Genomic DNA, 57,671 nt, shown 5'->3' with positions numbered 1-57,671 from the left:
CGATTGTGTCGGCATAGTGCATGGGGCCGCCGCGCCAGCGGGGCGAACCGTAGCCGGACAGCATGACGATATCCACGTCGAGCGGGCGAAGGGCAATGCCTTCTTCCACCACCTTGGCGCCCTCATTGATCATCGCGGCCATATAGCGGCGCATGATTTCGTCAGACGAGAGTTCGCCCTTTTGCGGAATGCCTTTTTCTTTTCTGATTTGCTCGATGGCTGCGAGGAATTCCGGGTTTTCAGCGCCCTTGCGCGGGTCAGCCGAATAGTCATAGCAGCCGCGTCCGGTCTTCTGGCCGAGATCGCCCTTTTCGCCGAGCCAGTCGAGATATTCAAAAGCGTAGCGGCCCTTATAGCCTTCCGCAATGCGGCGCTTGCGCGACATGAGGCCGATATCGAGACCGGCGAGATCGCCCATCTGGTGCGGACCCATCGGATAGCCAAAACCGACCACGGCCTTGTCGATGGCATAGGGGCTGGTGCCTTCTTCCACCATGAAGGCAGCCGCCTTCATGTAAACTTCCAGAATGCGGTTGCCGATGAAGCCATCGCAAACGCCGGCACGGACGCCGATCTTCTTCAGTTTCTTGGCGAGCGCAAAACCTGTCGCGACTGCATCCGCAGAGGTCTTGTCAGCGACGACCACTTCCAGCAGTTTCATGATATGGGCAGGTGAGAAGAAGTGGAGACCCAGCACATTTTCAGGCCGCGATGTCACCGACGCGATCTTGTTGATGTCGAGATAGGAGGTGTTGGAGGCGAGGATTGCGTCCTTGCGTGCCACCTTGTCCAGCGTGCGGAAAAGGTCCTGCTTCACTTCCAGCATTTCGAACGCGGCTTCAATGATGATGTCGCAATCACCCAGCGCTTCAAAATCGGTGGTGACCTTGTAAAGCGTGTTCATCAGGTTGTCGCGATAGGCCTCGTCATAGCGGCCCTTCTTGATGCCGTCGTCAAGAACCTTCAGCACATTGGCCTTGCCGCGTGCAGCACTTTCCTCGTCGCGCTCCACCATGGTCACCGGGATACCGGCAAACAGCATGGAGAGCGTGATGCCAGACCCCATCGTGCCGCCGCCGATCACGCCGGCCTGCTTGATCTCCTTGGGCGTGCCGTTGGCAAGCTCGGGAACTTTGGCCACTTCGCGCTCTGCGAAGAAGGCATGGCGCAGCGCCTTGCTCTGGTCTGAATTCATCAGCTCCATGAAGATCTCGCGCTCGGCCGTCATGCCCTCGTCGAACGGCATATTGGCGGCGTTTTCCAGTGCATCGATCGCGCGCACAGGGGCAATCTGGCCACGGGCTTTTTTCTTCACATCGGCGCGGATGGCATCGAAAAAGGCCGTGTCACCTTTATGAGCCTGCACTTTCTCGTCCATTTTGCTCAGGCGGCGAACAGGCAGGTTCTGATCGATGACCCGGCGCGCAGCGGCAATGCCGGCGGCTTTCGGGTCGTCCATGTCTTCAATCGCGTCAACAATGCCGAGCTGCAGCGCTTCTTTGGCGGAAACCTGGCGGCCGGTCGCGATGATCTCGGCGGCGGCCTCGAAACCGATGAGGCGGGGCAGGCGCTGGGTGCCGCTGGCACCTGGCATGACACCGATGGCCACTTCCGGCAGACCGACCTTGGAGCCCTTCAGCGCCACGCGGACATGGCTGCCGAGCGCAAGCTCCAGCCCGCCGCCAAGTGCGGTGCCATGGATGATGCAGACCACCGGTTTTTCGCTGTCTTCAACAATCTGCACGACCTCGGGCAGCATGGGGCCTGCCGGCAGCTTGCCGAATTCGCGGATATCGGCACCGGCAACGAAGGTGCGGCCTGCGCCATAAAGCACGGCAGCCTTGGCCTTGTCCTCGGCGGCGAATTGCCTGATCGCATCTATTACGCCCTCGCGCACTGCAGCAGATGCCGCGTTCACCGGCGGGTTGTTGATTTCGATCAGGAAAATGTCGCCCTGGAGGCTTGTATTGACCGCATTTGTCATTGGGTTCTCCTAAATGGATTGGACTTGAAATTGGAGCACCCGGCAGCACAGCGCCGCCGGGTGTCCGGTGTTTGTGTCTTACTTGGACGGATCGACCGTTGCGATTTCCTTCCAGTCGCCACCTTCGATCTTGGAGATCACAATCGGGTCGCCGCCGATATGGTCGTCGGGACCGAATTTGATGTGAACGCCGGCGATTTCATCGTCGTATTCGAGGCTTTCCATGCCCTTCTGGAAGCTTTCAGGCGTCAGGTCCTGACCGGCTGCTTCCAGTGCGCGCACCAGCGTTTCGGCAGCAGAGCGGCCAAGCAGCGCGCCCGAGCTTGGAAACTCACCGGTTGCCGCCTGGTATTCATCCACCCAGGCCTTTACTGTGGGGTTGTCCATGCGGGCCACGATGTCAGACCAGCCGGCGCCGGCCCAATAGCCCTCGGTCACGCCGCCCGGCACTTTTGCAATGGCGGTGTGGAAGCCGGCAGACGAGCCCAGGAACTTGACGTCGTTCCAGCCCATCTTCTTGGCTGTTGCTACGGCGGTGATGATCTGGCGCACGCCGAGCGCGATGGTGATCGTATCGCAGCCGGCATCCTTCAGCTTCGTCAGCGAACCGACGAAGTCCTGCTCATCGGGCTTGTGCGTGGTTTCAGCAACCAGCTCCAGGCCGTATTCCTTCACCGCATCATCCGTGCCTTCCTTGATTTCGTTGCCAAAATCGGACGGGATATACATGGAGCAAATCTTCTTAGCGCCTTCGTTCTCGGACAGATATTTCAAGCCCAGACGTGCCTGATCGTAATAGGACGAGAAGCCCGCATATTTATAAGGCGAAGCCGGTTCGACCATCTGTCGGGCCGAAGTCAGCGGCGCGATATTGGCGACCTGCTTGGATTCGAGAATCGGGAACGACGCGATGTTCATCGGTGTACCCAGCTGCAGAAGCATGGCGAAAATCTGGTCGGAATTGACCAGCTTGTTCAGCGCCTGCATGGCCTTTGGCATCTGATAGCCGTGGTCTTCCACCACGAACTTGATCTGCCGGCCATGAACACCGCCATTGGCATTGACCTTGTCGAAGTAGAGCTGTGCAGCCTTCACCGCCGGCGCGCCGAATGCGGCGAAAATGCCGGACATGTCCTGGTTGGAGCCGATCACCACTTCCTTGTCGGTCACGCCTTGCGCATTGGCTGCCTGGGCGGCCAACATGGCACTTCCGGCCATCAGTGCGGCGGCGATCATTTTCATTGATTTCTTCATTTCATTCCTCCTCCGGTTAAACATGCTGCCTCGGTCTCCTCAGGCCTCGGCATACATTTCATTGATCAGCCTTGCGTGTTTTTTCTCCACGAAGGACCGCTTCAATTTCATGGTTGGTGTCAGCTCATCGTCTTCGGCTGTCAAAAGTATGTCGATGAGCTTGAACTTCTTCACCTGCTCGACGCGGGCAAAGTCCTTGTTGACGTTTTCGATCTCGCGTCCAATCAGCGCCTGAACTTCAGGACGGGCGCAAAGGGAGGCAAAATCAGAGAACGGGATGCGATTGTCCTGCGCATATTTCTGCACATTTTCCTCATCGATCATCACCAGGCAGGTGAGATATTTGCGCTTGTCGCCAATGATGACAGCATCGGAAATATAGGGCGAGAATTTCAGCCGGTTCTCGAATTCGGCGGGCGTGATGTTTTTGCCGCCTGCCGTAATGATGATGTCCTTCAGGCGGCCTGAGATTTTCAGGAAACCCTCGTTATCAAGAAAGCCGACATCTCCGGTTCTCAGCCAGCCGTCTTCGGTCAGCGCCTCGGCGGTCTTTTCAGGGTTGCCCCAGTAGCCCCGGAAAACATTGCCGGCCTTGTACTGGATTTCGCCATCGGGCGCGATGCGGAACTGAGCGCCGGCCAAAGCCTGACCCACCGTGCCGTATTTGTTTTTGCCAATCAGGTTGGACGACATGACGCCCGCTGACTCCGACATGCCGTACCCTTCCAGCACATTAATGCCGAGCGCCTTGAACCATTTGAGGATTTCAGGCGAAATGGGCGCAGCACCGCTGGCGCCGCGGCGCAGACGATCGAAGCCCAACATGCGACGCACATTGTGCAGAAGCACGAAGTCCCAGAACGCATATTGCAGCTTCAAACCAAGCGGAACCGGCTTGCCGGTCTCTTCGAGTTCAACCTTTTTCAAACCAGCGGCCACGGCCCTGTTGAAGGCCCAGCGGCCAAAGGGTGTGGCATCGCCCGCCATGATCGTCACGCGGGAGTAAATCTTTTCCCAGACGCGTGGAACGGCTGCAAACGAGTTTGGCGATACTTCACGAAGACTGTCGAAAACCGTTTCCAGGCTTTCGGCGAAATTCACCGTGCTGCGGGCTGCGATCTGTCCGAACACCGAAACCATGCGCTCGTAAATATGGCAGAGCGGCAGAAAGCAGATTTGCTCATCCGTTGCATAGGCCGGTATGCCGATCACATTGGCCGAGATGGTGAAAAGGATATTGCCGTGGCACAGCATCACGCCTTTCGGCATGCCGGTTGTGCCGGATGTATAGATCAGGATGGCTGTGTTTTCCGGCTTGGTGGCGGCAATTTCCTCTTCGAAAAGGCTTTGATGTTTCTTCAGTTCTTCGCGGCCGAGCGCATAAAGATCACCCAGGAACATGACCTTGTCGTCGTGGAAATCATGCAGACCTTCCGGGTCTAGCACGATCACCTTTTGCAGGTTCGGCATGTCGGCGCGGGCCTGCAGGAATTTATCCAGCTGCTCATCATTTTCCACAAACAGGAACCGACTGCCGGAATCGTTGACGATATAGGCAAGTTGGCTGGCTGCATCCGTGGTGTAGATGCCGGTGACGATGCCGTTCATGCATTGCACACCCAGATCGATATAGAGCCATTCCTTGTTGTCTTCGGAAATGATGGAAATACATTCGCCGCGCTGCAGTCCCATTGCCCTCAGTGCAAGGCCGATCAGGCGGGCATGGTCGTACCAGTCCTTCCAGCTATAGGCGTGCCAGATGCCAAAGTCCTTCTCGCGATGGGCGGTTTTTTCCCCCAACTCCGCGCAACGCTTCTGAAAGATCTTTGGCAGCGTGTCGCAACCATCGATAAAATAGGGGCCTTTGGTCAGGTCTGCATTGATATGCAGCCCGTCCACCACCTGTTGAGGGGGGATTTTGACCATCTCGTTCATGTATTTCCTCCCATTATTCTGCCGCAAAGTGCAGACGGAAAACCAGTTTCCACTTTTTCTGCATTTGCTCTCACCGCCAGGTCTTCCGGTTCTTCCAGCGGCGCTGCGCACGCTCTCCCTCGCTGCGCTGGCCGAGATAGAATTCCTGGATATCCTTTGATTCCCGCAGTTTTTCTGCCGGGCCGCCCATAACGATGCGGCCAAGCTCCATCACATAACCATAATGGGCCGTGTCGAGCGCGATCTTGGCATTTTGCTCCACCACCAGCATGGTCACCTTCTGCTCCTTGTTGAGCCGCTTCACGATGGCAAAGATCTCCTTCGTCAGAAGCGGGGAGAGGCCAAGGCTCGGCTCATCAAGCAGCATGATTTTCGGCTTGGCCATCAGCCCGCGGCCAATGGCGAGCATCTGCTGCTGGCCGCCGGAAAGCGTTCCGGCATCCTGCTGTGCGCGCTCTTTGAGGATCGGGAAATAGCCGTAGACCATCTCGATATCGGCTGCGATGTTGGAGCGATCCTTGCGGGTAAACGCCCCCATGCGCAGATTGTCTTCCACGGACATGAGCGGAAAGATTTCACGGCCCTCCGGCACTTGAACGATGCCGTGGCGCACCGAAAAATCAGGATCCTGGCCCTGAATTTCCTGGCCATTCAGTTTCACGGTTCCCTTTTCGGGATCCATCACGCCGCAGATGGTCTTCATCAGCGTTGTCTTGCCCGCACCATTGGCGCCCAGCACGGTGACGATCTGGCCTTCGTTGACCTCGAGGCTCACGCCGCGAATGGCCATGATCGGGCCGTAATAGCTTTCCAGATTGTCGATCTTGAGAAGCGGTTCACCCATTTAAGCAGCCTCCTCATGATCGTCCGAGCCGAGATAGGCTTCGATGACAGCCGGGTCATTTTGCACCTCAGACGGCGAGCCCACGGCCAGCGTCTTGCCATCGGCCAGCGCCAGCACGCGGTCAGAAACAGCGGAAACGAGGTTCATGTCGTGCTCCACCATCAGCACGGTAATGCCCATGATTTTCTTGATATCCTCGATCCAGAAAGCCACATCCTGGGTTTCTTCTACCGACAGGCCAGAGGCGGGCTCATCCAGCAGCAGAAGCTTCGGCTCTATTGCCAACGCCCGGCCCATTTCCACCACCTTGCGGACCCCATAGGGGAGACCGGCAATCATCTTTTCGCGGTAGGGCTGAAGATCGAGGAAGTCGATGGCCCGCTCCACTGCTTCGCGATGGGCAAATTCCTCCCGCCGCACAAACGGCGTGAAGAGCATTTCGGTGAGGAAATTCGAGCGCCGATGGGTGTAGCGGCCAACCAGCATGTTCTGCAGCACGCTTGCCTGTTCGAACAACTCGATATTCTGGAAGGTGCGGGCAATGCCCAGCCCCGCGATCTCGTGCGTTGCCTTGTTCAGGATCGATTTTCCCTCAAACAGGATATCCCCGGAATAGGGTGTGTAGAAGCGCGAGATCATGTTGAAGATCGTCGATTTTCCCGCACCATTGGGGCCGACGAGGGCAAAGACTTCGCCTTTTTCGACGGCAAAGGAAACATCGTTGACCGCAGTCAACCCGCCGAATTTGAGCGTAACGTTTTTCAGTTCGAGCAAACTCATCTGATGCGCTCCGTCTTGAGGTAGGTTTTCTGGCGGCGGAACATGTCGCGGCGGGCAAAGGGGAAGAGTTCGAAATAGGTTCGAATTTTGACCCAGCGGCCATACATGCCCATCGGCTCCAGCAGGATGAAGCCAATGAGGATGAGCGCGAAGATGCCCGATTCCAGGCCCGGCACGACAATGGAGCCAATGCCGGTCCATTCGCCGATGGCGTCGCGCGAAAAGGCAATGGCCTGTGGCAGGAAGCCGATAACGATGGCACCTAAGAACGCACCATGAATGGTGCCGAGCCCGCCGATGACGATCATCAGAAGAAGGTTGATCGAGATCACGATATTGAATGTCTCGTGATTGAAGATGGTGGCAAAATAGCCCATCAGCGCGCCGCCAAGCCCGGTGATGGCGCAGGAAAGCCCGAAGGCCAGCGCCTTGGTGCGCGCGACATTGATGCCCATGGCCTGTGCCGAGATTTCCGAATCCCGAACGGCGGCAAAGGAACGCCCGAGTGGCGAGCGCTGCATGTTGCGGTAGACGAGCGCCACCAGAACCGCGATTGCCAGCACCAGCCAGTAAAGGCCGGACGGGTTTGAATAGCGGTTGAAGTTCAGGCCGAAAATTTCAATATCCGGCGCAAACAGCCCGTTGACACCGCCGGTGATCGGCTCGGAAAGCACGATAATGTCTTCCATCATGATGGAGACCGCGATCGTGGCAATGGCGAGATAGATGCCGTGCAGACGGGTGACCGGCAGTGCAAAGATCGCGCCCACGATGCCGGTGATAACACCGGCCAGCGGGAAGGCCAGTAGGAACGGCAGGCCCGCCAAGGTTTGCAGAAGCACGCAGGAATAGGCGCCAATGGCCATGAAGGCGGCATGGCCGAGGCTTGCCTGGCCGCTCTGGCCAACCAGCAGCATGAGACCCATGCCGCAGATCGCCCAGATGAGCACATTGGTGGCCTCGCCGGTCAAGAAGCTGCCGAGCAGGAAGGGTGCGGCAATGGCGAGCGCCAAAAGCACGGCATACCAGAAGGCCTGTGCGCCATGTTTGAAGAGGCGGATATCGGCGTCGTAGGATGTCTTGAAGACTATTCTCATCGCATCACACCTTCTTTGCCTTGACCTGGGACAGAAGCCCATGCGGCCGCAGGATGAGAACGAGAAGCAGCATTAGATAGGGCATGATCTGCGAGACACCGGCTGCAACATAGCGCGACGACAGCGGCTCAATGAGACCAACGACAAGCCCGCCGAGAAGCGCACCGGGAAGCGACCCGAACCCGCCGATGATGGCCGCGGCAAATGCCTTGATGCCGAGAAGGCCGGTGGAAGGATCGATCGCCCCTTTGGACGCGAAGAGAACACCGGCAATCGCCGCCAGCGCGCCTGCAAGCGCCCAGACGAGCGAATGGATGCGCTTGACCGGAATGCCCATATAATAAGCCGCGAGCTGGTTTTGCGATGCAGCCTGCATGGCAAGTCCGATACGCGTATAGGCAAAGAAGAGATAAAGCCCGCCGGTGAGCGCCAGCGTCGTGCCGATGATCACCACCTCGTCGAGCCCCAGAACAAGCCCGCCGAAGCCGACATCCTTGCCGACGAATGGATTTTCCAGCGATTGTGGCTCATGGCCCCAGATCAGGCCCGCCACGAAGCGCGCCACAAAGCCGATGGCAATCGTGAGAATGACGACAGCGATTTGCGACTGGCCGAACATGGGGCGGATGAAAACGACCTCCAGAAGGTAGCCGAGAATACCCATGATCACGATAGCGAGAATGACAGCGAGCCAAAACGGCAGCCCCACATAGCTCTGATTGGTGAGCCCGAGCGTGATGAATGCGCCCAGCATCATCATGTCGCCCTGGGCGAAATTGACCGATTCCGTGGCCTTGTAAATCAATACAAAGCCGAGGCCGATCAAACCGTAAACGCAGCCATTGGCCAGGCCGCTGATCAACAATTGCAACAGGTCCAAAGAAAGGCCCTCCCATGCCTTTGAACGTTTCCGTCCTTGGTCTTGCAGAATTTAATCCTCGGTCCTCCTCCCAAAGTCCCGAGCCTCAAAGTCTCTTCATTCAAACCGCCGCGTGGCGGGCATCAAGCCCGCTCAGGGCAAAATCGACGCATTGCCGCGCGATGGAAAGCCGGTCTGCGTCCGTTTCCCCTTCACGTGGCTTGTACCAGAACACTGGTGAGTTCAGCGTCATGAACATCAGCTGGCGGGCGATACTGCCGTCCCTATAGGAAAGAGCGCCGTCGTCACGCGCTTGTTCCAAAACGGACCTGAAGAGTGTGGAGTAGCGGTCGCGTGTATCCACCAGTGTAGAAAGCCGCTCGCGCTGCTCCGGCGTTGTTGCGCCGCGCATGTAAATCTCCACACCCTGCCAGACGGCGTTCTGATAGGGGCGGTAGTTGATCATCGCCAGCGTATGGGCGATGGCCATTTCATAGAGCTTCTTGATCGCTGGCATGTCCGCATCGAGATAAGGTTCGATGGCCTTGAAATTCACATCCATCCCATGTTCGGCAACCGCAAAAAGCAGATCAGCCTTGGATGCAAAAAAGTGATAGACACGGCCCTTGGTCGATCCCAATCGGCGCGCAACGTCATCAATGCTGGTGGCATGAAAGCCGCGCTCCAGAAAACACTGCGCAGCAACATCCATGATCGCTTTCTGTCCTTCATCGTGGACAAAAAGCATGGCAGTCTCGCTCATGGTTCCTCCCTTTTGCCCGCTGGCCGGTTCCTCCCAAAACATAACCGCAGGCTTGAGCGAAATTGCACATACTACTGGGTAGGTTGTCAACCCCGACGCCTGCGGATTTTGCATTTCATCCGCAATGAACGTTAATGGCGGCACGCAATGCGGGATTTCGCTGATTGTCATGCGCAAAAGACATTATCTTCCGTCAATGCCTGCTGCTATCGTCAACATTGTGAGGCTATGGACGTATCCGTGATCGAGGTGTCAATTGGAAAACCGGCAAGGCAATCTCTGGCAGGCAACAGCACAGGAAAAGGTTGAAGCCACGCCTTTGAGCACCGACTTGAGCGTGGATATCGCCATTATCGGCGGCGGCTTTACCGGGTGTTCGGCAGCACTGGCTGCGGCAGGTTCCGGCGCATCGACCGTTTTGCTGGAAGCGAACACGATCGGCCACGGTGGCTCGGGCCGCAATGTGGGGCTTGCCAATGCCGGACTGTGGCTGCCGCCTGATCAGATCGTTGCGCAGATGGGTGAAGACGCCGGGCACAAGCTGATTGCCCTCTTGGGCGAGGCACCCGAACGGGTTTTCGCGCTGATTGAAAAACACGGTATTCAATGCGAGCCGGTGCGCAATGGCACCCTGCATTGCGCCCATAGCCCGGCTGGCCTGAACGATCTTCAGGAGCGGCACCGGCAGGGCAACCGTTTCGGCGCACCATTGCGTTTGCTGGATGCAACGGAAACCGCACGCCGCACCGGCTCGACGCGCTTTCACGGCGCGCTGTTCGATCCGCGCGCGGGCACGATTCAGCCGCTGGCCTATTGCCGCGGGCTTGTCCGTGCTGCAACGCAGGCCGGTGCTCGCATTCATGATCGCACCACGGTGAGCGGCCTTTCGCATGACGGCGATGCGTGGGTGATAAGGGCCAACGGGCATCACCTGCGGGCAAAGGCTCTGCTGATGGCCACGAACGCTTATCATCTTGGCATCGAAACCCCGTTTCGCCCGCAATTTATGTCTGTCTACTATTCGCAATTTGCGACGGACCCGTTGCCACATGATTTGCGCAGCGAAATATTGCCCGGCGGCGAGGGGTGCTGGGACACGGCTTTGGTGATGAGTTCATTCCGGGTGGACGCGGCAGGCCGCCTGATTATCGGCGGCATGGGCAATCTGGAAGGGGCGGGCAGCCCCGTCCACCGTGCATGGGCGCGACGCAAATTGCGCACGCTTTTTCCCAAGGCCGGCGATCTTCCCATCCGCCACCAGTGGCAGGGTCGCATTGCCATGACCAGCGATCACGTCCCGAAAATCCTGGAGTTCGGCCCGAATGCCTATGCCTGCTTCGGCTATTCCGGTCGCGGAATTGGCCCCGGCACCGTATTTGGCGCAAGCGCGGCTGAAGCGCTCCTGACCGGCGATACGAGCAATCTGCCCATCGCGCCGGTCAAACACCACAGCGAACAGTTCGCCGCCCTGCGCAGCGCCTATTATGAATTCGGCGCGACGCTGACGCATGCGGTGAAATGAGTGGACTGTCAGGGCTTCTTCTTTGGAGGCGACGCCGCCTCGAGCCTGGTATCGGCCTGCCGGGTTGACGCTGCGTTCAGAAGCGCATTCCAGTCATCGGGCGGATTGCCCTCATCCAGCATTCCCTTGAAAACGGAATAGGCGTCTGTCTTCGCGCCATAGGTGCGCAATGTCCTATCGTCGTTCACCCACGCGTAAATGATGATTTTGGCGCTCGAACTGTAGCGAAAAAACAGACGGAAGCGACCGTTGCCGAATTTTGCGCGGAACCAATGCTTGCGTTTTGCGCCAAGCGTGTTTCCCTGACGATATTTCTCGCGTGTCGGGTCTTCAGGAATGTCGTGAAAGATCAGTTTCTCGATGGCGGCCAAGAGCTTTGTATTTGCATGATCCTGATAGGTGCTCGGCTCTTTGTGCTTCAGTGTTTCAACGGCTGAGACGAGCTTTTCCAGCTGATCAAGGAACAGCGGATGCGCCTTTATGATCCAGCCGTTGATTTGAAGCATGCTCAAATCGCAACGTCACCCTCGATCGGTGCGTCGAGATCGACTTCCATATTTTCTGTCAGCGCTCGAATGCGGCCCTGCAGTGAAGGCGGCAGATCGACAATGGAGCCTGACGGGTTGTCCTGCAGGTCCTTTGCAAGAAACTGAAGGAAACTGTCGATTGCCGGGTCTTCGTCCTGTTCAACGCGTTCAACGCGAACGTTCCGCTCGTCGTCGATATAAAAGGCAACCTGCCCGCCGTAGCTAACGCCGAGAGCATCGCGCACGACCTTCGGAACAGTGACCTGCCCCTTCTCTGTGATCTTGCTGATTTTGCGCGCGAGCATTATCCGGATCCCTCTTCTAAAAGACAAAGTAAGGAAAAATCCTTACTTTGTCAATGTGGCGAGGGAAGGCGGATGCCTCACCGCTTCAGCATTCTCGGGTCGAGCGCATCGCGCACGGCGTCGCCGATATAGTTGATGCTCAAGACCGTAAGCGAGATCGCCAGACCCGGCCAGAAGACGCGGGCAGGGGTGATCTGCAGGAAGTTTGCGCCGTCATAGAGCAGCCGGCCCCAGGTGGGGAAATCCGACGGGAAGCCGAGGCCCAGGAAGCTGAGCGCGGATTCGGTAATGATCGCCGAGGCAATGCCGAGCGTTGCAGACACCATGATCGAGCTCATGACGTTGGGCAGAAGATGCCGCAGGATGATGCGGAACTCGCGTATGCCCGCCGATTTCGCAGCCAGAATGAACTCCTGGTTCTTCACCGCCAGCACGTCGCCACGCACGATGCGGGCAGTGTGCATCCAGCTGGTGATGCCGATTACGAAAACGATGAGGATGAAGATTCCCGTTTCCGGCCCGAAGGTGGATCGCAGTGAATCGCGGAACAGAAGGATGACGACGAGAAGAACCGGCAGGAGGGGCAGCGCCAGAAACAGGTCCGTCACCCGCATGAGCGGCCCGTCAAGACGCCGGAAATAGCCCGATGTCACGCCAACCAATGTGCCCAGAAACAGTGCCAGCAACATGGCGGTGATGCCCACGGCAAGCGATATCTGTCCGCCCGCCATGACCTGCGCCAGCATGTCGTGACCGAGATTGTCCGTGCCGAAGGGGTGGGCCAGACTCGGGCCCTGGTTCTTGGCGCGGATATCGATCTTGTTCGGGTCGATCGTGTGAATGAACGGGCCGACATAGACGGTAAAAAGAATGATCAGGAAGACAACGAGGCCGGCAACGCCACCCTTGTGCGCCCTGAACTGCCGCCAGATATCGCCCCAGACCGAAGTCGGCTTTTCGTCTTCGATATAGGTTGCATCAGTCATAGCGGATCCTCGGGTCGAGAATGCCGTAGAGAACATCGGCAATCAGATTGAAGAGCACGATCAGGAAGGCGAAGATGAAGGTGAGTGTCTGCACCAGCGGCAGGTCGGCACCCTCAATTGCCGAGATCAGCAATTGTCCCAGTCCGTTCACCCGGAAAATCTGTTCGGTGATGATGGCGCCTGAAAAGATGGTCGGAACGCCAAGCGCAATGACGGTGACCACTGGAATGAGGCTGTTGCGCAGCACGTGGACCAAAAGCACGGTCTTTTCTTTCACGCCTTTGGCGCGCGCAGTGCGCACATAATCCTGATGGAGGTTGTCCAACATGGAGGCGCGCACGAAACGCACGATCTGTGAGGTGTTATAAAGTGTCAGCACCGTCACCGGCAGCACCATCTGGCGAACCTGCGCGACGAAGCTCGACCAGTCCCGGACCTCCAGATTGGTGTCGTAAACCGACGGGAACCACTGCAGATAGCCGGAGAAGATCACGATCAGCAGGACGCCGGTGAAGAAGGTCGGCACCGAATAGCCGACCATGGAGATGAACGTGCCGATCTGATCGAAAATCGAATATTGCTTGTAAGCGGAGATCACACCGATCGGGATCGCCAGAATGACGCCGAAGAGGTAAGACAGACCCACGACCCAGAGCGTCTGTGGCATGCGCTGAACAATGAGATCGACGACCGGGGCACGCGTTGCCCACGACAAGACCCGCAATCGGTCTCCATCGCCAATCACGATGCCGGTCATTTCCTGAAGAATATTCAGCGGCTCGTTGATGAAAAATTGCTTGAGCCAGAGAAGATAGCGCACCAGGAAAGGCTGGTTCAGGCCCATGGCCTCACGCATTTTCTCACGCACTTCCGGTGGAATGGTCAAGGGCAGATTGGCCAGGGGATCAGCAGGTGCCAGATCCAGCAGGGCGAAAATCACAAAGCTGATGACAAGCAGAGTGGGGATTGCGAAAAGCAATCGCCGAATAGTGTAAGTAAACATTCAGAGGTCCCCGCAACGCCTCGAAATTATTCAAAATCACCGGCCCGAAACAACAAGGTTCGGGCCGGTGGAGGGAAAGAAGCGATTACTTCTTGCGGGACCAGTCAGCGACGTTCCACAGTTCAGAGTCCCAGGCGTTGATCTTGACGCCTTCGAGGCTCGTAGAGCTTGCGGAGAGCGAGCCGCGGTAGATGATCGGGATCTGGGCGAAATCATCGGTCAGCATGTCGTTTGCCTTGATGGCGATTTCAGCACGCTTTTCGAGTTCAGCGGTTTTGCCCAGTTCCTGAATCAGCGCATCATATTCAGGATTGCAGTAGCGAACGATGTTCTCACCCTGCCAGCCGTTGGATGGGTTCGGGATCTTGTCGCACATCCAGCCGGCCAGATATTTTTCCGGGTCCGCACCGTCGAACTGGTTGGCGTATTCCTGAACATCCGCATAGAACTTCTGGAATGTATCCGGAGAAGCCGGGTCGCCACCGAAGAAGACGTTAGCGGAAACGTTGCGCAGTTCGGCTGCAACGCCGATCTGGCTCCACCAATCCTTGATCAGGGCCTGCGTGGCCTGACGAACGGAGTTGGTCGATGTCTGGTAGAGATAGGAAAGCTTGACGCCGTCCTTTTCGCGAATGCCGTCGGAACCCATCTTCCAGCCGGCTTCGTCGAGCAGCTTGTTGGCGCCTTCAATGTCCTGCTTGAGGCAATCCTGGTTGTTCGGCGATGCATAGATCGCGGGAGCGGGAACGATGTTGCAGGTCGGCTGACCGGCTTCGCCATAACCGGCACCCACGAGAACTTCGCGGTCAATGGCCATGGAAAGCGCTTTTTTCACAGCCGGATCGCTGAGCGAGGGATGCGGACCGGCTTCCTTGGTGGAGCGCTTGTCGCCGAGCGAGGAGTCCACCGCATAGGGGTTGAGGTCGAGACGCTCGACGAGGTTGCCGAATGCGGTTTCCAGCTTGCCCTTGCCGGAGGACATCATGCTGGCGAGAACTTCCGGCTCGACCTGCGTGTTCCAGGCGTAATCAAATTCGCCGGTTTCCAGCACCGAGCGTGCAGCAGAGGCCGCATCACCACCGCCCTTGAGCGTGATGGACGCAAAGGCAGGCTTTGCCGGGTCGCGGTAGTTTTCGTTGGCGACATAGGAAATCACGTCGCCGGGCTTGAATTCGGCAACCTTGAAGGGACCTGTGCCGATCGGGTTGAAGTTTGCATCCGTGCATTCAGGGGCTTTGGCACCCATGCAATCGGCAAACTGCTTGGCCTGGATGATCGGGGACTGAGCGCCGACAAAGGCAGAGTAGGGGTAAGGCTTCGGCTTGTCGAAGCTGATCTTGATGGTCTGGTCGTCGAGTGCTTCGACGTTCGTGACACCTTCATAATAGGCGCCCTGGGCGCAACCGCCATCCGGCGCCGTGCAGTATTTCCAGGTGAAGACGGCGTCTGCAGCCGTCACCGGCGAGCCATCAGACCATTTCAGGCCGTCTTTCAGCTTCCACGTCATGGAGGTCAGGTCTTCAGCCACGCCGCCATTTTCAACGGTCGGGATTTCGGCGGCGAGATAGGGCGTCAGATCGCCATTCTCATCATAGCGTGCCAGCGGTTCCAGAACCACGGACGCAGCATAAACTTCCTTGGTGCCGCCCGAAAGATACGGGTTCATCGTTGTTGGTGCCTGCCAGAAGATGATCTTCAGATCACCGTCCGTCCCGCGCTCAGCAAATGCCGGCGTGGCAGCCGCCGCCATCAATGCGGCTGATGCTGCCAGAAGCAGTTTCCCTTTTTTCATAAGTCTTCCCCTTTTGGTTGCTGCCTTGTGGCAGCAGTTGATTAGAAGTCTGGATGAGGTCAGCGTTGAATGAAAAAGTCAAGATGATAAATGCATGTTTTTCAACAACAAATTTTTCTGAGTGAAAACAATTCCGGCCCCAGGAAATGCATCCAGGGCAACATGCGGTTTTTTGTCCGCCTGATCAAAATTGCCGCATGTAAACACACGGCCTAACGTGATTCAAGCGGAAAATATGGGTTGCAAAGCGCTCATTTTCCGTATCACTATATTCAAAAGCTATTGGCTGCCAAAGTCAATTTTGAAGAGGAATTTTCATGCCGATTCTCAACCGCGTGCACGAGCTGCAGACGGAAGTCGCCGGCTGGCGCAGATATATTCACGAAAATCCCGGTCTGCTTTATGATGTTGAACACACGGCAGATTTCGTCGCTGAAAAGCTCAAGGAATTCGGTTGCGATGTCGTTGAAACGGGCATTGGCAAAACCGGTGTCGTGGGGCTGATCAAGGGTTCGAAAGGCGAGGGCCAGACGATCGGTCTGCGGGCAGACATGGATGCGCTTCCCATTACCGAGGCAAGCGGCGTTGAATGGACCTCCAAAAAACCCGGGCTGATGCACGCCTGCGGCCATGACGGGCACACATCCATGCTTTTGGGCGCTGCGAAATATCTCGCCGAAACACGCAATTTCAAGGGTGCGGTCGCGGTGATCTTCCAGCCTGCCGAAGAAGGTGGTGCCGGCGCTCTGGCGATGATTGAAGACGGGATGATGGAGAAATTCAAAATCTCCGAGGTCTACGGCATGCACAACAAGCCGGGCCTGCCTGTCGGCCAGTTCGAAACCAACAAGGGGCCGTCCATGGCCGCTGCAGACGAATTCAAGATTTTCGTCGAAGGCAAAGGTGGTCACGCCGCTTCCCCGCATCATACGATCGATCCGGTGGTGGTTTCGGCGCATATGATCCTGGCAGTCCAGGCTTTGACCTCGCGCGAGACGGACCCGCTTCACTCGCTGGTCATCACGATTGCCTCCATTCACGGGGGCGATACACATAATGTCATTCCCAATACCGTCACGCTGCACGGAACCGTGCGTTCGCTGTTGCCCGAAACGCGCGATTTTGCCGAGCGGCGTTTGAAGGAAGTGGTTTCGGGCATTGCCGCAACCTTCGGTGCCAAGGCTGAAGTGCAATATGAGCGCGGCTATCCCGTGACCTTCAACCACCCCAAGGAAACGGATTTTGCCGTTGAAGTGCTCGAAGGCATCGTTGGCGAGAAGAATGTGTTTCAGGGCACGCCACCCACCATGGGTGCGGAGGATTTCTCCTATATGCTGGAAAAGCGGCCCGGCACTTTCATCAATATCGGTAATGGCAATACGGCCGGCCTGCATCATCCGGCCTATGATTTCAACGACGAAGCGATCCCCTATGGCATCAGCTATTGGGTGGCGCTCACGGAATCGGCGCTTGCCAATTGATGTCCCGAGGGGAGATTTGAATGACTGCTGAGACGTCCACAGCCGCGCCGGTTTTGAAGGTCGAGAACCTCACGACTTCCTTCGGTAGCGGGAATGACTGGCACGCCGTCGTGCGCGACATGAGTTTCGAGGTCGCCGCTGGCGAAACCGTTGCCATCGTGGGCGAATCCGGCTCCGGCAAGAGCGTGACGTCGCTTTCCATCATGCGGCTTCTGCCGAAATCGACGAGCCGCATCGAAGGCAAAGTCTGGCTTCAGGGTCGGGAGCTTTTGAGCCTCGACGACGAATCCATGCGGCGCATTCGCGGCAATGAAATTTCGATGATTTTTCAGGAGCCGATGACGAGCCTCAATCCCATCTTCCCGATTGGAAAGCAGATCGCCGAAGCCATCCTGTGCCACCGTGATGTCTCCAAGGAGGAGGCCAAGCGGGAAGTGCTCGAACTTCTCGACAAGGTGCGCATCCCCAATGCCAAGAACCGTTTTGACGAATATCCGCACCAGTTTTCCGGCGGCATGCGCCAGCGCGTGATGATTGCCATGGCACTGGCTTCCCGTCCCAAGCTTCTGATTGCCGACGAGCCGACCACAGCGCTCGATGTGACGATTCAGGGCCAGATCCTCGACCTCATCAAGGAACTGCAGGACGAGACCGGCATGTCGGTTCTGTTCATCACCCACGATATGGGCGTGGTGGCGGAAATTTCCGACCGCACCATCGTGATGTTCCGCGGTGATGCTGTGGAAACGGGCACAACGGCCGATATTTTCCACAATGGCCAGCATCCCTACACGCGTGCGCTGCTTTCTGCTGTCCCGAAGCTTGGCTCGATGGCCGGCAAGGCGCGACCGATGCGCTTTCCGGTGATCGATATCAAGACCGGGGAGATGGTTCAGGCCGAAAGCGAAGGCATTGCGCCGGAGAAAAAGGTTCAGCCGGTTCTGGACGTGAAAAACCTGGTGACGCGTTTCGACATCCGTTCCGGCCTTTTTGCCCGCAAGAGCGGTGCCGTACACGCGGTGGAAAATGTCTCCTTCGATCTGAAACCGGGCGAGACCCTGTCGCTGGTGGGCGAGTCCGGATGCGGAAAATCCACCACCGGACGTTCCATCACCCGGTTGGTGGAGCCGACTGACGGCAATATCACCCTGGACGGGTACGAGGTGACGAAGCTTGGAACGCGGGATCTGCGCGACATGCGCCGCACCATTCAGATGATTTTTCAGGACCCCTTCGCCAGCCTTGATCCGCGCATGACTGTGGGCAGCGCCATCATGGAGCCGTTTATCGAGCATGGGCTGGGCAAAAAATCGCAGGCCCGCGAGCGCGCAGCCGATCTGCTGGAGCGTGTGGGGCTGAAGGCCGACATGATGAAGCGCTATCCGCATGAATTTTCCGGCGGCCAGCGCCAGCGTATCGCCATCGCCCGCTCCCTGATCCTCGATCCGAAGGTGATCATCGCAGACGAGGCGGTGTCCGCACTCGACGTCTCGATCAAGGCGCAGGTCTGCAATCTGCTGATCGATCTTCAGCAGAGCCTCAATCTGGCTTATCTCTTCATCAGCCACGATATGGCCGTGGTCGAGCGTGTTTCGCATCGTGTGGCGGTCATGTATCTGGGCGAGATCGTGGAGATCGGTCCGCGTCAGCAGGTGTTCGAAAATCCGCAGCACGACTATACGAAGAAGCTGATGGCTGCGGTTCCGGTTCCAGATCCCGACAGGCGCGGCACACGGCGCGGTCTGGCGGTTGACGAAATCAAGAGTCCCATTCGTCCGGTTGGTTATCAGCCACCGGTGCGTGCCTATAGCGAAGTTTCACCGGGGCACTTCGTGCAGGCCTGATGAACCTGCGGGCAGTGAAGCAGATCCGTGCCCTAGGATATCGCTAATATTGCCCATGCGGCAGCGTTGACGCTCTGCGGGTTTCACGATTGACTGCCGACTCAACCGAGAGGCGAGGCATAGGCGGTTTTAGCGGCAATGCGGAAAGACATTTACAGTCCCTGGCGACCGCTCGGCGATCCAAGGCTTCTCCTGATTTGCGGTGTTCTGCTGGTGGCTGTGGCCGTTACCGGTTTCTTGAGCTATGCCGGCGTGCGTGAAAGCACACAGGATGCGGCCATCGCCCAGCTTGCCGGCGAGGCGCGTTTGACCGGCGTCCACGTGAGAAACACGTTTTTGAGGATGGAGCGTGACGCTGTCATCGTCTCCCAGACCCCGCCGATCCAGGGGATCATCCGAAGCCGGGCTGCTGGCGGGATCGACCCATTGGATGGCTCCTCCTATCAGAGGTGGCGCACCCGCCTTGAAACCATTTTTGCCTCAGTGATCCGCCGGCGGTCAGAATACACGCAAATCCGCTATATCGGCTTTGCGGACGATGGCCGTGAGATAGTGCGGGTCAACAGTACAGGTGATGAGGTTGAGCGGGTGCCCGAAGCCGAGCTTCAGGAAAAGGGCAATGAGCCCTATATGCAGATTGCGACCGGTCTGACACCCGGTGAAAGCCGCTTTTCGGAGATTACGCTTAACCGAGAAAACGGCAAGGTCGAGGAACCGGCTGAGCCGGTGATCAGAGTTCTGATCCCGGTTTTTGACGAGGAAAGCGGACTGCCGTTTGGCGTCATCGTGATCAACGCGCACTATGAGCGGCTCTTGTTCAATGCGTTGAACGATGCCCGCCCGTCGCATACGACCTATCTGGTCAATCGCGCCGGCGACTATTTGAATTATGAGCCGAACGGTGGGGCCGGCGATCTGGAATTTCATCTCAATTATAAGGCCGATATCCCGACCGCCGTTCAACATGCGTTACGCATGTCGGGCGAAGAGGAACATTTTATCGAAGATGGCAAGGTCGATTTCGCCACCCGCGTTGACGTTCTCGGAGATGATCACACGCAACTTCTTGTCGTTATGGAAGTCCCCCAGGAGACACTTCTGGCGCCAGCAAGGCGCATTCGCACGCAGACTCTGGCGCTTGCCGTAACGCTGTTGGCAGCGGTGGCTGCTTTCGCCTGGCTTCTGATCCGCCATTACACGGCCCCCCTCACAGAAATGACGAACACGGTGCTGAGAGGAGACGGAGCGCATGCATTGCCTGTGGACCGGGACGACGAGCTGGGCGCACTGGCGCGCGCTTTCGTGTCGCTGACAGAGGATCTGGAGCGCACCGAACTCAAGGCGAAGGCCGTTCTCGATACGGTCAATGACGGGATCATCACCATTGACCGTTTCGGCACGATCGCCACCGTGAACCCGGCCTGCCAGGTGATTTTCGGCTATACGCCGGAAGAATGCATCGGCCAGAATATCAAGATGCTGATGCCGCCCCATTACGCACGCCATCACGATGATTACCTGAAGACATATGCCAAGACGGGGGAGAAACACATTATCGGCTTCGGCCGGGAGGTCGAAGGCCTTCGCAAGGATGGCAGTGTTTTCGCGCTCGACCTCTCCGTCAGCGAGCTTACTTTGGGTGACAAGCCGATGTTCACTGGCATTGTGCGCGATATCTCTCAGCGTAAGGAAGCTGAGAAAAATATGGAGGCGCAGCGCGAGTTTCTTGACCTGGTCATGAACACCAACCCGAATATGATCTACGTTCTGGACGCCGACATGCGGATTGTGCAGGCCAACCGGGTTTTCAGAGAGGCCTTTCCGGTTGATACACGCGATCAGGTCTTTGGCAGCCTCGTCCGGACGGTTCTCAGTGAAGCCGATACGCAAAAGTCAGAAAGCGCCAAATTGGAAGCGTTTGAGCATGGCTATTCCGAAGTCAATTCGACGGTGATCTTCCCGGATGGAAAGGTGCGCAGCATCGTCGCCCAGAATGTGCGGTTTGAAAATGCTGAGGGCGAGACGTTCGTTCTGTGCATTGCGCGTGACATGACCGAGCTTGAAAAGCTGACGGGAATGCTGGCGCAATCGAACAAGGAACTTGATGATTTTGCCTATGTTGCTTCCCACGACCTGAAAGCGCCTTTGCGCGTGATCGACAACGCCTCCACCTGGTTGATGGAGGATCTGGAAGATAAGCTGGATGAAGACAGCCGGGAAAACCTGACATTGATCCGCAGCCGTGTGTTGCGCATGGAGCGGCTGCTGGATGATCTCCTGGAATATTCCCGCATTGGCCGCAAGCTGGCCGTTGACAAAGAGGAGATCGTGAGCGGCTCCCAATTGTTGGACGATGTTGTGCATCTGCTCACGCCCGGCGAAGACCGCAATATCATCGTTGGGCGGGATTTTGCCGATATCAGGTTGCCAAAGATGCCTTTGCAGCAGATATTCCTAAACCTGATCGGCAATGCCATCAAACACGCGGAGAGTGGCAAGGAATTGCGCGTCGAGGTGGGTGTAGAGGAGATGGAGGGCACATACCGTTTCTCCGTCAAGGACAATGGGCCGGGTATACCGGCAGAGTATCATCAGCAGATATTTCAGATGTTCCAGACATTGAAACCGCGCGATGTGGTGGAAGGCAGCGGCATGGGTCTGGCGATTGTACGCAAGCATATAGAGCAGCATGGCGGGCGCATCTGGCTCGATTCACGGGAGGGTGAGGGGACCACCTTCTATTTCACCTGGAAGAAATAAGGTGCAGGCGAGACGTGCTGCACCGAAGAGGAAAAGATGATTGACCCCGAATTAGAACAAACCGGAGGGAAAGGGTTGAGCCTGCTTCTTGTGGAAGATGACGATGGTGATGCGAAGGCGGTTATCCGTGCATTTCGCAGGGCCAAGGTCGCCAATCCAGTGCATCGCGCAGTGGATGGCGTGGAAGCGCTGGAGATTTTGAGAGGTGGCAATGGCCGCGAACCGCTGCCGGCACCGTTCATCATCCTTGCCGATATCAATATGCCGCGCATGGATGGTATCAAATTCGTGCACGAGTTACGCGCCGACCCGCAGTTGAAGTCATCCATCGTCTTCATGTTGACCACGTCCAAAAGTGAGGAGGACAAGGTCAAGGCATATAATCTGAACGTCGCGGGCTATATCGTGAAAGAGACGGCCGGCCGGGACTTCTTGAAGCTGGTCGATATGCTGGGTGCCTATTGGCGGATCGTGGAGCTTCCAAACGCCGACGCATCTTGAGGAAGGAGCCGACCATTGATGGATGCGGGAGCCAGGCTTGGCATTTTGATCATCGATGATGACATGGGGGACCGCAAGAGCCTGCGGCGTGCACTTGCCAAATCCGGCCTCGAATGCGCGGTGCATGAGGCCGAAGGCGTCTCCGAGGCTCTGTCTGCCATCGGCGAGAACCAGGTTGACTGCATTTTCCTCGATTATGATATGCCCTTGCTGGATGGTCTTGAGGGTATAGAAAACCTGAAGGCAAAAGCGCCTGAAGCGCGTATTATCATGGTGACAGGGCAAGGCGACGAATTGCTGGCAACGCGGGCGATGAAGAGCGGAGCCGATGAATATATTCCCAAACGTTTCGTCTCTGTTGAAACCGTACGCAAGGCGGTGACCCATGTGATGGAGATTGCCCATCTCGAACGGCAGATCCGCGAGCAGCAGGAAGCGCTTTCAAGCTTTTCACGCATGTTGGCCCATGACCTCAAGGCGCCGGTGCGCCATGTTCGCATCGTCGGCGAAGGCCTGGTTCAGGCGCTGGAAGAAAAGGATGTGGAGCGCGCTCAACAGCTTTTCGGCATGATGGGCAAGATGGTGGACCGTATCGGCCTGCTTGTGAGCACGCTCGACGAATACAACAAATCGCTTTCGCCCAATGTCAGCTTTGGCGAGACAGATCTTTCGGCTGCCTGCGATGCCGCGTTGGAGAACCTGCGCATTGAACTCGATCAGGCGGGTGCGGAGGTTAAGCGGGCTGATTTGCCGCTTGCGTGGGGCAATGAGGCGCTGCTGATACAGCTTTTTCAGAACCTGGTCGGCAATGCGATCAAGTTCTGCCGCGGAGAGACCCCGCAGGTTTCAATCCACGCCACCGAAGAAAACGGCGTCTTCACCGTATCAGTGAAGGATAACGGTATCGGTATCGACCCCAAACACGCGAGCCTGATCTTTGAACCGTTCAAACGCCTCAATCCGATCGGTGAGTTTGTCGGCACCGGGCTTGGCCTTGCCACTTGCAAGAAGATCGTTGACCGTCATGGCGGAGAAATCTGGGTTGAATCAACCCTTGGTAAAGGTGCCACCTTCTGCTTCACGCTGAAAACGCCTTCGCAATGACCCATTCCACCATTTGCCCGTCTTTGATCCGCGCATGGCAAAGGTCCAGGACAAAGACAATCCATCCCCTATATCTCCGGGTAGATGTTTGCTCTTTGTCAGTTTATAAAAAACGCAATGGATGTTGATTGATTTTGTTTCCAGGCGGGGAAACGAATGAAGGTCGGCGGAATTGACATCCATTTCGGGTCAAACCGAACACGAGGGCAAGCAGCAGCATCAAGTGGGGATTTGATGCGCTGCTGCTCTTTTTTTGTTTGGTGCTTTGAAGCCCTCTTTGTCCTGATCCCACAGGCGCCTTGCAATTCGACCATTGACGGCCGACGCCTTGATGAAGGGCCGGAAATTAGGACAATCGCTTAGCATGCCAGGGCGTGACGGGTTTCTCTCTCTCGAGGCGAAAAGGTCAGCCCCACTTCCACGTCTGGTTCAAGGGCGTGGTGCAGTCTCACAAGCCAATCCAGGGTGAATTTGGATAGGTCAGCATTGCGAACGCGGGATATATCCGCCGCTGCCACACTCGCCATCTTTGCTGCTGTCACCGCTTTGATTTTCCGGTCGTCAAGAACGCCGATAATCTTGGCGGCGAGCTTGGCTTTCATCAGCTTTGTTTCGGCGTCGGGATCGCCAAAGTCGGCAAAGATATTGCCGCTTCCCCGCACGATTTCCAAGTCGTCGTCACTCATGGCATCATCTCCCTGATGTGTTTTAAACGGGCTTTGATCAGCTCCACCTCTTTTTTGGGCGTGGCTATTCCCCTGGTCGATTTTTTCTGGAAGGCGTGAACCACCCAGAGGTCATCTCCGAACTGAACCGCGTAGATGACCCGATAAGCGTCTGAGCGATAGGGTAGCGCAATTTCCATCACGCCGGACCCCAAGCCTTTCATGGGTTTGGCAATATCTGCCTTGCGGCCCTCAGCGGCCACAATCAATGCAGACTGCATGACTTCACGGGCTCCCGCTGGAAATTTCTCAAACTCCTTGCGCGCCGATTTTACCCACACAATCTCTTTCATGCTCTTATCTTGTCATATCCGACAATCCACAACAAGAAAAACGTGTCAAATCAGACAATTTTTGGCTGGATGGGCACCCTTGGCCAACTCTCGACCCTAACCCTTCTTCAAAAATCGTTCGAAAGCTTCAAGCGTCTCTTTGCTCACATGGTGCTCGATACCTTCGGCATCGTTGCGCGCAGTGTCCGGGTCAACGCCGAGATGCAGCAGAAGCGCTTCAACGATATCGTGACGCTTGCGCGCCATGGTAGCAATCTGCCGGCCTTCATCGGTGAGGAACACGCCACGATAGGGGCGTTGGGTGATCAGGCCGTCATCGGCCAGCCTCTTGAGCATTTTGGCGACGGTCGGCTGTTTGACACCCATGCGCTGAGCAATGTCGATCTGGCGCGCCTCGCCCATGTGTTCGATCAGATCGTCGATCAGTTCCACATAATCTTCGACCAACGCGCTGCGGCGTGCATCGCGGCTTTTCTGAAAGGCTTCCGCATGCGTCTCGACTTCTGTTGCCGAGAGGCGGGTGTCGTTTGCGTCCCGATGGCCCATTGCCTATTCCTTCTATTCAAGCCCGGGGATGGGGATTCCGAATGTCTGCGCCAGCAAAACGACGTTCAGACAGAGGATCACGGCAGCTCCACCAATAGCGGCAAAATCGGTTAGCCTGCCATTGGCAAAATGGCCCATGATCGCGCGATTGCGGGTAAACATGACGAGCGCCACCATGGGGATGGGGAGGGCAAAGGAAAGCACAACCTGGCTGTAGACCAGCGCTTCGGTGGGGTTGACGCCCATGAGCACGACCACAAAGGCCGGCAGCATGGTGATCAGTCGGCGCAGCCAGATCGGGATGCGGAACCCCACAAAGCCCTGCATGATCATCTGCCCGGCCATAGTGCCGACCGCGGACGAGGATATGCCTGACGCCATGAGTGACACGAGGAAGAAGCCCGCTGCCGCCCCGCCCAGGAGCGGTGTGAGCGTGTGATAGGCGGTTTCGATTTCCGACACTTCCGAGTGACCGGCATGGAACGCGGCCGCGGCCATGATCACCATGGCCATGTTGACCGCACCGGCAACCGCAAGTGCCAGCACACATTCCCAATTGGAAAAGCGCAAGAGAATGGAGCGCTCGGCATCATTGCGGCCTGGCGTGCGATGCTGGGTGAGGCCGGAATGGAGATAGACCGCATGCGGCATGACGGTTGCCCCGATAATGCCAACCGCGATGGTGAGCGCTCTTGCATCCGGCAGGTCGGGGACCAAAAGACCAACGCCTGCTGCCGCCCAATCCACCGGCGCGATAAACATTTCAACCACATAACAGAGGCTGATAATGGCGATGAGGCCGCCGATGATCAGCTCCATGGGCCTGAAGCCGCGCCCTTCGAAAAGTAGCACACCATAGGTAACGATCGCTGTCACTGCCATGCCGGCGAGCAGCGGCATGCCGAAAAGGAGGGAAAGACCGATGGCACCGCCTAAGAATTCGGCAAGGTCGGTTGCCATCGCCGCCACTTCGCTGACGGCCCACATGGCAAGCCGAACGGGTGTTGAAAATTCATCGCGGCACATTTCCGCAAGATTGCGCCCGGTAATGATGCCGAGCTTGGCCGAAAGCGACTGAAACAGCATGGCAATGAGATTGGCGGCCAGCACAACCCACAAAAGCGAATAACCATAGCCCGCACCGGCCTGAATGTTGGTGGCGAAATTGCCGGGGTCGACATAGGCGATGGAGGCGATAACGGCGGGTCCGGCGAAGGCCAGAACCGAGCGCGGCCCCAGTTTTTCGCCAGCAAGCACACGGCGGACTCTCGCGTCGGTGCGTTGGGATAAATTCAGACGTGCATCCACGTCAGACATTGAAGCTCTCCAAATCTCTGAAATATAGCGCAGGCTAATTTTTATGTAGTGTGCTATGAAACTGAGTGCAAGCCAAGTGGGCTACGTCCGGCAACGCGACGCAGCAGGCTTTGTTCCAGAATTTCGACTTGAAACACTCAGGGTCGGATGCGCAGAGCCCACTCTGCCAGCACGTCGGAAAAGCGCTCCTTCTCTTCCAGAAGCGGGGCATGGCCAGACTGCGGAAAGATGACATGCTCTGCGGCGGGTGCATTTTGCACGAGCCAGACAGCGGTGTCGGATGAATAGACGCGGCTTTTCGCGCCGCTCATCACCAGCATGGGGCAGGCAAGCTGCGAAATGGTCTGGCGTTCATCGGCGCTGGCAAGCGCGCGCCACATCGCAGCCATGGCCTGCGGATTTTGCCTGCGCATAATATCGAGGGTTTGTGCCTGCGGTGCATGGCCTGCTGCAAAGGTGCTCTCATTGATGCGGACGCAATAGGACTGCCAGTCTTCGCGCATGCGCATCAGCGTGCGTTCATTCTTGGCGCGATTGAAATGGCGCATTCCCAGATGCCAGCTGTCATCGTTGACGATTTTCGGGCTCATGTCGATGACGGCAAGGCCTGCAGCGTCCAAATCCGGAAAGCGGCGCAGCAGGTTCCACACGGCCATGGCACCAAGAGACCAGGCGACGAGCACAGGACGTTCGATCCGATTTTCCAGCAAATAATCGCGAATGCGCTCTGCCGCGCCCTCGATGGTCAGCGGGTAACGCTGATCGGCTTTTCCGTGACCGGGCAGGTCCATCGTGTGGCAGCTGAAGCGGTCTTCAAGCCGCGTAATGACATCGGCAAAAATGCGTCCCTCCATCGTCCAGCCATGCAGAAAGACAAGGGGCGGCTTGCCCTCACTCTCAGCCATTTTTGCGCAACCTGCCGACAATGCCGGTGGGAAAGAAATAAACGCTGAGGATGAAGAGCAGGCCAAGCCACAGGAGCCAGCGGTCGGGGTCGAGCAGCTGCGGGATCAGGGGCAGGGGCTTGGTCGCATCAACGGCCACCTGCATGAGCGGCTGGAGATAGTTTTGCGCCAGCACAAACACGGTCGCCCCCACCACAGCGCCCCACATGGTGCCCATGCCGCCAATGACCACCATCAGCAGGATATCGACCATGATTTCGGTGGAAAGCGCAGTACCGGGACCGACATAGCGCAGCCAGATGGCATAGAGCGCGCCGGCGGCTGCCGCAATGGCCGCGGAAATGGAGGTGACCGCCGTGCGGTAGATCACCACGCGATAACCGATGGCTTCGGCGCGAAAGTCATTCTCGCGAATGGCCTTCAAGACGCTGCCAAAGGGGGAATTCACGATGCGCAGCATGATGAGAAAAAGTCCGGCCGAGCAGAAGAACAGGAGATAATAGTTCAACAGTTTGCCGTTGACCGACACATCGAAAATCTTCGCCGACATGAGTTTGAAGGCGGGCGTCAGTTCCCGCGGGATCTGATAGTTGATGCCATCCTCGCCGCCGGTGATGGTGGAAAGCTGGCTCACCAGAACGGCAAAGGCCGAGGCGATGGCGAGCGTGATCATGGCAAAGAAGATTGCCCGCACCCGAAGCGAAATGAGGCCGATCAGCACGGCTGCGACCGCCGAAACCAGAATGCCGGCGATTGCGCCAATGGCAAGCGATGAGAAGCCGCGGCCCAGCGTGTCGCTGGCAATGGCAATTCCGTAAGCGCCGAAACCGAAAAACATCGTGTGGGCAAAGCTGACGATGCCGCCATAGCCCAGCATCAAATCGTAGCTTGCCACCAGCACGATGAAGACGGCGATGCGTGCTGCCGTTTCCATGGAGCGGCTGCCGGGAAAGAGGAACGGCGCAAAAAGCAGACCGATACCGATGGCCAGCAGGATAACGGTCAGGATTTTGCTGCGCGGCGTGTCGTGAGAAATGAGTGAAAGCATTGTGTGGAACCTCACTTCGCCTTGACCACAGGATACATGCCCTGTGGACGCCACATGAGAATGCAGACCATGAGCGCGATATTGGACACCAGCGCCAGCTTGGGCGCGGCAAAGGCGGTGTAATTGTTCAAAAGCCCCACCATGAGGGCGCCCATGAAGCAGCCGCCAACCGAGCCGAGACCGCCGATGATGACCACGATGAAAACGAGAATCATGCTCTGGAAGCCGATGCTGGCGGTGACGATTTCCTGATAGCTGCCCCACATGACGCCGCCGAGACCGGCAAGTGCCGAACCTGCCATGAAAACATAGATGAAGAGCCGCTTGATGCGATAACCGAGCGATTCCACCATTTCCGGATTCTCAACGCCTGCGCGCACGATGAGACCGAGCCGGGTTTTTGCCATCACCCACATCATGGCGGCGAAGAGGACAAGCCCGACACCGACTGCGAAGATACGGTATTTTTCAATGGCCGCACCAAAGACCACGATGGCCCCTTTCAGCGCCTCCGGCTTTGGCATGAAGATCTGATCCGGGCCCCAGAAAACGTGGATCAGCTGCTCGGTAATGATCAGGCCGCCCATGGTGGTGAGGATCTGGCTGAGGTGATTGCCATAGACGGGGGCAACGATCAGCCGCTCGAACAGCCAGCCGATCAGCGCTGTGGCCACAATGGCCGTCAAAATTGCCGCGCCCATGGCGATGAGGTTGAGGCCGATATTGTCTGCCCCGGCAAAACCGCCCATGGCGGCAAGCGTGCTCGCACCCACGAATGCGCCGATGGAAATAAACGCGCCATGGCCGAAATTGATGATGTCCATCAGCCCGAAGACAATGGTGACGCCGGAGGCCATGATGAAAATCATCATGCCCATGGCAAGCCCGGCGACCGTGAGGGTGAGCCAGGTCTGCGCCGAGCCAACGGCAAAATAACCGGCGATGATCAGTGCGATGGTCAACAGAAGGGGCGCATGTCTGGAGGCCAGCTGCTTGATGCTTGGCGCTTCCATTTTCGGCTTGTGTTCGGGGGCGAGCGAATGTGCGGTCATCACGCTGTCTCCATTGAAAGACCCATGAAACGGGTCTGCAGGTTCTGATCCTGCGCCAATTCCGCCATGGAGCCGGAATGCACGATATGCCCGTCATCCATCACCGACACCGTATCCCCAAGCGCTTTGGCAAAGGAGAAGTTCTGTTCCACGAGAAGGACGGTCGCGCCATCGCGCTTTAAGTCCTTGATTGCCTTGGCAAGCGAGGACACGATGGCGGGCGCAAGGCCCTTGGACGGTTCGTCGATGAGATAAAGGCGGCGTTCTTCCGCCACCGCACGAGCGACCGACAGCATCTGCTTCTGCCCGCCTGACAAGTTGCCCGCCGGATATTTCCAGAAGGTGCGCAGCGGCGGAAAGGCTGAAAATATCCAGTCGAGCCGGTCATCGGCGATTTTGCCGGAGAGCACGGCAAGGCGCATGTTTTCCTCCACCGTGAGGCCGGAGAAAATACCCATGTTTTCCGGCACGATGGATATGCCGAGGCGGGAGATATCCGGCGTCGAAAGCCGGGTGATATCCTGCCCATCGAAGGTGATCTTGCCCTGGCTTGCCTGCCAGAGGCCCATGATGGTGCGCAATGTTGTGGTTTTGCCAGCACCGTTGCGGCCGAGCAGCATGGTGACGCCGCCTTTGGGGACGTCGAGGTTCACGCCCTGCAAGATGTGATATTGGGCAATATGCGTATGCACGCCTTCGAGTGTGAGAAGCGGTTCAGACATCGGCAATCTCCCGGCCCAGATAGGCCTCCTGCACCACGGCCGATTTCATCACCTCTGCCGGCTCGCCATCGGCGGCGAGTGCCCCGTTGTGCAACACGATGATGCGGTCGGCCAGTGTGCGGATCACGTCCATCTTGTGTTCCACCAGAAGAATGGTTGCGTGTTCCTGTTCCTTGATCTCGGCAATCAGATCGAGGATCACCGGCGCCTCGTCCATGCTCATGCCGGCGGTCGGTTCATCGAACATGAATACCGCCGGTTTCATTGCCAGCATAAGGGCGACTTCCAGCTTGCGCTGATCGCCATGCGATAGACCGGACACCTGATAGTCGGCAAGCTCGGCAAGATGAACGCGTTTGAGAATGGCGTTGGCCTCGTCAGCCAGTTCAGAATGGCTGCGGGCGAGCGAGAAGACGTCAAAGCCTTTCTTCTCTCGCGCCTGCACCACAAGCCGCACATTTTCAAAAACGCTGAGGCTTGGAAAAAGATTGGTGAGCTGGAAGGCGCGGCCAAGCCCAAGTGCTGTACGTTGCGACGCCGGCAGTCCGGTGATGTCGCGGCCATTCAGGATCACCGTGCCTTCGCTGGCTTTCAGCTGACCGGAGATCAGGTTGAAATAGGTGGTTTTGCCGGCCCCGTTTGGTCCGACGATGGCTGTCAGAACGCCGCGTGAGAAGGCACATGAGACCTTGTCCACGGCGGTGTGGCCGCCAAAGCGGATCGTCAAACCGCGCGTTTCAAGCGTGATGTTGTCGCCTGCCATAGTCCCGTTTCCTGTTTTGAAGAAAAGTCCGGAACGGGGGCAGAGCGCACCCCGTTCCGGGTGTCAGGAAAACGATCACTTCTTGTTGCGGATCGGAATGTCCATATCCTCGATCTTCAGCTCTTCGACGAGCTCGGGGATGGCCCATTCCACATTGTCATCCACCTTGATCTTGAAGTGATACATGGATTGCAGCGCCTGGTGATCTTCCGGTCGGAACACCATCTTGCCCTTCGGGGTCTGCCACTCCATGCCTTCCATGGCCTTGATCAGATCTTCGGTATCGGTGGAGCCGGCTTTCTTGATCGCCTCAACAATGGCGATACCTGCGGCCATGCCGCCAGCAGTGAAGAAGTCGGGTGGTGAATTGTAGCGGGCCTGATGTTCCTTCACCAGCCAGTCGTTCACCTCGTTCTTCGGGTTTTCATAATAGTAGTAGGTCGCGCCCTCCATGCCGGGGAATGCCTTATAGGCTTTCAGCGCGGCCAGAATATTGCCGCCGGTGGAAAGTTCGATACCGTAGCGGCCAGGATCCAGCGCATCAAGCGCACCCAGCGGATTGCCGGCACCCGCCCAGATGATGAAAACGATCTTGCGGCCCGGCGCATCCTTCAACGCATTGAAGATGCGCTCGCCTGCAGCGGTGAAGTCGGTCGTGTCACTGGGAACGAACTCTTCATGCACCAGCTTGGCAGGCGTCTTCTCTAGTGCTTCTTTAAAAGCGGCCACGCCGTCACGGCCAAAGGCATAATCCTGTGCGAGCGTGGCAATCGTCACGCCTTCCTTGCCAATGGCCACGGCATTGGAAATCGCATCCTGTGACGAGTTGCGTGCGGAGCGGAAGATATAGCGGTTCCATGCCTCGCCGGTAATCGAGTCGGCAACCGAACCATCGACCAACAGGATCTTTTCATATTCCTGAGCGACCGGCAGCATGGCGAGTGTCACCGCGGACGAGACCGCGCCGACAGCAATGTCCACATCGTCGTCGCCATAGGCCTCGGCCAGCAGTGCGCGGCCAAGCTCGGGTTTAAGCTGTGTGTCCTTTTCCTCCACGACGATCTTCTCGCCGTTGATTTCCATCGTTCCGCCGGTGGCATATTCTAGGCCGAGCATAAGGCCAATATGCCCCTGCTTGGCATAAGCCTCCAAAGGTCCGGTCTTGCCGTAGACATGTGCGATCTTGATTTCTGCGTGCCCTGCCGCAGGCAATGCGAGGCTAAGCGCCAGCGCCGCCAAAAACTTCTTCATTTTGCCCTCCCTTGCAAAATTTCAGACATAATATGACTGATGACTCATGTTTCATATCGTATTGGCGGGCGGGGTGCAAGTCGAAGGTCGAAATCAAATCGGTTCAAAAGAATCAAAAGTGGTTTTTAACCCTTGCGGAACCCGTCATTGCTGAAATGATGGCCGAATGAATAAGACTGATCATCACGCACAGCGTTTGCCCGGTGTGCCGCTTGCCTTGGGCGCTGCGGTTTTGTTCGGTGCATCAACACCGGTCTCAAAGTTGCTGATAGGCTATGTCGATCCCTGGCTTCTGGCTGGCATTCTCTATGTCGGTGCCGGGGTAGGGCTTGCAGCCGTTCATTGGGGACGCCAGCTCTTTCGCCTTGAAAATTCCGAGGCGCCGTTACAGCGCGCCGACCTGCCTTGGCTTGCTGCCGTGGTTTTGTTCGGCGGCATGCTGGGGCCGCTCTTTCTCATGTTCGGCCTGTCGCTGACCACTGCCGCATCGGGTTCGCTTCTGCTCAATCTCGAGGGTCTGGCGACGATGGCAATTGCCTGGATCGTTTTTCGCGAACATGTGGACCGGTGGCTTCTTCTGGGTGCTGCGGCCATTCTGTGCGGCGCAGTTCTGCTGTCCTGGAACGGACAGGCTTTGCAGCTTGATGCCGGTGGTCTTCTGATCGCGCTGGCCTGTCTCTGCTGGGGTATCGACAACAATCTAACCCGCAAGCTCTCCTCAGCCGATCCCGTGCAGATTGCGATGATCAAGGGTCTCGTGGCTGGCATTTCGAATTTTGCGCTTGCATGGGTCGCAGGCGCCGCCATGCCGTCGGCGGGTCTCATTTTCTCCGGCGCATTGGTGGGTTTTCTGGGCATCGGCGTCAGTCTGGTCATGTTTATGCTGGGTTTGCGCTATCTCGGCACGGCGCGCACCGGCGCTTACTTTTCGCTCGCACCTTTCATCGGTGCAGCGCTTTCGCTTGTCATGTTCGATGAAACGCTGACCCTTCAATTTGTCATTGCGGGTTTGCTGATGGGTTTTGGCCTTTGGCTGCATCTGCGCGAACAGCACGACCATTGGCACAGTCATGACGCGATGGAGCATGAACATGTCCACACCCACGATGAACACCACCAGCATGCGCATGACGGACCGGTAACCGAGCCACATTCCCACCTGCATCGCCACGAACCGCTGCGCCACAAACATCCGCACTATCCAGATCTCCATCACCGGCACAGTCACGGCTAGCGCTTTTGGTACGGAGCAAAAGTTCCATAAGATAGATTTTGCAATTAAGCAGGTGAACTTGGCAGCTTTTGGTTCAGGATCGTCGCACAGAAGGTGACCCTACCATGCTGGACTTGCCTTGTCGGCAGACGGCTCCGGTCGCACAGGATTTGACAAATAAAAGCATAAGTTGCATTATTTAAACTATACTATTTTGGGCGCGTTGGCGCTGCATGTGCTGTTTCCCGGCATCTCCTTTTCCGCATTCGATTTTTACAAAAGAGATAGTCAATTTGTCATTCGCCTGGGGGATGCAAAATGGCAGGTTACGGACGTTTCTGTTCAGTGAGGTTGCTGGGTGGTTTCCGGCTGTTCGCCGAGGCCAAACCCGCGTTGGCGGGAAGGCTGCCAGGCGCTGCGTCGAACCTGATTTCGTGCGCTGGTCGCTGCACGGCGGAGCGCCGCCCTTTTATTTCACAGCATTCGAAAGCCGCCCTGCCCTACGCGGGTCCGGCTTTTCTATTTAGCGACCGAATTCACCATCAAAAGCAAATGCAACAGACCTGGGCGGTTGAAGGTTCGCGCGGTGGGCGAACGCATCCGTTCGCGGCTTTCTGGTAAGACAAAATGGAGGGGGAAATGGCAATACGTTCAGTGGAAAATCTCGGCTCGGACAAGACGATCACGACATCGGATTCGACCCGTGTCTTGAATGCACATGGGGATTTTCCCGATATCAGGGATCGAATGTACGAGCCTGCCCTTCTTGAGTTGCTCATGAAGATGGATCCCCCTGCCCCGCAGGATTCGCCTATTCTCGATCAGGGAACGGAAGGTGCATGCACCGGCTTTGCTCTGGCGGGTGCGATCAATCTTCTGCGCCGTCGCGCCAGTGTGCGCCAGAACCTCCCTACGCCCGAACACAATGTCAGTCCGCGCATGCTCTATGAGATGGCCAAGCTGCATGACGAGTGGCCGGGTAATGATTACGATGGATCGAGCATTCGTGGGGCGATCAAAGGGTTTTTCCACAATGGTGTCTGCAGCGATACGCTGGCGCCCTACGATCCCAATACGAAAAACTGGACCCTGGCGGTGGCGCAGGCAAAGGATGCGCGCAACATAGGCCTCGGTGCCTATTATCGTCTGCGCCCGCAGATCATTGATTATCATGCTGCGCTCAATGAGGTTGGCGCAATTGTTGTGTCTGCCAGTGTCCATCGCGGCTGGAGCAAGCCGAAGAAGGGGATCATCCAGAGGAGCAATTTCACCGAAGGCGGTCATGCCTTCATGATTGTGGGTTACGACAGCGAAGGGTTTCTGATCCAGAATTCGTGGGGCCTCTCCTGGGGCGGCTTTCAGCAATGCCCCGGCATTGCCCATTGGTCCTATGAGGACTGGGCTGAGAACGTCATGGATGCCTGGGCGCTGCGGCTGGCGGTTCCGACGCCGAAATCCTTTGACCTGACGCATACCGGCGCCAATATCGACAGTGCGACATCCGCAAAGATCACCCTGCCCGCGCCGCGCCGCTTGGATATTCTCGGTCACTTCGTGCACGTGGATGACGGGCAGTTCGTGGAGAAAGGCACCTATGCCACGAGCTTTGAAAACATCAGCGAAACCGCAAAATATCTGGCCGCCGATGGCCAGAAGGATGCGCCGAAATACGATCACCTGATGATCTACGCGCATGGCGGTCTCAACAGCTCCAATGCGTCGGCCCGGCGCATCAAGGCCATGAAGGAGATTTTCAAACGCAATCGTATCTATCCCTTTCACTTCATGTGGGAGACGGGCTTCAATGAAGAACTGGGCGACATCTTCAAGGAAGCCTTCAGCAAGAGCGAAGCGCGGGTGGGCTTTTCCTTCGGCGAGTTGAACGACCTGCTTTTCGAACAGCTCGCCGGTGGGCTGGGCAAGCGTATCTGGCGGCAGATGAAGTTTGATGCGGAGCGCGCCTTTGCGAAAAATGCGGCTGGTCTGCGAAGCCTGAAGGAGATTCTGGCGCAGAACCAGAAGCGCAAAAAACCGCTTGCCATCCACTGCGTTGGCCACAGTGCAGGTTCGATCCTGCTCGGAGAGATGCTGAAAAACTGGAAAAGCATTGCAGCCTCCGACGATCGAATCGAAAGTCTGAGCCTCATGGCACCGGCATGCACGCTTGATTTTTTCAAGGCAGCTTACCTGCCGCGGCTCAAAGGCGGCGCTTCTGCAGATATCAAAAGCCTCTGGCAGTATAATCTGATCGATAGCCGTGAATTGGACGATACCGTTGGCACCTATGGGAAGTCTCTGCTCTATCTTGTGTCCAACGCATTTGAAGAGAGCAAACACGAGCCGCTGCTGGGCATGGAAAAATTCTGTGATGGCCTCCCCTCCTCTGCCACGCACAAGATTTTCTTTGCTGGCCGTGACAGTTCGCGCACCGACAGCAAGGTACATGGCGGCTTTGATAATGACCGTGCGACGATGAACGATGTGCTTGCTCATATTCTCGGCAAAAAACCGAAGCCGTCCCTGGCATTTCAGGAACATGAGATGAGTGGATATTGATCCAAGGCCCCTCCCCTGCCCCTATTTGGCGCGGGAGGGGCCCGGCCATTCGCTTTGCAAGCGAAATCCAAGGCATTGAATTTTTGGTAAATGAAGTGTTAAGCGGACTTTAACAGGACTTTAAAGTCCGTCACTGCAGAAACAGCCATATTGTCTTTGCTATCTGGTCGTGCAGCAGTCTTCTCTGGCAGCGTATCTTCTTTCGCGTTTACGCCAAGCTGTTTTTCGTCTTCCACAGTGTCGGTCTTTCCGCGGTTGACAGCTGTCAACGCCCTTCCCTCTTCCTTGCAAAAATGTGCTTTCGGTTCCATTGTTCCGGCATTGAGCAACAGAGTCGGAACCATGAACGAACATCAATATTCCAACATTTCGCAGATCGATACCGCCCACCACATCCATCCGTTCAACAATGCAGGCGAATTGAAGGAAAAGGGTGTCCGTGTCATGACCAGCGCCAAAGGCGTTTATGTCACGGACAGCAATGGCAAACATTATCTGGATGGATTTGCGGGGCTTTGGTGTGTGAATGTCGGTTATGGCCGCGAGCGCATCACGCGCGCCGTCACGCAGCAGATGAATGAGCTGCCCTATTATAATTCCTTCTTTGGCACAACCAACACGCCCGCCGCACTGCTTGCCCAGAAGGTAACCGAACACGCCGGCCCGCACATGAACCATGTCTTCTTTACAAACTCCGGTTCGGAAGCAACCGACACATGGTTCCGGCTTGCGCGCACCTATTGGGCAGCGCTCGGCAAGCCACAAAAGACGGCCGTGATTGCGCGCCGTAATGGCTATCATGGATCGACCGTGGCGGGCGCTTCGCTCGGCGGCATGAAGCCCATGCACGCGCAGGGCGGATTGCCCATTGAGGGAATCCATCACATCAACCAGCCTTACTGGTATGGCGAAGGTGGTGATATGACGCCGGACGAATTCGGTCTCCTGCGGGCGCGCGAGCTGGAAGCCAAGATTGACGAACTGGGCGAGGACAATGTTGCCGCCTTTGTCGCTGAACCCATTCAAGGGGCGGGCGGCGTGATTATTCCGCCTTCAACCTATTGGCCTGAAATTGCCCGTATCTGCAAAGCACGCAACATCCTTCTGATTTCCGATGAAGTGATCTGTGGCTTCGGACGGCTTGGAACCTGGTTTGGTTATCAGCATTTTGGTGTCGAGCCGGATATGGCGCCAATCGCCAAAGGGCTCTCTTCCGGCTACCTGCCGATCGGCGGCGTCTTGATTTCTGATCGTGTGGCCGATGTTCTGACCAAACACGTGGGTGAGTTCAATCACGGCTATACCTATTCAGGTCATCCCGTGGCCGCTGCAGCCGCATTGGAAAACATCAAGATCATTGAAGAGGAAAATCTGGTCGCCCGAGTCCATGACGATATCGGACCGGCGTTCCATGCCGGATGGAAGACCCTCGAAGATCATCCGCTTGTGGGTGAGGCCGAAAGCGTTGGGCTGATTGCCGGGCTTCAGCTGGCCGCCGACAAGGCAACGCGCCGCCGGTTTGAAAATGGCGACAAGCTGGGCTCCATGGTGCGCGACGCCGCTCTGGCTGACGGTTTGATTTTGCGCGCGACGGGGGATCGCATGCTCGCCTCCCCTCCCCTCATCATCAGCCACGCTGAAGTGGCGCATTTGGTGTCCATCACGCGCAAGGCGCTGGACACCGTGTTGACAGCTGTCAACTGACTTTCAGAACCGGTCAACAAACAATCAGGGCGCCCGTTGCGGCGCCCTTTTCAGTTTACATTTTTACCGCTTGCCGGTGTCATTAACCGGCAGAAGATCTTGCTCAGATCGCGGTCATGCCACCGTCGACCTGAACCGTCTGGCCGGTGTAGAATCCATTGGCCGGTGAGGCTGCGAAGATCAGGGCTTCGACGATTTCGGAGACCTCTCCGAGACGTCGTGCCGGAATGCCGCGTGTCAGATTGGCCTCCACTTCAGCCATTGAAGCCCCCGTTGCAGCCATATCACGTTCCAGCATGGTCATGACCATGGGGGTGCGCGAGAAGGCCGGGCAGAGTGCGTTGACGCGGATGCCCCGGCGCACATATTCGAGAGCCGCTGCCTTGGTGAGGCCAACAACGCCGTGTTTGGCTGCTGCATAAACGGAAATTCCCGGCGCACCGCTCACGCCTGCTGCGGACGCAACATTGACGATGCTGCCGCCCCTGCCCGTTTCGCGGAACTGTTTTTCCATCACGGGCAGCTGATGCTTCAGCGCGTAGAAAACACCCATCAGGTCGATGTCGATCACGTGGCGAGCTTCTTCTGCCGAAATCTCCGGCAGCTTTTTCATCGCATTTGCAACACCGGCATTGTTGATCGCAACATCCAGACGGCCAAAACGCTCGACGGCCAATGCCACCTGGTCAGCAGCCACGCTCTCCTGATCGACTGAGCCCGCCAATGTGGCGACGCGCGCGGAATCAAATTCGCCGGCAAAGGCCTTCAGCGGTTCATCACGCAAATCGGAGAGAACCAGATTGGCCCCTTCCGCATAAAAGCGCCTTGCCGCTTCCTTGCCGAAGCCGCCCGTTGCGCCGGTCAAAAGCACCGTCAAACTTTCAAACATACCCATGAATGTCATTCTCCCTTGTTCACAAGATCGCGGGCCATGCGCGCCATCAGCGGCACGGCGTCGGCCAGCGCGCGGGCCTTTTCCGGATTGGAGGCATTGCCGTCCGCTGCCCGCTTCACCACGCCCTGCACGATGGCAGCAGCACGGAAGAAGGAAAAGGCAAGCGCAAAGACCCAATTGGATGGTTTGTCGATCCCGCGACGGCTGCAATAGTCGCGCACATAATCGGCCTCCGAAGGCAGGCCGAGGCTTGCCCGGTCCACACCGCCAAGGCCGCGAAAACTGCCCTTGTGCGGCAAGCGCCAATGCATGCACTGATAGGCGAGATCGGCCAGCGGATGACCGAGTGTGGAAAGTTCCCAATCCAGAATGGCAAGCACATTCACATCGTCATTGGCGAAGATCATGTTGTCGATGCGGAAGTCGCCGTGTACCAGCGACACCTGCCCGTCATCGCCGGAATCATGTTTTTCCAGCCAGTCGATCAGCCAGTCCATGTCCTCAATCTTGTCGATTTCGCTGGCGCGGTATTGCTTGGCCCACCGGTTGATCTGGCGTTCGAAATAGCTGCCCGGCTTGCCATAGTCGCCAAGTCCGACCGCGTCCACATCCACGCTGTGTAGTGCGGCGAGCGTCTTGTTCATATTGTCGTAGAGCCCGGCGCGCTCTTCGTTTGAAACGTCCGGCACCACCGGGTCCCAGATAATGCGCCCCTCAACAAACCGCATGACAAAGAACATCCGTCCGATGGAACTGTCCTCGCCGGAAAGATAGAGCATTTCCGGCACCGGCACGTCGGTGTCGGCCAGCGCTTTCATGACCCGATATTCGCGGTCCACCTGGTGCGCTGATGCCAGAAGCTTGCCCGGCGGCTTGGCACGCAGCACGAAATCGCCGCCTTCTGCCTTGAGCCGGTAGGTGGGGTTGGATTGTCCGCCAGAAAACTTTTCGACGTTCAGAAGCCGGCCAAAGCCGGCAATTGCATTCGCCAATTCACCCTCAAGCGCCTGGCGATCCAGGGCGTGCGGGTTCGGGTTTTCAGATCCCGTCATTTTGTTTTCCTCCCATAGTCATCACACGCATTCTTCAAGATACGATTGACAACATACCCGGTAGGATGTTCATATTTCGACGCGCCGTAAAGAGCGTTTTTGAATTTTTTATCTGCAGCAAGGAGGGCGGTGGCAAAACCGTTGCTGCGGACCAAGGAGGAAATCGAAATGAACAATGCCATTACTGGCGCAGACAACATGCCGCTTGGCATGACGGAACGCCTGAAGCCTATCCATGCAGCCGTGACCGAAATGATCCGAAACGAGATCATGCCACTTGATGAAGAATTCCTGTCCGAGATCGGCAAGGCGGAAGGCGGCAACCGTTTCAAGCTGACCGAACGCCAGAAAGAGATTTTGGAAGGCTTGAAGGCCAAGGCGAAAGAACGCGGACTGTGGAACTTCTGGCTTACCAATTCCGAAAACGGCTATGGCCTCAACACGGTTGAATATGCCTATCTGGCCGAAGAGATGGGTAAGTCGCATCTGGCGGCGGAAGTCTTCAATTGCGCAGCACCTGATACCGGCAATATGGAAGTGCTGGAGCGCTATGGTTCGCCCGAGCACAAGGAGAAGTGGCTGAAGCCGCTGTTGAACGGCGAAATCCGATCTGCCTTCCTCATGACCGAGCCTGATGTGGCATCGTCAGATGCAACAAACATCTCCATGAGCTGCGTGCGCGACGGCGACGAGTACGTCCTGAACGGCGAAAAGTGGTGGTCGTCCGGGGCAGGCGATGAGCGCTGCAAGATCTATGTCACGATGGTGGCAAGCCCGAGCGAAGAGCGCGGACCACACCAGCAGCATTCCATGATCCTCGTACCGGCCGGTACGCCCGGTGTCACCATTCTGCGCGCCATGGAAGTATTTGGTGACGACGATGCACCGCATGGTCATATGCATATCCGTTTTGAAAACGTGCGGGTTCCCGCATCCAACCTTCTTCTGGAAGAGGGGAGGGGCTTTGAAATTGCCCAAGGTCGTCTTGGTGGCGGGCGTATTCACCACACAATGCGTGCCATCGGCCATGCTGAAATTGCGCTGGAGCGCATGTGCCAGCGTTCGCTGCGCCGCGAAGCCTTCGGCAAGCCACTCGCCAAACTCGGTGCCAATTTCGACATTATCGCGGAAGCGCGTATCGAAATCGAAATGGTGCGTCTGCTGTGCCTGAAGGCGGCCTGGATGATCGACAAGGGCAATCTGAAGGAAGCGGCTTACTGGATCGCTCAGATCAAGGTGGCAGCCCCCCGCATGGCGCTGAAAGTGGTGGATGAATCCATGCAGATGCACGGTGGTCAGGGCATCAGCCAGGATACGCCGCTTGCCCGCTCCTGGACCAACCTGCGCACGCTGCGCTTTGCCGATGGCCCGGATGCGGTGCACCGCCGCCAGATCGCGCGCCAGGAACTGCGCAAATACACGCAGGAGAAAATCTGATGAAGGCTGTCGTCTGCCATGAATATGGCCCGATCGCGAACCTGAAACTCGACGAGGTGGCAGACCCGCAGGCAATCGGGTCAAACGTGGTCATCAAGGCATCAGCTATCGGGGTCAACTACCCCGATGGTCTGCTCGTTCAGGGGCTTTATCAGGCGCGCCCGGAAACGCCCTTCACACCCGGCATGGAAATGGCCGGTGTGGTGGAGAGCGTCGGCCCGGATGTGAAAAAGCTGAAACCCGGCATGCGCGTCGTAGCGCTCAACCAGCTTGGCGCATTTGCTGAAAAGGGGCTCTACCCTGAAATGGCCTGCGCGCCCCTGCCAGACGGCATGAGTGAGGCAGACGCCTGCGCGCTCATGTGCGGCTATGGCACCTCGCACCACGCGCTGAAACAGCGCGGCAACCTGCAGCCCGGCGAAACACTCCTCGTCGCCGGTGCTGCGGGGGCTACGGGTATCGCTGCGGTGCAGATCGGCAAGGCGATGGGCGCAACGGTGATTGCGATTGCCTCATCAGCTGAAAAGCAGGCGGCGGCAAAAGAAGCCGGTGCCGACCACGTGATCGGCTACGACAATCTCAAGGACGACGTGCGTGCAATCACAGGCAAAAACGGCGTCGATGTGATTTTCGATCCCGTTGGCGGCGATGCATTTGATACGATGGTGCGGCTGATGGCGCGCAATGGCCGCTACCTGGTCATCGGTTTTGCGGCTGGCCGTATTCCGGAGCTTCCGGTCAACCTGGCGCTGGTGAAAGAGTTTTCGCTGGTCGGGGTCTTCTGGGGCTCATTCACCCGCCATGAACCGTCCGTTTATGCCGAGAATGTGCGCGAACTTTTCGGCTGGTATATGGACGGCAAGGTCAAGCCGCTCATTGGCGGTGAATACAGTCTCGCAGAAGCGCCTGACGTCTTGCAAAAGCTGATGGATCGCGGCGTTGCGGGCAAGATTGTCTTGAAACCGTGAGCGCAAGAGGGGCGGGTGTTCAGAACCCGCCACTCAAGGATTGCAGCGTCCAAACCGCTTTGCAACGGTGATCACTCGTGCTAAATGTAGGTAAATACCTACATGAGGTGCATGATGGCGATCACCACGCTCACCAGCCGGAATCTAAACCAGGATGTCAGCAAGGCAAAGAAGGCGGCGCAGAACGGGCCGGTGGTCATTACTGACCGAGGCAAGCCGGCCCATGTCTTGATGACCTATGCCGATTTCGAACGCATGTCAGGCAAGAATCGAACCCTCATCGAGGCGCTTTCCATGCGCGGCCTGTCTGAAATCGATTTGTCACCGGAACGTGTACATATCGCTTCCCGCGAAATCGACCTCTCTTGACGTATCTCCTTGATACAAACGTCATCTCCGAACTGCGTAAACTCGGGGACGGGCGCGCCGATCCAAACGTTGTGCGCTGGTTCGAGGCGCACAGGTCAGCGCAATTTTTCGTGTCCGTCATTACCATCATTGAGATAGAGCGTGGCATCCTTGGCGTTCTGCGGCGCGACGAAAAACAGGGCGCAATGCTGCGGATATGGATGGACAATCATGTCCGGCCCCAATTCGCCGACCGCATTCTTGCAATCGATGACGCGGTGGCGACACGTTGCGCCGGGCTCCATGTTCCTGATCGGCGTAGCGAAGCCGACGCGCTGATCGCGGCAACCGCGCTTGTTCATAATCTGAGTATCGTAACGCGCAACATCAGCGATTTTGACGGGACCGGCGTGGTGGTGATCAATCCGTGGAACGCGGTATTCTAGGGTCGAGACCGGGGCTGTCTATCATTCATGTCAGTGCTTTTTGTCGCTTGACGAAAGTGAAATGCCCTCATAGCATGTTCGTATACGAATGAATTTATTGGGGGCAGTCTGCATGTCGGTCGAACAGAGCCAGGTCGCGGGTATCGATGTTGGGGGTACCTTCACCGATCTCGTCCTTTTTGACGCGGAAAACCGCACGGTGCGGCTGGCAAAGACTCCCACCACGCTCGACAATCAGGCCGGCGGTGTGCTGAACGCTCTGGATGCCGCCGAGGCTGATATTGCCGCACTTGATCTGATTGTTCACGGCACGACCACCACCACCAATGCGGTGCTGGAGCGCAACCTCTGTCGCACCGGCATGATCACGACCGAAGGCTTCCGCGACATTCTGGAGCTTGGCCGCCGCACGCGCCCGCAGGCCTATGGCATGAAAGGCGAGTTCAAGCCGATCATTCCGCGCGATCTGCGTTTGGAAGTGCCGGAACGTATGAACGCATTCGGCGAGGAAATCACACCGCTCGATGAAACCGCACTTGCCGCTGCCATCAAGACGCTCATTGATGACGATTGCGAAGCGCTCGTCATCCACTTCCTGCATTCCTATGCCAATCCTGCGCATGAACTGCGTGCCGCCGAGATTGCCCGCGATCTCTGGCCGAATGGCAATATCACCATCGGTCACGCGCTGTTGTCTGAAAGCCGCGAATTCGAGCGTGGTGTCACCGCTGCCGTCAATGCATCCGTCCAGCCACTGCTGCGCCGCTATGTGGAGCGCCTGGCTGACACGCTGGCCGAGCGTGGCTTTAAACACGACATTCTGGTCATGAACGGCAATGGCGGCATGGTCTCCGCCCGCCACGTTTCTGTCGAGGCCGCGAAGACAGTGATGTCCGGTCCCGCCTCCGGCGTAATGGCTGCGGCCTATACCGGCCGCCGCGCCAATATCAAGAACCTGATCACCTACGATATGGGTGGCACATCGACAGATGTGGCGCTCATCCGCAATGCCGAACCGGCGGTCTCCTCCGAAATCGAGGTGGAATATGCCATGCCCATCCACGTTCCGATGGTGGATGTGCGCACGGTTGGTGCCGGCGGTGGGTCGATTGCCAAGGTCACGGCAGCTGGTCTTCTCCAAGTCGGCCCGGAAAGTGCGGGCGCAACACCCGGTCCCATCTGCTACGGCAGGGGAGGGGAGCTTCCCACCATTTCCGACGCCAATATGTTGCTGGGCCGTTTGAACCCCGCGCGCCTCAATTCCGTGCCAGGCGGTCCCTCGCTTGAGGATATTGCCAAGGTGTTTGAAGAAAAGCTCGGCAAGCCGCTGGGTCTCGACGCCACCCAGGCCGCCGCCGCAGTTATCCGCATTGCCAATGCCCGCATGGCCGATGCTGTGCGCATGGTCTCCGTCAGCCTTGGCGAAGACCCGCGCGACTTCGCGCTCTTTGCTTTTGGCGGGGCAGGCCCGCTTCACTCCACGGCCATTGCCCGCGAGCTTGGCATCCCGAAAGTGCTGACCCCATCGCGCCCCGGCATCACCAATGCGCTGGGTTGCGTGGTGGCCGATCTTCGCCACGATTTCGTCAACACCGTGAACCGCCCGCTGCACATGCTTGATATTGACACGGTGCATGCACTCTTTGCCGAACAGATCACCGAAGGCCATCGCCTGATTGCCAAGGAAAAGATCAAGCTCAGCGCCACGCAGGAAATCTACTCTGTCGACATGCAGTTCATCGGCCAGACGCATTTGCTGCGCGTTCCCTTGCCCGGCCCGAAGCCGACCATTGAAGACCTGCAGTCGCGTTTCGAGAAAGCCTATTTTGACCGTTTCCAGGTGGAATTGCCTGAAATCCGCGCCAACCTCGTCAACGTCAACACCTCCGTTATCGGTCGCCGTCCTGAAATCGATCTGTCGCTGTTGATCGACGCCGCCGAGCGCAAGCCGACGCTGGCAGATGCCAAGACCGGAAGCCGGCGCGTGTGGTTTGACGGTTGGCACGAAACGCCCATTTACTGGCGCGATCATCTGCCAGCCGATGCAACGATTGATGGTCCGGCCATCGTCGAACAGATGGACACGACCATCATCATCGAGCCAGGCGACCGCGCAGAGCAGGATCACGACGGCAATATCATCATTGTTTTGGGAGGTGCGAAGTGAGCGCGACCATTATCCTTTACTTCTCCCCTTGGGGAGAAGGTGGCCAAAGGCCGGATGAGGGGTTCTCACGAGACCTCTATGGAAAAACCCCTCATTGTCACGCTGCGCGCGACATTTCTCCCCAAGGGGAGAAAGTGGAGCATAACCAATGACCATTGACCCCATTACGCTCACCGTTATCCAGTCCGGCCTGCAGCAGGTCTGCGATGAAATGGATCTGACCTTTTCGCGCGCGGCCTTCTCCCCCGTGATTGCAGAGGCCAATGACCGGTCTGACGGCATCTATTCCGCCGTTGACGGCTCGCTGATTTCGCAAGGTGCCACGGGCCTGCCGGTCTTTGTCGGCACGATGCAATATTCCACCAGGACGCTGATCGAGATGATCCGCGACGGCAAGGCGCGCGCTCCCAAACCGGGTGACATCTACATCGTCAACGATCCCTATCTTGGCGGCACGCACCTGATGGATGTGCGCTTTGCCATGCCCGTTTATCGCCGCGGCGAAATCTTCTGCTGGCTGTCCAATACCGGCCACTGGCCCGATACGGGTGGCGCGGTTCCGGGTGGCTTTTCGGCTTCCGCAACAGCGGTGGAGCAGGAAGGTTTGCGCCTGCCGCCGGTGAAGCTTTTCAAGGAAGGCAAGCTGGATGATGAGATTTACGCCATCATCTGTTCCAACATTCGCGTGGCCGACCAGCGTATCGGTGATGTGAAGGCGCAGGCCGCGGCTCTGCTGGTGGGCGAGCAGCGGCTCAACCGCATTCTCGACCGGTACGGCGACCATGTGGTGAAGGAGGCGATCAGCGAATTGCGCACCCGCGCGGCAGAACAGATGCGCGCCAATATCAAGCTCATCCCGAACGGCACCTATACATCGGTCGCCTATGTCGACAGCGACGGCGTCGTTAATGAACCACTCGAAATCCGGCTGAAAATCACGGCCACCGACGACGAGCTGGAGTTTGACTTCACGGGTTCATCCAAGCCCTGCATGGGACCGATGAACTCGGTGCTCGCCACCACGCTTTCGTCTGTCTATCTCGCCATGCGCCACATCTTTCCCGATGTGCCGATCAGTGCGGGCGCTTTCGAGCCGCTGAAGGTGATCAGGCCTGAGGGTACGTTCCTTGACGCGCAATATCCGCGACCCGTTTCCGGCTGCGCGGCTGAAGTGAGCCAGCGCATTGCCGAAGCGGTCTTCTCCGCGCTGGTGGAGGCATTGCCGGATCGGGTCACCGCAGCACCGGCTGGCTCATCCGGCAATTTCGCACTCGGCGGCCATGATCCGCTGCGCGAGCGCGGCTATGTCATGTACCAGATTTCTGGCGGTGGTTATGGCGGCAATGCCGACCATGACGGGCTGGCCAACGGCTGCTCCACCATCGGTATTTCCAAGGCCCCGCCGGTGGAAATCATGGAACAGCAATTCCCGGTTCTCTATCGCCGCTATGCGCTGCGCGAGGGTTCCGGTGGGGCGGGCCTCCATCGCGGTGGTTTTGGGCTTGACTACGAGGTGGAACTGCTGCGCGGCGAGGCAACGGCGAGCTTTGTGATGGACCATGGCCGCTTTGGACCTCCCGGTGCATTGGGTGGCCGCGATGGCAAACCGAATTCGGTGGAAATTCGCAAAGGCGGACAGACCATTGTTCCCGAACATCTCTCCAAGGCGCAGGATATTCCGCTGCGCGCCGGTGACCGCGTGCGTGTCGGTACGCCGGGCGGTGGTGGCTATGGCGATCCCTACAAGCGCGATCCGGCACTGGTCGCCGAAGACGTGCGGCTGGGACGTTATACGCAAGACGAAGCCAGGTCCTATTTCGGCGTTGCGCTCGGACAGGACAACTGGCCTGACGATGATGAAACGAACCGCTTGCGGCTCGCCGCTTCAAAAGGATAGCTTGGCGCGAAAGGATCGGGGACATGGCGCGAGAATTTGAAATTCAAGTCAACGGCAAGGCATCGCGCGTGCATGCCGAGCCCGACACCCCGCTTCTCTATATCCTGCGCAACGACCTTCAACTGAACGGCCCGAAATATGGCTGCGGGCTTGCCCAGTGTGGCGCCTGCGCCGTGCTGGCCAATGGCAAGCCCGTGCGCGCCTGCATGGTGCCGCTGGAGGCTGTCGGCAAGACCGAAATCACCACGCTGGAAGGGCTAGGTTCGCCGCAGAACCCGAACCCCGTGCAAGCTGCTTTCGTCAAGCATAATGCCGCCCAGTGCGGCTATTGCATCAACGGCATGATCATAGCGGTGACAGGTCTTTTGAACACCAACCCCAATCCATCCGACGACGACATAAAACAGGCGCTCCGCCACCACCTCTGTCGCTGCGGCACCCACATGGAAATCCTCGCCGCCGCCCGCGAAGCAGCTGATATGATGGCGGGGGCGAGCCCCCTTTCTTCTCCCCTTGGGGAGAAGGTGGCCGAAGGCCGGATGAGGGGTTCTCCTTCTGGCGTTGAAAACAGGGATTTCCATGACTGAAAGATCGCAGGCGTGGCTTAGAAAACCTTGGGCAACCGGTCGTGCACGCAAGCTCTCTGAAAAGAAAGAAGCGTTGCCCACAATATTGGTTCCGCTCGACAGAAGTTTGACAACGCCCATTTATCACGCGACGAAATTTGCCCCAGGTGACCTATCGCAATGGGAACCCCTCATTGTCACGCTGCGCGCGACATTTCTCCCCAAGGGGAGAAAGAGGGAGCAAGCCGCATGACCTCACCTCGCGACACGAAAAAGGCCGAATGGCTCTCCAAAAGCGAGGGGCTTTTTGTTCTGCGTGATCCGCAGGCAGCTGCGCCTGACGCCGAGTTGTTTCTCGTTATCGAACCTTCAGGCATCACCGCCTTTTGCGGTCATGTGGATCTCGGCACCGGCATTCGCACCGCACTTGCCCAGATCGTCGCCGAAGAACTCGATGTTCCCTTCGATACGGTCACCATGGTGCTCGGCTCCACCGATGCCGTGCCGGATCAGGGGCCGACGATTGCCAGTGAAACGATCCAGATTTCCGCTATTCCGCTGCGTCAATCCGCGGCGACGGCACGGCATTACCTGCTGAATAAGCTGGCCGTTGAGCGTGGATTGAAACCTGAAGAGCTAGCAGTTGAGGATGGTATCATCCGCCCGACCAATGGTGAAAACTGGTCGGTCACCTATGGCGATCTGGTGGCGGGCGAAAAGTGTCTTCTGGCGCTTGATCCGCAGGCACGGGTCAAGCCCGTTTCTGAGTATCGGTTGGTGGGCCAATCCGTGCCGCGCAACGACATTGCTGCCAAGACCTCGGGCCAGTGGGCCTATGTGCATGATGTGCGCCTGCCCGGCATGCTGCATGCACGCCTGGTGCGCCCGCCCTATGCGGGCTGGGATTTCGGTGACCACTATGGCACGAGCCTGATTGAGGTGAAGCGCCAGTCCATCGCCGATATTGAGGGCATTGTTGATGTCGTCATCATCGGCGATTTCATCGGCATTGTCGCCGAGCGCGAGGAACAGGCGATCAAGGCCGCTGACCGGCTGGAGGTCGTCTGGCGTGAACCGCAAGTGCGGCCAGACCTCAACACGCCGGAAGAAGCGCTGCGCAACAACCCGTCTGAAGAGCGCAAGCTTGGCGAGAAAGGTGATATCGAACGCGGGCTGGAAGGTGCCGCGCAGACCTTTGAGGCCACCTATGTGTGGCCCTATCAGATGCATGGCTCCATCGGTCCGTCCTGCGCGGTGGCCGATTATCAGGATGGCAAGCTCACCGTCTGGTCCGGCACGCAGAACCCCCATTGGTTGCGCCGCGATATTGCCCAGCTGATGAAGATGCCCGAGCATGATATTGCCGTGGAGCGGTTGGAAGCTGCCGGCTGTTATGGCCGCAACGGGGCCGACGATGTGTCTGGCGATGCGGCTCTGCTGGCGCGCGTTGTGGGGCGGCCGGTGCGCGTGCAGCTCACCCGCGAGCAGGAACACCAGTGGGAACCGAAAGGTGCCGCACAGGTAATCGACGTGAAGGGCGGTCTCGACGCGGAGGGCGGTCTTGCCGCCTACCAGTTCGATACCTGTTATCCCTCAAATGGCGCGCCGCTTCTGGCAAATCTGCTGACGGGCCGCGTGCCTGCCATTCCGATCACCTTCGACATGGGGGACCGCACGGCAATCCCGCCCTACAGCTTCCCCAATATGAAGGTGGCGGTGCATGACATGCCGCAGCTTGCCCGCGCAGCCTGGCTGCGTGGCGTTTCGGCCATGCCCAACACCTTTGCGCATGAATGTTTTATCGACGAGCTGGCGGCTGCCGCCGGCGTCGATCCGGTGGAATACCGCCTGCGCTATCTCACCGATCCCCGCGCCGTCGATCTCGTGCGCGAGGTGGCTGAAAAATCCGGCTGGGTGGAACACAGTCTGCCGGGCTCGATGGGCTCGGAAGGCGATATCGCCTATGGTCGCGGCTTTGCCTATGCCGTTTATGTGCACGGCAAGTTTCCCGGCACTGCGGCGGCCTGGGCAGCCTGGGCGACAGAGGTGGCCGTCAATAAGAAGACCGGCGAAATCGGCATCATGCGTGTGGTGGCGGGTCAGGACAGCGGCCTGATGATCAACCCCGACGGGGTGCGCCATCAGATCCACGGCAATGTGGTGCAATCGATCAGCCGTACGCTGAAGGAAAGCGTGGAGTTTTCGCCAACAGCGGTCACGTCGAAGGATTGGGGTACTTATCCGATCCTGCAATTTCCCGAATTGCCGACCATCGAAACGCTGCTCATTCCGCGACCTGACGAGCCGCCGCTAGGCGTAGGCGAAAGCGCATCTGTGCCGAGTGCCGCAGCCATCTGCAATGCGGTCTATGACGCCATCGGCATTCGTTTCCGCGAACTGCCGTTGACGCCCGAGCGTGTCTTGGCGGCGTTGAACGAGCGGGAGCCGGAAGAAGAAACCAGGCCGACAGAGCCCAAGCCGGCCAAGCGCAAAAGCCTGATCGCGGGTCTCTCAGGTCTCGGTCTCGGTGCATTGGCTGCCGGCGGCTTGGCGTTGCTCAGCCCCATCAAACCCGCCATCCCCACCATTGCGCGGCCTGACAGCGGCGTCTTTTCGGCGCAAACGATCGAGCAGGGCAGGCTGGTGGCCGCAGCCGGTGCCTGCAATGTCTGCCATGTGGGCAGCGATGGAACGGCCTTTGGGGGCGGGCGCATTTTCGAAACGCCCTTCGGCAATATCGTTGCATCCAATATTTCGCCTGATCCCGAAAACGGCATCGGCAATTGGTCCTATCCCGCTTTTGAGCGGGCCATGCGCAAAGGCATCAGCCGCGACGGCCACCACCTTTACCCGGCCCATCCTTACACATCATTTGCCGGTGCAAGCGATGCTGATCTGCAGGCGCTTTATGCCTATATGATGAGCGGGCAGGCGGTGGCAAAGCCGGTCGCCAAGACAGAGCTCGCCTTCCCCTTCAACCAACGCTGGCTGATGTCGGCGTGGAATGCGATGTTTGCCAAGAGCGAAACCTTCACCCCGGTTGCAGCGAAATCTGCGGAGTGGAATCGCGGTGCCTATCTCGTGGAAACGCTTGGCCACTGTTCGGCCTGCCACAGCCCGCGCAATGCGCTGCAGGCAGAGCTTGATGGGGCTCAGCATCTGGCAGGCGGTTACGCCGATGGCTGGGAGGCACCTGCCCTGACGACAGCTTCGATGAGCCCGGCAGGCTGGGATGCGGACGCGCTTTATGCCTATCTGCGCTATGGCCATTCGCCCCACCACGGCCCCGCCGGTGGACCGATGGCGGAGGTTGTCGAATCCTTCACCGCGCTGCCTGACAGCGATATCCGCGCGATGGCAACCTATCTTGCTGAGGGCAGGGAAACTGCGGTGGAAGCGAGGGCAGCCGATGCGCTTGAAGCCTCGATGGCTGCCCGCGACAGCGCGCTTGTCACTGCGCCGCGCGGTGCCCGCATTTTCGAAGGGGCTTGTGCAAGCTGTCACGGAGAAAATTCAGACCTCACATCGCTGGCGCTCAATTCCAACCTGCACAGCGCCTCGCCGAACAATGTGCTGCAGGCGATCCTGAATGGTCATGAAGCGCCCGCCATCCTTGCCGCCAAGACCGGTCGAGAGGGCGCTTCCCTTATGGCCATGCCGGCCTTCGGCAAGCTCTATGATGACAAGCAGATCGGCGAATTGACAGCTTACCTGCGGGCGCGCTTCGCGCCGGAAAAACCGGCTTGGGAAAATGTGGGCGAGGTGTTGCAGGATCTGCGGCGGTAAGGGCCAGGCGAATAGGCCAGCGCGGCCAACGTCAAAAATGCCGTTATTGGTGTGACGTTCAGCGCAGCAGTCGCCCATCATCGTCAATCAATCTCAGCCGATGCGGTGCGTCTGCGCTCCATTTCCACAGGACCATATTGAGGTCGTCGGGCTTGGCCCCGCGGGCAAAGCTTCTGACCAGAAGACCGTGATAGCCGGCATCCATCAACCTGCGTGCAAATGTCTGGATCGGCGCTTCGCCGTCTAGCAGCATGCGCTCGCGCCAGTCCTCGGCGGCCAATTGCGCGGTGCTGAACTGATGGGCGTCCAATGCAGCCTCGTCCCGACTGTCGAAGATATTTTCCATGTCGGCTTCGTAGGACACCAGCGTTGTTGGCTGAAGATGGCCGATCTGGTTGGATTCACGAATGGCGGTCATCACAGAGAGTGCGGTATAAAGCGCAGGCGTTCCCTTGGGATTAAAGCGCCCGCCGTAAAGCGCAGCCCCCTTGCCGGAAAGTGGTTCGCGCGCATAGACGGGGTTCAGCGCGCGATAGAGTTTGCCGCGAAAATGCATCAGGCATAAACGCCTGCATCAACCGCATCAATGTAGTCGAGCACATCGCCTGCCCGTCCGCCGGTCACGAGCTGCATCGCCGTCTGGCCGGAAAAGCCGGACAGGGGCTCGGAGCGGTACCACGCATAGGCGATCAGCTCGGAGCCAAAACGCGGCTGCACCTTGTTGATGATCTCAATCATTTCGCGCAGGCGCTTCTGTGTCTTGCTCGAGCGCAGGCGATCCTTGCGCTGAACGGCATCCTTGCCCAAACCCGCCGTGCGCGCCACATCTGCAATGGTCGTGTGAAAGGCGTCCGCAATCTTCTGCGGCGCAAACAGTCCGTCGTCTGAATATTGTGCGAGGCCCATGACAAGCTCCAAATGCCATATCTTATGACGCAATATAGCGTCAATAAACGTGGCATTCAAGGAGTGCTATTGGCGTGTGGCTGCAGCGGCGGCAGTAAAGGGCGAAAAGAGCGTGTTGTTGACCGCATTGAAAACAAAGACGCCGGCTTGCTGGACCTTGTTCACCTGCGCATCGGCCTTCAATTTTGGATAGATCGCCGCAAGCTCCTTGAATCGGTCGTGATTGGTGCCATCGCTGGACGTCAACTCCGAGATGTCGACAACGGTGACATTGGCCCTGACGACCGCTTTGTTGATAAGAGGATCATTGATATTGATGGAGCCCGCGCGTTCATCTCCGGCAAGAAGGCTCGAAAGGTAGAGCGCCCGGTCATCGGGCGAAACCAGCAGAACGAGCGGCGTCCGCAGCCGCCCGACGACCTTCAGTTGGGCGCGAAAAACATCGACATCAATGTCGGGCGCGGCCAGAATGACCGACAGATGGTTGAGCGCGCGATCCTGGCCCGTGAGCCGCAATTGGCGCAGCGCCTCCATGGTGAGCCATCCGCCCATGCTGTGGCCGATGACAACCGTTCTGCCGCTGTGGCTGCGGGTGAGGTCGTCGAGCAGGTGCGTCAGCTGATCGCGCGAATAGGTGGCTGAGTCCTTGTCGGCTATATAGCCGCGCAATTCGCCTTCGGATGGCCACGCGAAGAGCACCGACACCCCGTCCACATTCGCGTCAGCAGCCATCTGCGCCATGCGGAAAAGCGATTCCTGAAAGGTGTAATTGAAGCCGTGAACGAAAACGCCGACCTCCTTGTCCTGGGCGCGGCTCTTCGCGATTGCCTGCAGGAAAGCGGCGTGGCTGATTTGCTCGGCGGCGATAACGGTGAAGCTCTTTTCCGGGTCCGGCTTGCGGTCGGGATATTCGATATTTCCGGGCTCGTGCGAGCGCGGTATCGAAAGCGTGTAACGCATATACCGCACGTCTTCGGCTCTGCCGCTGTCAAATCCTCTGCCGTCCTCGTTGGGTGTTCTGGTGGTCACGGCATAAATCGTCACCTGCCGCCAAGGTTTTTCCTTCAAGGCGACAGGGGCCAAGACGGCGTCCGTCGGCCTCGTGCCGCAACCTGCCAGCAAAACGGCCATCAAAAGAAGAATGAGGATCGCAGCACATTTTGCCTGCGCCTCCCAGCGAAGGGATGGGAAAGGCACACAAAGACGGGTCGCACTGTGCTGCATCAGAACCTGATCCTGAATTGCGCATGGAGAGAAAACGTCGGCAGCACGGGATCCCGGTTGGTCCTGCCGCCGCATCACCATGCCAACGGTAAAATTCAGCGCCGACCCTAGTGGGGATCGGCGCTGAATGAAAGCCCTTGTACAGGATGGATTTCAGGCCGGGCCTATTTGCCCCACTTGAGCGCGATGAGATCCAATTCGCCGGAAAGCTGCAGCAGACGATCCTTGGTGCGCTGGCTCATCGGTTTCAGCGGATGGCGCACGTGGTCGGATTTGATCACGCCACCGGCCATCATCACGGTCTTTGCCGCGCGCAGCCCGCATTGACGGTTTTCGTGGTTGATCAGCGGCAGGCAGAGCTTCCACTGTTCCAGTGCTGCATCCGTATTGCCGGCCAGAAACTCCGTCACGATCGGACGGATCTTTTCCGGCTGCAGGGCCGATGTCATCGTGCCGGTGCAGCCTGCGTCAAGGTCCGCCAGCAGCGTGACGGCTTCTTCGCCGTCAAAGGGGCCGACAATATGGTCGCCACCGGCTTCGATGAGAGCTGCCAGCTTGTCGGCTGCAAAGGGTGTTTCGATCTTGAAATAGGAAACATTCTCGATTTCCTTGGCCATGCGGGTGAGCAAGGGCACGGAAAGCGTTGCGCCTGAAATCGGCGCATCCTGGATCATGATCGGAATGGAAATCGCGTCCGACACGGCCTTGAAATGTTCAAAGATGCCGGCTTCGGCAGGCACGAGACCAACGCCGTGATAGGGCGGCATCATCATGACCATGGAGGCGCCCATGGCTTCGGCAGATTTGGCGCGCTCCACCACAATGCCGGTATAAAAATGGCTGATCGTGACGACAACGGGAACGCGGCCTGCCACATGCTCTAGGCTGATTTTCATCAGCAGGTGGCGTTCTTCATCCGAAATCAGAAACTGCTCGGAATAGTTGGCCAGAATGCAGATGGCGTCCACACCCTGATCGATCATGCAATCGAGCACGCGGCGCATGCCCTCTTCATCCACGCGGCCATCGGCATGGAACGGGGTCGGGGCGACGGGCAGAATACCGGTCAGCGGCTTTTTCATAATATTCTCCAAAGTTCTACCAGTCGAAGGCGTCTACGGTTTCGCGACGGCCAAGGGTGAAAGCGTCTGCCACGTGGCGCATGGGTGCCAGATCCATGTCGATGCTGCGGGCGGAAACCAATCGCGCCATATTGGCGTAAAGACGGGGATATTCGCCCGAAAGCGTTTCGGACGGGGAGGGCGGTGAAATGCCATCGATTGTGGCATGCGCGCCACCTTCGGTAAGCTTGAGCAGGCCCTGTTCCGTCTCGACCTCGATCGTCCAGGTTTGATGGCCTTCCTGCCGCCAGTCGAAGACCGCTGAAACGTCTGCGGCATGCGGGTGATAGAAGGTCAGATCGGCGGCAATCGGTGTCTGACGGTTTTGTGGGAACTTCAAAACCGCGCCAGTCAGATGGATCGCGTCGGGCAGAATTTCCGTCACGATGGAAAGCGCATTGATGCCGGGGTCGAAAACGCCAAGCCCACCGGGTTCAAACACCCAGTCCTGGCCCGGATGCCAGCGGCGAACATCCTCTTTCCAGGTTACGGTCAGACGCTTGAGTTTCTGCTCGGCCAACCAAGCCTTGGCCGCAGCCACCTTGTCGGCCTCGCGTGAATGCCATGTGGCATAGAGCGACAGGCCCTTCTTGCGAGCCAGTGCTTCCAGCGCGTGGCATTCAGAAAGAGAGGCGCCCGGCGGCTTTTCCAGCATGACGTGACGTCCGGCCTCAAGCGCTGCCACGGCATAGGCAAAACGCGGCACGGGCGGAAGAGCGAGCGACACGACGGGAATATCCGGATGTGCATTGAGCATCTCCGCCATATCGGTGAAGGCTTCGACACCCTCGACCGTGCCGTGACGGGAAACGGTGGCGGCAAGTTCCCAGTCCGGGCTCGCGTTGATGGCCGGAACATGCTGGTCGACGGCAATCTTGCCGATGCCGACCAGTGCGATCTTTGTAACCATTAGTGCGAGTCCCTTCCAACCGGCGCGCCGCGACACCCTTTCAGGAAGTCGAGGTCAGCCCCGGTATCCGCACCCATGACATGGGTCTGGTGCAGCCATGCATAGCCCGATGTCGGGCTGTCGGCGAGCGGCTTCCATTTTGCCAGGCGGGCCTGCAGTTCTTCATTGCTGATATCGAGATGAATGCGGCGGGCTTCGACATCCAGCTCAATCATGTCGCCATTCTGGACAACCGCCAGCGGGCCGCCGGCTGCCGCTTCCGGCGAGGTGTGCAGCACGACTGTGCCATAGGCGGTGCCGGACATGCGCGCATCCGAAATGCGCACCATGTCGGTGATGCCCTTTCTCAGAACTTTCGGAGGAAGACCCATATTGCCGACCTCAGCCATGCCCGGATAGCCGCGCGGGCCACAATTCTTCATCACCATCACGCAGGTTTCGTCAATGTCGAGCGTTTCGTCATTGATCTTGGCCTTGTAGTCGTCGATATCCTCGAAAACCACGGCGCGACCGCGGTGCTTCATCAGATGCGGGGATGCGGCAGAGGGTTTCAGCACCGCGCCGTTGGGGGCCAGATTGCCGCGCAGAACGGCAATGCCGCCATGCGCTGTCAGGGGCTTGTCGGCGGGCAGGATCACATCTTCATTGTGGTTGACGACGTCCTTCACCTCATCCCAGATGGGTCCGCCGGACACGGTGAGAGCGTCTTTATGAAGGAGACCCGCCTCGCCGAGCCGCTTGATGACGACCGGCAGGCCACCGGCATAGAAGAACTCTTCCATGAGGTATTTGCCGGACGGCATAAGATTGACGATGGTGGACACATCGCGTCCGCAACGGTCCCAATCATCAAGCGTCAGGTCAACACCGATACGACCTGCGATGGCGAGAAGATGGATCACCGCATTGGTGGAACCGCCGATGGCGCCATTGGTGCGGATCGCATTTTCGAAATTCTTCTTGGTCAGAATATCGGATGGCTTGAGATCGTCCTTCACCATCTGAACGATGCGCATGCCCGTCATGTGCGCCATCACGCGGCGGCGGCTGTCGACGGCGGGAATGGCGGCATTGCCCGAAAGCGTCATGCCAAGCGATTCCATCATGGAGGCCATGGTGGAGGCCGTGCCCATCGTGTTGCAGGAACCGGGCGAGCGCGACATGGACGCTTCGGCCTCGGCGAACTCGGACTGTGTCATTTCGCCAGCCTTTACGGCTTCAGAAAACTTCCACAGATGCGTGCCGGAACCGACGCGTTCGCCGCGGAAATAGCCGTTCAGCATCGGACCGCCGGACACCATGATGGTGGGCAGGTCGCAGCTTGCAGCACCCATCAAAAGCGACGGCGTGGTCTTGTCGCAGCCGACCAGCAGCACGACGCCGTCCATCGGCTGCCCGCGGATTGCCTCTTCCACGGATAGGGCAGCCAGGTTGCGGAACATCATCGCCGTCGGGCGGAACGCGCTTTCAGAAGCTGAAAAGACCGGCACTTCAACAGGAAAACCGCCCGCTTCGTAAATTCCGTATTTCACCTTTTCGGCAAGATCGCGCAGATGGGCGTTGCAGGGCGTCAGTTCAGACCATGTGTTGAGGATGCCGATCACCGGGCGTCCATCGAAAAGATGATGGGGCAAGCCCTGGTTCTTCATCCAGCCGCGGTGATAGATCTGGTCACGGCCATTGCCGCCGAACCATTCCTGCGACCGTAATTTGCGAGGCCATTGGGCCGGTTTGAAAGTCATCGACTTAATTCCTTGTGAGGCGCAGGTTCAGCCCTGTTTCTGTTTGTTGTAAACGTCGAAGATAACGGCAGCGAGCAGCACCAGGCCCTTGATCATCTGCTGATAATCGATGCCGATGCCCATGATGGACATGCCGTTGTTCAACACGCCCATGAGGAACGCGCCGACCACTGCGCCAATGATCGTGCCGACACCGCCGGACATGGATGCACCACCGATGAAGACGGCTGCAATCACGTCAAGCTCCAGACCAAAACCGGCCTTCGGTGTTGCCGTGTTCAGACGTGCGGCAAAGACGAGGCCCGCAGCAGCCGCCAGAATGCCCATATTGGTGAAGGCAAGGAAGGTCAGCCGCTCGGTCTTGATACCGGAAAGCTTGGCCGCCTTGGCATTACCGCCGAGCGCATAAATGCGTCGGCCAATCACCGTCGACGAAGTGATGAAGGCGTAGATGATGGTGAGCACACCCATGGTGATCAGCACGTTTGGCAGACCACGGAAGGTGGAGAGCTTGTAGGTGATGAAGATCAGAGCGGCAGCAACGATGACATTGCGCGCGATGAAGAAGCTTGAGGGCTCGTCTTCGATACCGTAGGCCTTGTTGCGCGCGCGCTGGCGCGACCCCATCCAGAAGATGATGATGGCAGCTGCCACGCCGGCAAAGAGAGCCAGCACGTTGACCTTGCGCGCGTCAAAAATGCCGGCGAAAAATTCACCGATACCGGCGGGAAAGATATCGGGAACAAAGCCGTTTGCGACGATCTGGAATT

General features: G+C 57.9%; 51 protein-coding genes (2 of these 51 cut by a window edge). 18 read left to right on the top strand and 33 right to left on the bottom strand.

All coding sequences use genetic code 11. The annotated features are described in order from the left end of the window. The 8 genes from NHF56_RS19020 to NHF56_RS18985 form a co-directional block, all read right to left on the bottom strand. Positions 1-1,984, bottom strand: the 5' portion of a protein-coding gene (locus tag NHF56_RS19020) for a 3-hydroxyacyl-CoA dehydrogenase NAD-binding domain-containing protein (protein WP_252807536.1). It extends 125 nt beyond the left edge of the window; only the first 1,984 of its 2,109 coding nucleotides appear in the window; its start codon is at positions 1,982-1,984; the stop codon falls past the left edge of the window. A 78-nt stretch (positions 1,985-2,062) separates the two neighbouring features. Further along, positions 2,063-3,238, bottom strand: coding sequence for an ABC transporter substrate-binding protein (locus NHF56_RS19015; protein ID WP_252807534.1), 1,176 nt, complete (start codon positions 3,236-3,238; stop codon positions 2,063-2,065). 39 nt (positions 3,239-3,277) lie between these two features. Then, positions 3,278-5,173: a long-chain fatty acid--CoA ligase gene (locus NHF56_RS19010; protein WP_252807532.1), complete on the bottom strand. Its 1,896-nt coding sequence runs from the start codon at positions 5,171-5,173 to the stop codon at positions 3,278-3,280. A gap of 70 nt (positions 5,174-5,243) precedes the next feature. Continuing rightward, the gene (locus NHF56_RS19005; RefSeq protein ID WP_252807530.1) at positions 5,244-6,017 is read right to left on the bottom strand and encodes an ABC transporter ATP-binding protein; all 774 of its coding nucleotides are present in this window, start codon (positions 6,015-6,017) and stop codon (positions 5,244-5,246) included. Beyond that, on the bottom strand, positions 6,018-6,797 hold the full coding sequence (locus NHF56_RS19000) for an ABC transporter ATP-binding protein (RefSeq protein WP_252807528.1): 780 nt from the start codon (positions 6,795-6,797) through the stop codon (positions 6,018-6,020). Next, a complete protein-coding gene (locus tag NHF56_RS18995) occupies positions 6,794-7,894 on the bottom strand; it encodes a branched-chain amino acid ABC transporter permease (RefSeq protein ID WP_252807525.1) in 1,101 nt (366 codons plus the stop codon). Before NHF56_RS18995 ends, NHF56_RS19000 begins: the two co-directional genes overlap by 4 nt. A gap of 4 nt (positions 7,895-7,898) precedes the next feature. After that, a complete protein-coding gene (locus NHF56_RS18990; protein ID WP_252807523.1) occupies positions 7,899-8,774 on the bottom strand; it encodes a branched-chain amino acid ABC transporter permease in 876 nt (291 codons plus the stop codon). A gap of 100 nt (positions 8,775-8,874) precedes the next feature. Then, positions 8,875-9,516 carry a TetR/AcrR family transcriptional regulator gene (locus NHF56_RS18985; RefSeq protein WP_252807521.1) on the bottom strand — a complete coding sequence of 214 codons (642 nt, stop codon included), beginning with the start codon at positions 9,514-9,516 and terminating at the stop codon, positions 8,875-8,877. Positions 9,517-9,772: 256 nt separating this feature from the next. On the opposite strand from NHF56_RS18985, the gene NHF56_RS18980 reads away from it, so the two are divergent. Next, positions 9,773-11,038: an FAD-binding oxidoreductase gene (locus NHF56_RS18980; RefSeq protein WP_252807519.1), complete on the top strand. Its 1,266-nt coding sequence runs from the start codon at positions 9,773-9,775 to the stop codon at positions 11,036-11,038. Positions 11,039-11,046: 8 nt separating this feature from the next. Here the strand turns inward: NHF56_RS18980 and NHF56_RS18975 are convergent, their stop codons facing one another. From NHF56_RS18975 to NHF56_RS18955, 5 genes are all read right to left on the bottom strand, one after another. Beyond that, the gene (locus NHF56_RS18975; RefSeq protein ID WP_252807668.1) at positions 11,047-11,544 is read right to left on the bottom strand and encodes a type II toxin-antitoxin system YhaV family toxin; all 498 of its coding nucleotides are present in this window, start codon (positions 11,542-11,544) and stop codon (positions 11,047-11,049) included. A gap of 2 nt (positions 11,545-11,546) precedes the next feature. Beyond that, positions 11,547-11,870: a type II toxin-antitoxin system PrlF family antitoxin gene (locus tag NHF56_RS18970; RefSeq protein ID WP_252807517.1), complete on the bottom strand. Its 324-nt coding sequence runs from the start codon at positions 11,868-11,870 to the stop codon at positions 11,547-11,549. A gap of 77 nt (positions 11,871-11,947) precedes the next feature. Further along, positions 11,948-12,856 carry an ABC transporter permease gene (locus NHF56_RS18965; RefSeq protein WP_252807515.1) on the bottom strand — a complete coding sequence of 303 codons (909 nt, stop codon included), beginning with the start codon at positions 12,854-12,856 and terminating at the stop codon, positions 11,948-11,950. Then, positions 12,849-13,859, bottom strand: coding sequence for an ABC transporter permease (locus tag NHF56_RS18960; protein WP_252807513.1), 1,011 nt, complete (start codon positions 13,857-13,859; stop codon positions 12,849-12,851). The genes NHF56_RS18965 and NHF56_RS18960 overlap by 8 nt, the downstream gene beginning before the upstream one ends. A gap of 85 nt (positions 13,860-13,944) precedes the next feature. After that, positions 13,945-15,651 (bottom strand): peptide ABC transporter substrate-binding protein, encoded by a 1,707-nt coding sequence (locus tag NHF56_RS18955; RefSeq protein WP_252807511.1) that lies wholly within the window; start codon positions 15,649-15,651, stop codon positions 13,945-13,947. A gap of 317 nt (positions 15,652-15,968) precedes the next feature. Here NHF56_RS18955 and NHF56_RS18950 point away from each other — a divergent pair, with 317 nt between their 5' ends. The 5 genes from NHF56_RS18950 (at position 15,969) to NHF56_RS18930 (ending at position 23,341) form a co-directional block, all read left to right on the top strand. Further along, the gene (locus NHF56_RS18950) at positions 15,969-17,132 is read left to right on the top strand and encodes a M20 aminoacylase family protein (protein ID WP_252807510.1); all 1,164 of its coding nucleotides are present in this window, start codon (positions 15,969-15,971) and stop codon (positions 17,130-17,132) included. 20 nt (positions 17,133-17,152) lie between these two features. Further along, the gene (locus tag NHF56_RS18945) at positions 17,153-18,976 is read left to right on the top strand and encodes an ABC transporter ATP-binding protein (RefSeq protein ID WP_252807508.1); all 1,824 of its coding nucleotides are present in this window, start codon (positions 17,153-17,155) and stop codon (positions 18,974-18,976) included. 138 nt (positions 18,977-19,114) lie between these two features. Beyond that, the gene (locus NHF56_RS18940; protein WP_252807506.1) at positions 19,115-21,736 is read left to right on the top strand and encodes a PAS domain S-box protein; all 2,622 of its coding nucleotides are present in this window, start codon (positions 19,115-19,117) and stop codon (positions 21,734-21,736) included. A 75-nt stretch (positions 21,737-21,811) separates the two neighbouring features. Beyond that, a complete protein-coding gene (locus NHF56_RS18935) occupies positions 21,812-22,237 on the top strand; it encodes a response regulator (RefSeq protein ID WP_252807504.1) in 426 nt (141 codons plus the stop codon). Positions 22,238-22,255: 18 nt separating this feature from the next. Further along, a complete protein-coding gene (locus tag NHF56_RS18930) occupies positions 22,256-23,341 on the top strand; it encodes a hybrid sensor histidine kinase/response regulator (RefSeq protein ID WP_252807667.1) in 1,086 nt (361 codons plus the stop codon). A 359-nt stretch (positions 23,342-23,700) separates the two neighbouring features. Here the strand turns inward: NHF56_RS18930 and NHF56_RS18925 are convergent, their stop codons facing one another. The 10 genes from NHF56_RS18925 to NHF56_RS18880 all read right to left on the bottom strand — a co-directional run bounded on the left by NHF56_RS18925 (position 23,701) and on the right by NHF56_RS18880 (position 31,963). After that, entirely contained in the window at positions 23,701-24,027 is a 327-nt protein-coding gene (locus NHF56_RS18925) for an XRE family transcriptional regulator (protein ID WP_252807502.1), read from the bottom strand. After that, complete coding sequence (locus tag NHF56_RS18920) at positions 24,024-24,359, bottom strand: type II toxin-antitoxin system RelE/ParE family toxin (protein ID WP_252807500.1); 336 nt, start codon at positions 24,357-24,359, stop codon at positions 24,024-24,026. Before NHF56_RS18920 ends, NHF56_RS18925 begins: the two co-directional genes overlap by 4 nt. 96 nt (positions 24,360-24,455) lie before the next feature. Continuing rightward, a complete protein-coding gene (gene mntR / locus NHF56_RS18915) occupies positions 24,456-24,905 on the bottom strand; it encodes a manganese-binding transcriptional regulator MntR (RefSeq protein ID WP_252807498.1) in 450 nt (149 codons plus the stop codon). A 12-nt stretch (positions 24,906-24,917) separates the two neighbouring features. Continuing rightward, positions 24,918-26,222 carry an Nramp family divalent metal transporter gene (locus NHF56_RS18910; protein WP_252807496.1) on the bottom strand — a complete coding sequence of 435 codons (1,305 nt, stop codon included), beginning with the start codon at positions 26,220-26,222 and terminating at the stop codon, positions 24,918-24,920. A 137-nt stretch (positions 26,223-26,359) separates the two neighbouring features. Further along, positions 26,360-27,127, bottom strand: coding sequence for an alpha/beta fold hydrolase (locus tag NHF56_RS18905; protein ID WP_252807494.1), 768 nt, complete (start codon positions 27,125-27,127; stop codon positions 26,360-26,362). After that, a complete protein-coding gene (locus NHF56_RS18900; RefSeq protein ID WP_252807492.1) occupies positions 27,120-28,175 on the bottom strand; it encodes a branched-chain amino acid ABC transporter permease in 1,056 nt (351 codons plus the stop codon). The genes NHF56_RS18905 and NHF56_RS18900 overlap by 8 nt, the downstream gene beginning before the upstream one ends. 11 nt (positions 28,176-28,186) lie before the next feature. Continuing rightward, a complete protein-coding gene (locus NHF56_RS18895; protein WP_252807490.1) occupies positions 28,187-29,227 on the bottom strand; it encodes a branched-chain amino acid ABC transporter permease in 1,041 nt (346 codons plus the stop codon). Further along, positions 29,227-29,949 carry an ABC transporter ATP-binding protein gene (locus tag NHF56_RS18890; protein ID WP_252807488.1) on the bottom strand — a complete coding sequence of 241 codons (723 nt, stop codon included), beginning with the start codon at positions 29,947-29,949 and terminating at the stop codon, positions 29,227-29,229. Before NHF56_RS18890 ends, NHF56_RS18895 begins: the two co-directional genes overlap by 1 nt. Beyond that, positions 29,942-30,712, bottom strand: a complete 771-nt coding sequence (locus NHF56_RS18885; protein WP_252807485.1) for an ABC transporter ATP-binding protein — start codon at positions 30,710-30,712, stop codon at positions 29,942-29,944. Before NHF56_RS18885 ends, NHF56_RS18890 begins: the two co-directional genes overlap by 8 nt. A 75-nt stretch (positions 30,713-30,787) precedes the next feature. Continuing rightward, positions 30,788-31,963, bottom strand: a complete 1,176-nt coding sequence (locus NHF56_RS18880) for a substrate-binding domain-containing protein (RefSeq protein WP_252807483.1) — start codon at positions 31,961-31,963, stop codon at positions 30,788-30,790. A 166-nt stretch (positions 31,964-32,129) separates the two neighbouring features. Between NHF56_RS18880 and NHF56_RS18875 the strand changes: the two genes are divergently transcribed. From NHF56_RS18875 to NHF56_RS18865, 3 genes are all read left to right on the top strand, one after another. Beyond that, entirely contained in the window at positions 32,130-33,197 is a 1,068-nt protein-coding gene (locus NHF56_RS18875) for a DMT family transporter (RefSeq protein WP_252807481.1), read from the top strand. A gap of 297 nt (positions 33,198-33,494) precedes the next feature. Further along, a complete protein-coding gene (locus NHF56_RS18870) occupies positions 33,495-33,797 on the top strand; it encodes a hypothetical protein (RefSeq protein ID WP_252807479.1) in 303 nt (100 codons plus the stop codon). A gap of 18 nt (positions 33,798-33,815) precedes the next feature. Then, the gene (locus NHF56_RS18865; RefSeq protein WP_252807477.1) at positions 33,816-35,732 is read left to right on the top strand and encodes a C1 family peptidase; all 1,917 of its coding nucleotides are present in this window, start codon (positions 33,816-33,818) and stop codon (positions 35,730-35,732) included. Between the two features lie 98 nt (positions 35,733-35,830). On the opposite strand, the gene NHF56_RS18860 is transcribed toward NHF56_RS18865, so the two are convergent. Beyond that, positions 35,831-36,076 carry a hypothetical protein gene (locus tag NHF56_RS18860; protein WP_252807476.1) on the bottom strand — a complete coding sequence of 82 codons (246 nt, stop codon included), beginning with the start codon at positions 36,074-36,076 and terminating at the stop codon, positions 35,831-35,833. Here NHF56_RS18860 and NHF56_RS18855 point away from each other — a divergent pair. After that, positions 36,075-37,436, top strand: a complete 1,362-nt coding sequence (locus NHF56_RS18855; protein ID WP_252807474.1) for an aspartate aminotransferase family protein — start codon at positions 36,075-36,077, stop codon at positions 37,434-37,436. The genes NHF56_RS18860 and NHF56_RS18855 overlap by 2 nt on opposite strands. Before the next feature lie 103 nt (positions 37,437-37,539). On the opposite strand, the gene NHF56_RS18850 is transcribed toward NHF56_RS18855, so the two are convergent. Both NHF56_RS18850 and NHF56_RS18845 read right to left on the bottom strand, forming a co-directional pair. Further along, positions 37,540-38,331 (bottom strand): SDR family NAD(P)-dependent oxidoreductase, encoded by a 792-nt coding sequence (locus tag NHF56_RS18850; protein ID WP_252807472.1) that lies wholly within the window; start codon positions 38,329-38,331, stop codon positions 37,540-37,542. Positions 38,332-38,336: 5 nt separating this feature from the next. Beyond that, the gene (locus NHF56_RS18845; protein ID WP_252807471.1) at positions 38,337-39,383 is read right to left on the bottom strand and encodes a phosphotransferase family protein; all 1,047 of its coding nucleotides are present in this window, start codon (positions 39,381-39,383) and stop codon (positions 38,337-38,339) included. Positions 39,384-39,581: 198 nt separating this feature from the next. Between NHF56_RS18845 and NHF56_RS18840 the strand changes: the two genes are divergently transcribed. The 8 genes from NHF56_RS18840 to NHF56_RS18805 all read left to right on the top strand — a co-directional run bounded on the left by NHF56_RS18840 (position 39,582) and on the right by NHF56_RS18805 (position 50,998). Further along, positions 39,582-40,820, top strand: a complete 1,239-nt coding sequence (locus tag NHF56_RS18840) for an acyl-CoA dehydrogenase family protein (protein ID WP_252807666.1) — start codon at positions 39,582-39,584, stop codon at positions 40,818-40,820. Continuing rightward, positions 40,820-41,788, top strand: coding sequence for an NADPH:quinone oxidoreductase family protein (locus NHF56_RS18835; RefSeq protein WP_252807469.1), 969 nt, complete (start codon positions 40,820-40,822; stop codon positions 41,786-41,788). The genes NHF56_RS18840 and NHF56_RS18835 overlap by 1 nt, the downstream gene beginning before the upstream one ends. A 114-nt stretch (positions 41,789-41,902) precedes the next feature. After that, positions 41,903-42,157 carry a type II toxin-antitoxin system prevent-host-death family antitoxin gene (locus NHF56_RS18830; RefSeq protein ID WP_252807665.1) on the top strand — a complete coding sequence of 85 codons (255 nt, stop codon included), beginning with the start codon at positions 41,903-41,905 and terminating at the stop codon, positions 42,155-42,157. After that, complete coding sequence (locus tag NHF56_RS18825) at positions 42,154-42,582, top strand: type II toxin-antitoxin system VapC family toxin (RefSeq protein WP_252807467.1); 429 nt, start codon at positions 42,154-42,156, stop codon at positions 42,580-42,582. The genes NHF56_RS18830 and NHF56_RS18825 overlap by 4 nt, the downstream gene beginning before the upstream one ends. A gap of 112 nt (positions 42,583-42,694) precedes the next feature. After that, entirely contained in the window at positions 42,695-44,749 is a 2,055-nt protein-coding gene (locus tag NHF56_RS18820; RefSeq protein WP_252807465.1) for a hydantoinase/oxoprolinase family protein, read from the top strand. Positions 44,750-44,897: 148 nt separating this feature from the next. Continuing rightward, on the top strand, positions 44,898-46,646 hold the full coding sequence (locus NHF56_RS18815) for a hydantoinase B/oxoprolinase family protein (protein ID WP_252807463.1): 1,749 nt from the start codon (positions 44,898-44,900) through the stop codon (positions 46,644-46,646). Positions 46,647-46,669: 23 nt separating this feature from the next. After that, complete coding sequence (locus tag NHF56_RS18810) at positions 46,670-47,233, top strand: (2Fe-2S)-binding protein (protein WP_252807462.1); 564 nt, start codon at positions 46,670-46,672, stop codon at positions 47,231-47,233. Positions 47,234-47,461: 228 nt separating this feature from the next. Continuing rightward, positions 47,462-50,998, top strand: coding sequence for a molybdopterin cofactor-binding domain-containing protein (locus NHF56_RS18805; protein WP_252807461.1), 3,537 nt, complete (start codon positions 47,462-47,464; stop codon positions 50,996-50,998). Positions 50,999-51,056: 58 nt separating this feature from the next. Here NHF56_RS18805 and NHF56_RS18800 read toward each other — a convergent pair whose 3' ends face one another. The 7 genes from NHF56_RS18800 to mmsB form a co-directional block, all read right to left on the bottom strand. Continuing rightward, entirely contained in the window at positions 51,057-51,554 is a 498-nt protein-coding gene (locus tag NHF56_RS18800) for an RES family NAD+ phosphorylase (RefSeq protein WP_252807457.1), read from the bottom strand. Beyond that, on the bottom strand, positions 51,554-51,904 hold the full coding sequence (locus NHF56_RS18795; protein ID WP_252807455.1) for an antitoxin Xre/MbcA/ParS toxin-binding domain-containing protein: 351 nt from the start codon (positions 51,902-51,904) through the stop codon (positions 51,554-51,556). The genes NHF56_RS18800 and NHF56_RS18795 overlap by 1 nt, the downstream gene beginning before the upstream one ends. Before the next feature lie 66 nt (positions 51,905-51,970). Then, the gene (locus NHF56_RS18790; protein ID WP_252807453.1) at positions 51,971-53,128 is read right to left on the bottom strand and encodes an alpha/beta hydrolase; all 1,158 of its coding nucleotides are present in this window, start codon (positions 53,126-53,128) and stop codon (positions 51,971-51,973) included. A gap of 164 nt (positions 53,129-53,292) precedes the next feature. Beyond that, positions 53,293-54,210: a dihydrodipicolinate synthase family protein gene (locus tag NHF56_RS18785; RefSeq protein WP_252807451.1), complete on the bottom strand. Its 918-nt coding sequence runs from the start codon at positions 54,208-54,210 to the stop codon at positions 53,293-53,295. 16 nt (positions 54,211-54,226) lie between these two features. Next, a complete protein-coding gene (locus NHF56_RS18780; RefSeq protein ID WP_252807449.1) occupies positions 54,227-55,159 on the bottom strand; it encodes a Gfo/Idh/MocA family protein in 933 nt (310 codons plus the stop codon). Further along, the gene (gene araD, locus NHF56_RS18775) at positions 55,159-56,901 is read right to left on the bottom strand and encodes an L-arabinonate dehydratase (RefSeq protein WP_252807447.1); all 1,743 of its coding nucleotides are present in this window, start codon (positions 56,899-56,901) and stop codon (positions 55,159-55,161) included. The genes NHF56_RS18780 and araD overlap by 1 nt, the downstream gene beginning before the upstream one ends. 27 nt (positions 56,902-56,928) lie before the next feature. Further along, positions 56,929-57,671 carry the 3' portion of a multiple monosaccharide ABC transporter permease gene (gene mmsB, locus NHF56_RS18770; RefSeq protein WP_252807446.1) on the bottom strand. The gene runs 505 nt beyond the window's last position, so 743 of the gene's 1,248 nt are visible here — the last part of the coding sequence; its start codon lies off the right edge, out of view — the gene reads right to left on this strand; the stop codon is at positions 56,929-56,931.

Source organism: Rhizobium sp. L1K21 (assembly GCF_024055895.1).
Lineage (GTDB): Bacteria > Pseudomonadota > Alphaproteobacteria > Rhizobiales > Rhizobiaceae > Ensifer_A.
This window is presented reverse-complemented; position numbering and strand designations above follow the sequence as displayed.

Excerpts from the sequence above, each read along its gene's own strand:
- NHF56_RS18855 (WP_252807474.1), top strand. The coding sequence starts at position 36,075 with ATGAACGAACATCAATATTCCAACATTTCGCAGATCGATACCGCCCAC.
- NHF56_RS19005 (WP_252807530.1), bottom strand. The coding sequence starts at position 6,017 with ATGGGTGAACCGCTTCTCAAGATCGACAATCTGGAAAGCTATTACGGC.
- NHF56_RS18945 (WP_252807508.1), top strand. The coding sequence starts at position 17,153 with ATGACTGCTGAGACGTCCACAGCCGCGCCGGTTTTGAAGGTCGAGAAC.
- NHF56_RS18860 (WP_252807476.1), bottom strand. The coding sequence starts at position 36,076 with ATGGTTCCGACTCTGTTGCTCAATGCCGGAACAATGGAACCGAAAGCA.
- NHF56_RS18910 (WP_252807496.1), bottom strand. The coding sequence starts at position 26,222 with ATGTCTGACGTGGATGCACGTCTGAATTTATCCCAACGCACCGACGCG.
- NHF56_RS18790 (WP_252807453.1), bottom strand. The coding sequence starts at position 53,128 with ATGCAGCACAGTGCGACCCGTCTTTGTGTGCCTTTCCCATCCCTTCGC.
- NHF56_RS18795 (WP_252807455.1), bottom strand. The coding sequence starts at position 51,904 with ATGGGCCTCGCACAATATTCAGACGACGGACTGTTTGCGCCGCAGAAG.
- NHF56_RS18830 (WP_252807665.1), top strand. The coding sequence starts at position 41,903 with ATGGCGATCACCACGCTCACCAGCCGGAATCTAAACCAGGATGTCAGC.
- NHF56_RS18835 (WP_252807469.1), top strand. The coding sequence starts at position 40,820 with ATGAAGGCTGTCGTCTGCCATGAATATGGCCCGATCGCGAACCTGAAA.
- NHF56_RS18950 (WP_252807510.1), top strand. The coding sequence starts at position 15,969 with ATGCCGATTCTCAACCGCGTGCACGAGCTGCAGACGGAAGTCGCCGGC.
- NHF56_RS18895 (WP_252807490.1), bottom strand. The coding sequence starts at position 29,227 with ATGACCGCACATTCGCTCGCCCCCGAACACAAGCCGAAAATGGAAGCG.
- NHF56_RS19010 (WP_252807532.1), bottom strand. The coding sequence starts at position 5,173 with ATGAACGAGATGGTCAAAATCCCCCCTCAACAGGTGGTGGACGGGCTG.
- NHF56_RS18810 (WP_252807462.1), top strand. The coding sequence starts at position 46,670 with ATGGCGCGAGAATTTGAAATTCAAGTCAACGGCAAGGCATCGCGCGTG.
- NHF56_RS18940 (WP_252807506.1), top strand. The coding sequence starts at position 19,115 with ATGCGGAAAGACATTTACAGTCCCTGGCGACCGCTCGGCGATCCAAGG.
- NHF56_RS19000 (WP_252807528.1), bottom strand. The coding sequence starts at position 6,797 with ATGAGTTTGCTCGAACTGAAAAACGTTACGCTCAAATTCGGCGGGTTG.
- NHF56_RS18845 (WP_252807471.1), bottom strand. The coding sequence starts at position 39,383 with ATGACGGGATCTGAAAACCCGAACCCGCACGCCCTGGATCGCCAGGCG.
- NHF56_RS18820 (WP_252807465.1), top strand. The coding sequence starts at position 42,695 with ATGTCGGTCGAACAGAGCCAGGTCGCGGGTATCGATGTTGGGGGTACC.
- NHF56_RS18840 (WP_252807666.1), top strand. The coding sequence starts at position 39,582 with ATGCCGCTTGGCATGACGGAACGCCTGAAGCCTATCCATGCAGCCGTG.
- NHF56_RS18850 (WP_252807472.1), bottom strand. The coding sequence starts at position 38,331 with ATGGGTATGTTTGAAAGTTTGACGGTGCTTTTGACCGGCGCAACGGGC.
- NHF56_RS18955 (WP_252807511.1), bottom strand. The coding sequence starts at position 15,651 with ATGAAAAAAGGGAAACTGCTTCTGGCAGCATCAGCCGCATTGATGGCG.
- NHF56_RS18925 (WP_252807502.1), bottom strand. The coding sequence starts at position 24,027 with ATGAGTGACGACGACTTGGAAATCGTGCGGGGAAGCGGCAATATCTTT.
- araD (WP_252807447.1), bottom strand. The coding sequence starts at position 56,901 with ATGACTTTCAAACCGGCCCAATGGCCTCGCAAATTACGGTCGCAGGAA.
- NHF56_RS18885 (WP_252807485.1), bottom strand. The coding sequence starts at position 30,712 with ATGGCAGGCGACAACATCACGCTTGAAACGCGCGGTTTGACGATCCGC.
- NHF56_RS18930 (WP_252807667.1), top strand. The coding sequence starts at position 22,256 with ATGGATGCGGGAGCCAGGCTTGGCATTTTGATCATCGATGATGACATG.
- NHF56_RS18815 (WP_252807463.1), top strand. The coding sequence starts at position 44,898 with ATGACCATTGACCCCATTACGCTCACCGTTATCCAGTCCGGCCTGCAG.
- NHF56_RS18975 (WP_252807668.1), bottom strand. The coding sequence starts at position 11,544 with ATGCTTCAAATCAACGGCTGGATCATAAAGGCGCATCCGCTGTTCCTT.
- NHF56_RS18780 (WP_252807449.1), bottom strand. The coding sequence starts at position 55,159 with ATGGTTACAAAGATCGCACTGGTCGGCATCGGCAAGATTGCCGTCGAC.
- NHF56_RS18880 (WP_252807483.1), bottom strand. The coding sequence starts at position 31,963 with ATGAAGAAGTTTTTGGCGGCGCTGGCGCTTAGCCTCGCATTGCCTGCG.
- NHF56_RS18785 (WP_252807451.1), bottom strand. The coding sequence starts at position 54,210 with ATGAAAAAGCCGCTGACCGGTATTCTGCCCGTCGCCCCGACCCCGTTC.
- NHF56_RS18960 (WP_252807513.1), bottom strand. The coding sequence starts at position 13,859 with ATGTTTACTTACACTATTCGGCGATTGCTTTTCGCAATCCCCACTCTG.
- NHF56_RS18985 (WP_252807521.1), bottom strand. The coding sequence starts at position 9,516 with ATGAGCGAGACTGCCATGCTTTTTGTCCACGATGAAGGACAGAAAGCG.
- NHF56_RS18995 (WP_252807525.1), bottom strand. The coding sequence starts at position 7,894 with ATGAGAATAGTCTTCAAGACATCCTACGACGCCGATATCCGCCTCTTC.
- NHF56_RS18920 (WP_252807500.1), bottom strand. The coding sequence starts at position 24,359 with ATGAAAGAGATTGTGTGGGTAAAATCGGCGCGCAAGGAGTTTGAGAAA.
- NHF56_RS18805 (WP_252807461.1), top strand. The coding sequence starts at position 47,462 with ATGACCTCACCTCGCGACACGAAAAAGGCCGAATGGCTCTCCAAAAGC.
- NHF56_RS18800 (WP_252807457.1), bottom strand. The coding sequence starts at position 51,554 with ATGCATTTTCGCGGCAAACTCTATCGCGCGCTGAACCCCGTCTATGCG.
- NHF56_RS18965 (WP_252807515.1), bottom strand. The coding sequence starts at position 12,856 with ATGACTGATGCAACCTATATCGAAGACGAAAAGCCGACTTCGGTCTGG.
- NHF56_RS19015 (WP_252807534.1), bottom strand. The coding sequence starts at position 3,238 with ATGAAGAAATCAATGAAAATGATCGCCGCCGCACTGATGGCCGGAAGT.
- NHF56_RS18905 (WP_252807494.1), bottom strand. The coding sequence starts at position 27,127 with ATGGCTGAGAGTGAGGGCAAGCCGCCCCTTGTCTTTCTGCATGGCTGG.
- NHF56_RS18890 (WP_252807488.1), bottom strand. The coding sequence starts at position 29,949 with ATGTCTGAACCGCTTCTCACACTCGAAGGCGTGCATACGCATATTGCC.
- NHF56_RS18875 (WP_252807481.1), top strand. The coding sequence starts at position 32,130 with ATGAATAAGACTGATCATCACGCACAGCGTTTGCCCGGTGTGCCGCTT.
- NHF56_RS18870 (WP_252807479.1), top strand. The coding sequence starts at position 33,495 with ATGGCAGGTTACGGACGTTTCTGTTCAGTGAGGTTGCTGGGTGGTTTC.
- mntR (WP_252807498.1), bottom strand. The coding sequence starts at position 24,905 with ATGGGCCATCGGGACGCAAACGACACCCGCCTCTCGGCAACAGAAGTC.
- NHF56_RS18970 (WP_252807517.1), bottom strand. The coding sequence starts at position 11,870 with ATGCTCGCGCGCAAAATCAGCAAGATCACAGAGAAGGGGCAGGTCACT.
- NHF56_RS18900 (WP_252807492.1), bottom strand. The coding sequence starts at position 28,175 with ATGCTTTCACTCATTTCTCACGACACGCCGCGCAGCAAAATCCTGACC.
- NHF56_RS18865 (WP_252807477.1), top strand. The coding sequence starts at position 33,816 with ATGGCAATACGTTCAGTGGAAAATCTCGGCTCGGACAAGACGATCACG.